Below are 57,671 nucleotides of genomic sequence, written 5' to 3'. Positions count from 1 at the left end.
CATATTCTGCCTAAAGAAATTCTGCTGCCTGAAAGCGTTGATAATGAAATGGCAGAACAGCTTCTTCACGTTTCAGCAATTCATCCTAAACGCGGAAAGAAAAAGGATCTGGTATTGCTTGCACATCAGAATGCCAAAATCGCTTTAAAAGAAAAATTCTCCCTCATTGAGCGTGATGAAGAAAGAACAATCAAAGCAATTGATCAGCTTGGTGAAAAAATGGGCATCTATACACCGGCAAGAATTGAAGCATTTGATAATTCAAACATACAAGGGACAGACCCTGTATCTGCGATGATTGTATTCATAGATGGTAAGCCTGCCAAAAAAGAGTACCGCAAGTACAAAATTAAAACAGTTCAGGGACCAGATGATTACGAGTCCATGCGTGAAGTTGTCCGCAGAAGATACACGCGCGTGCTAAAAGAGGAGCTGCCGCTTCCTGATTTGATTATCATTGACGGAGGCAAAGGGCATCTGGCTGCAGCTCAAGATGTACTGGAAAATGAACTCGGTTTATCCATCCCTGTCGCAGGACTAGTAAAGGATGAGAAACATCGGACTTCTAATTTAATGATCGGCAGCCCTCCGACTATTATTGAACTTGAACGCAACAGCCAGGAGTTTTATCTGCTGCAGCGAATCCAGGATGAAGTGCATCGCTTTGCGATTACTTTTCACAGGCAGACAAGAGGAAAAACGGCCTTTCAATCGATCTTGGATGATATACCTGGAGTCGGGGAAAAACGGCGCAAGACTCTGCTCAAGCATTTCGGTTCTGTTAAAAAAATGAAAGAAGCCACCCTGGAAGAGCTGATGGCCGCAGGGATTCCGGCAATCACGGCACAGCTTTTAGCAGAAAAATTGAAAGAATAGATTGCACAAAGACAAATTCTTTGCTACAATTCTAACTAATTTCATAACCAGATCGTTTAGTTCGTTAAATGATGGTAGAGGTGCGAACTTCAAGAGTAGCCCTTCTGAGGAAAATGGATTCCTTTGAAGATGGGTGAAAGGGGAGAGTCGCCGAAGCAAATAAAGAGCCATTTCTTTCTTTTGCTGGTTTTGCGTTTAATAGACGTAAAATTGTCAAGAAGATGTATTTTTCTTGGAGCGCTATCTCATTGTATGAATGAAGTTCCATTATTCGTTTATGCAAGCAATGAGATAGAGAATCTCATTGCTTTTTTGCGTTTTCTGAGATTCTCCCTTTTACCTGCTGACGATCAATATAATAGGAAAGGCGAGAGGCTGATATGGGTTTAGTTGTACAAAAATTTGGAGGTACATCTGTTGGATCTCCAGAAAAAATTATGAATGCTGCAAGAAGAGCAATCGAGGAAAAAAATAATGGGAATGATGTCGTAGTTGTTGTTTCAGCAATGGGGAAAACAACGGATCATTTAGTTTCCCTGGCAGCGGAAATCACTCAAAAACCAAGCAAACGCGAAATGGATATGCTGCTATCAACTGGTGAACAAGTAACGATCTCTCTTTTGACTATGGCTCTTCAGGCACAAGGATACGATGCTGTTTCATATACAGGCTGGCAAGCTGGCATAAAGACTGAAAATGTCCACAGCAATGCGAGAATTTCAGGGATTGATTCAGATAAAATCAATGAGCAGCTCCAAGCAGGAAAAGTTGTTGTCGTTGCAGGCTTTCAGGGACTTGCAGACGGACAGGAAATAACGACGCTCGGCCGCGGCGGTTCAGATACGACAGCTGTTGCACTGGCAGCTTCTCTTAAAGCAGATAAATGTGATATTTATACAGATGTAACAGGTGTATTTACGACAGATCCGCGTTTTGTAAAAAGTGCAAGAAAGTTAGACGGCATCTCATATGATGAAATGCTCGAGCTTGCCAATCTTGGCGCAGGTGTACTTCACCCCCGTGCTGTTGAATTTGCAAAAAATTACGGAGTTCCTTTGGAAGTCAGATCAAGCTCAGAAAAAGAAAGAGGCACTTTAATTGAGGAGGAAACAAAGATGGAACAGAATTTAGTTGTAAGAGGAATTGCGTTTGAAGATCAAGTATCACGAATCACGGTCAGCGGATTGCCAAGCGGCCTCAAAACCCTGTCTACTATTTTCAAGACACTTGCAAGCCACGGAATTAATGTGGATATTATTATTCAAAGTTCAACAGACAGCAGTTTGGCATCACTCTCCTTTTCTGTGAAAACAGGTGATGTGGAAGAAACCGTTCATGTACTTGAAACCTATCAATCCGAGCTTGGCTTTGAAAAAATAGAATCAGAAGGTGGTCTTTCAAAAGTTTCCATCGTCGGTTCTGGCATGGTCTCAAATCCGGGTGTGGCGGCAGAAATGTTCCATGTTCTTGCCGAAGAAGGTATTGAAGTGAAAATGGTCAGCACGTCTGAAATTAAAGTGTCAACTGTTATCAGCCATAATGATATGGTGAAGGCGGTAGAAGTGCTGCATGATGCCTTTGAATTATCACAGCAGCCTGCAAAAGTGCTGTAAATAAGATAAAAAAGGGGTGGGTATCATGAATACCCATCCCTTTAATCGTTGTCAAATTCCATGTCTTTGTAATCCCATTTCACTGTAAAGTGCACTTTATCCGCACGTTTTTTTACTTGTTCATAGGTTTCTGTTATCTGCTTGTTCATTCGCTGCACCTGCTGTGCCAGAAATCCCGCTTCAAGCTGAAAAGAAGGTTCTTTCATTGTTTTGAATCTTGTTTTGATCAGTTCGCCGTCAAGCTGAAATTCCATTTCATCTTTTTTCTTATGTACCAATGAAAGAGTTCCAAAGCCGGCTAATGAAAAGAAAGCAATAAGCTCCTCTATAGATTCTGCAGGATATTTGCGCGCAAGGCTTTTACCAGCCCAGTAAAGCATAGATGCGGACTCTCTCCCGAGAATATCCGGAATAAGAACCTCTCTTAACAGCTCATAGGCGAATGCGGGCACTTGCATATCCCTCAGCTGAGTTATATCGATTTGTTCGCTGTTTTTTTTCACATTCTTCCCCTCTTTCTGCCTTTATTATATATCAAGTTGGGCGGGTAAGAACATGAAATAAAAGTAAATTACAAGCTCTAAAACTGCTGTGAAAGTATTTCAGGAAAATAAAAATAGGTGGAAAATAAGACTTGTCACAAAATTAAAATTTATGAACGCGTTTTCTTGACGCTGTAACTCGTTGGGAGTACAATAAATTTGTCACATTTTATCATACAATGTTTATTTTTTTAAAAGGTTGCCGGGAATAGGAGAAACATTAAAAAAAAGATTTTAATATTAATAGGGGGTAATGTGAGATGGCTGGAAACAGAGAATATTTAAACCGCAGACTTCATTCTTTGCTTGGAGTTATCCCGGTTGGCGTCTTCTTAATTCAGCATCTTGTTGTAAATAACTTTGCAACAAGAGGAGAAGAAGCGTTTAATAATGCTGCACATTTTATGGAAAGCTTGCCATTTAGAGTTGTTCTGGAAACTTTTATTATATTCCTGCCGCTTTTATACCATGCGATCTATGGAATTTACATTGCGTTTACAGCTAAAAACAATGTAAGCAAATTTGGCTACTTCCGCAACTGGATGTTTATGCTTCAAAGGATTTCAGGCGTGATTACATTAATCTTTGTATCCTGGCATGTATGGGAAACAAGAATTGCAGCCGCATTTGGCGCCGAAGTGAATTTTGATATGATGGCCTCCATTTTCAGTAATCCATTCATGATTGTATTTTATGTTGTAGGTGTTGTTTCAACGATTTTCCACTTTGCAAACGGACTGTGGTCATTTGCTGTGAGCTGGGGAATTACTGTGACTCCAAGATCTCAGCTGATCTCAACTTATGTGACGATCGCACTTTTCCTAGCTTTATCTTACGTTGGAGTCAGTACTATTTTTGCATTTGTTTGATAGGTATTAGAATCAAAGGGAGTGGGCCAGATGAGTAAAGGTAGAATAATAGTCGTCGGTGGTGGCTTAGCGGGCCTAATGGCTACGATCAAAGCTGCAGAAACTGGCGTTCATGTAGATTTATTTTCTTTAGTTCCTGTTAAGCGCTCTCATTCCGTTTGTGCTCAGGGCGGAATTAACGGAGCAGTTAACACGAAAGGGGAAGGCGATTCTCCTTGGGAGCATTTCGATGATACTGTATACGGCGGGGACTTCCTTGCGAATCAGCCTCCTGTAAAAGCAATGTGCGAAGCTGCACCTTCCATTATCCACTTGCTTGACCGCATGGGAGTGATGTTCAACCGTACTCCAGAAGGGCTTCTTGACTTCCGCCGCTTCGGAGGAACACAGCATCACCGTACAGCATTTGCAGGTGCTACGACAGGACAGCAGCTTTTATATGCTTTGGATGAGCAAGTGCGCCGCTATGAGGTTGCTGGACTAGTTACGAAGTATGAAGGCTGGGAATTCCTTGGCGCTGTCATCGATGATGATGGAGTCTGCCGCGGAATTACCGGACAAGACTTAACAACAATGGAAATGAAATCATTCCGCTCGGATGCAGTTATTATGGCAACAGGCGGACCAGGAATCATTTTCGGAAAATCAACGAACTCTGTCATCAACACGGGGTCAGCTGCTTCAATCGTCTATCAGCAGGGTGTTCATTATGCAAATGGAGAATTTATTCAAATTCATCCAACGGCTATTCCCGGAGACGATAAGCTCCGCCTGATGAGTGAGTCAGCACGCGGGGAAGGCGGACGTGTCTGGACTTATAAAGACGGTAAGCCTTGGTATTTCCTAGAGGAAAAATATCCTGCATACGGAAACCTGGTTCCTCGTGATATTGCAACTCGCGAAATTTTTGATGTGTGTGTTTCACAAAAGCTTGGAATCAATGGAGAGAACATGGTTTACCTTGATCTTTCTCATAAAGATCCGAAAGAGCTTGATATCAAACTTGGCGGAATCATTGAAATCTATGAGAAATTCATGGGTGATGATCCCCGCAAGCTTCCAATGAAAATTTTCCCGGCTGTTCATTATTCAATGGGCGGACTATGGGTTGATTATGATCAAATGACGAATATCCCTGGTTTATTTGCTGCAGGCGAGTGTGATTACTCGATGCATGGAGCTAACCGGTTAGGTGCCAACTCATTATTGTCTGCTATCTACGGCGGTATGGTTGCCGGACCAAAAGCAGTTGAATATGTGAGCGGTCTTGATGTATCTGCTGAAGATCTTTCTTCTTCATTATTTGACGGTCATGTAAAGCAGGAAGAAGAAAAATGGCAAAATATCATGAACTTAAATGGCACTGAAAATGCATATGTCCTTCATAAAGAGCTTGGCGAATGGATGACTGACAATGTAACAGTTGTCCGTTACAATGATAAGCTTCTTAAAACAGATGAAAAAATTCAAGAGCTTCTTGAAAGATATGACAATATCAACATCAATGATACTGCGAAATGGAGCAATCAGGGTGCGACGTTTACGCGTCAATTGCAAAACATGCTTCAAATGTCCCGTGTTGTGACACTTGGTGCTTATAACCGCAATGAAAGCCGCGGTGCTCATTACAAACCGGACTTCCCTGAACGTAATGACGAAGAATTCCTAAAAACGACAATGGCCACTTTTGCCGGTCAAAAAGCTGCTCCTAAGTTCCACTATGAAGAAGTGGATGTAAGCTTAATTGAACCTCGTAAACGCGACTATTCGAAGAAGAAAAAGGGGGAATAAAAAATGAACAGTGAAAAGAAAGTAGTTCGTTTTATTATTACTCGCCAAGACCAGCCTGGAGCAGCCCCTTATGATGAAACGTTTGAGATTCCTTATCGTCCAAATATGAACGTGATTTCTGCTTTAATGGAGATCAGACGGAATCCAGTTAACTCACAAGGAAAAGAAACAACTCCGATTACTTGGGATATGAACTGTCTCGAAGAGGTGTGCGGAGCATGTTCTATGGTGATTAACGGCAAGCCGAGGCAGTCTTGTACAGCCCTTGTTGACCAGCTCGAGCAGCCAATTCGCCTCCAGCCGATGAGAACATTTCCTGTTGTCCGCGACCTTCAGGTTGACCGCAGCAGAATGTTTGATTCCCTGAAAAAAGTAAAGGCCTGGATTCCTATTGATGGAACCTATGACTTAGGCCCTGGCCCGCGTATGCCTGAGAAAAAACGTCAGTGGGCATATGAATTATCAAAATGCATGACTTGCGGTGTCTGCTTAGAGGCTTGTCCGAATGTAAACAGCAATTCAGATTTCATCGGCCCTGCTCCGCTTTCACAAGTACGCTTGTTTAATGCTCATCCAACCGGAGCATTAAATAAAGCAGAACGTCTGGAGTCCATTATGGGAGACGGAGGTCTTGCCAACTGCGGAAACTCTCAGAACTGTGTCCAGTCATGTCCTAAAGGCATTCCTTTAACGACTTCAATTGCTGCACTTAACAGAGATACAACGTTCCAGGCATTCCGTAATTTCTTCGGAAGCGATCAAGTTTAATACACAGATATCCATGAAAACATTTGAAATCATTTATTAAGAAAACACCTCTTCCTTTTGATGAAGAGGTGTTTTTTACTTAAAGCAGAAATGAGGAAACATGTCATGAAACAAATATCTTACATACAGCTGCCTTTCCAGGAATGGATAGATTCTTTTTCTTTTTACTATCCGATAAAAGTACGTTTTTCCGAAACAGATATGTTTGGACATATGAACAATACGGCTCCAATTTCATATTTTGAAGAAGCCCGCATTGATTACTTTAAGCACTCAGGACTTATGGAAAACTGGCTGAAAAAAGACGGGGAGCTGATTCCTGTCGTTGCAGATATTCATTGTGATTACGTGAAACAGGTCTTTTTTGATGAGAAAATCCGCCTTTATGTAAAAGTGGCATCAATCGGAAATTCATCGATGGATCTGCATTATTGTGCTGTGAATGAAAAAAATGAAGTTTGCTTTACAGGACGAGGCACCGTTGTGCAAATATCTAAATACAATGGAAAAAGTGTACCGTTTCTGGAAGTGGAGAAAAAGATCCTTACTCAGTCTGCCATATTTGCCACTTGAAAAATAGACACGGAATTTCCAGCTTTCTTCTGAGATTCCTGTCACCGCCATTACAGTGTGCACATACTATATGTTGACTAATCTTATACCCATTCGTTAGATCGGCTCGCACCTAGCAAGGAGGGTTACAATTCTTGAAAGAGAAAGAGTTTCAATCAAAGCCATTACTCACGAAAAGAGAGAGAGAAGTATTCGAATTATTAGTTCAAGACAAAACAACGAAAGAAATAGCGGGCGAGCTCTTTATTAGTGAAAAGACAGTTCGGAACCATATTTCCAATGCGATGCAAAAGCTTGGTGTTAAGGGGAGATCACAAGCTGTTGTTGAGCTCCTTCGTATGGGTGAACTTGAGCTCTAATACGTACCGGCTGACCTTGATTTTAAGGGTAGCCGGTTATTATTTCTGTGCAAAAAAAGCGGGGCTGCGCTAATCTGACTATGCTATTTCTTATTTTTCATATCGGTCAGCTAAAATATGAAACTTGCAATTTTTCATAAAAACATAGAAAATGGATATGATACGCACATTCCTACTGTTAAGTTTCATTCCGTGCGGTCAGATTGAATGAGTGAGGGTTGCTGATGACAGTTCATAATGATGTATTAAGTGATAAAATGGTAGCTGATATGGAGAAATCCCTTAGGCATATTTCTGTTATGGTCAAACAGAAGGGCAGGGAGATTCTTAATCAATTTCCGATTACACCGCCTCAATTCGTAGCGCTGCAATGGCTTTCAGAACATGGAGACATGACAGTCGGTGAATTATCTAATAAAATGTACCTTGCATGCAGCACCACAACAGATCTTGTTGACCGAATGGAGAAAAACAAACTGGTAGTAAGGATTAAAGACCCAAATGACCGAAGAGTTGTGAGGGTGCATCTTCTTGAAGAAGGGCAGCGCATCATTGAAGAAGTTATACAAAAGCGTCAACAATACTTAAAGAATGTAATCAAAAATTATGATATGCAGGAAATTATCCAGCTTGAAAGCTCATTAATGAAATTACATCTAGAAATGAGAGAAGAATGAGGCGATTTTTTGAACAGAGCAATTGGCGTCATTGATTCCGGTGTCGGCGGACTGACCGTTGCACGCGAAATCATGAGGCAGTTACCAAACGAAGACATCATCTACTTAGGTGATACGGCAAGATGTCCATATGGACCGAGACCGCTGGAAGAGGTGCGTTCATTTACTTGGCAAATGACGAATTATCTCTTATCAAATCATCATATAAAAATGCTTGTGATAGCCTGCAATACGGCAACAGCGATTGCTTTGCAGGAAATCCAGGAAGAACTTGATATCCCCGTAGTAGGGGTCGTTTTCCCTGGGGCCAGAACAGCGATTAAAGTCACCAGAAATAATCATATCGGTGTAATCGGAACCGTTAATACAGTTGCAAGCCGTGCATATGAGAAGGCTCTTAAAACGATTAAGAAGACAGTTGAAGTTGAGAGCTTGGCATGTCCGGCATTTGTGCCGCTTGTGGAAAGCGGAGATTACGAAAATGATTATGCCGTATCCATCGTACAGGAATCTCTTTTTCCTTTAAAAGATCAGCCAATTGATACGCTGATCCTGGGATGTACACATTATCCGGTCTTAAAGACGTTAATTGAGGATTATATGGGTCCCAAGGTGAAGATTATCAGCTCGGGTGATGAAACAGCCCGTGAAGTCAGTACCATCCTGTCTTATAAAGATGCCTTAAATGAGACACAGGAAGAAAATCATCATTTATTTTTAACGACTGGATCACAGGAGCTTTTCCAGAGAATTGCTTCTCAATTGTTTGAGCAGCCAGTTGAAAATGTTAAATCCATTACCTTATAAAAAAGAGGAGCCGATTGCGGTTCCTCTTTTTTTCATTCCGGCTATTGTGAATTGGCCGCGGAAGCATCATCTCTCTGATAATCAGCTGCTCTTTTTCTGCAAAACTCACAATTAGCTGTGCCTCTCTTATGTAAGACAGCCGAGAAAGAGGGCTGTCAAGCGGATAGTTAATAAATTCCTCAAATTGGCTATAAGAAATAGGATAACTGCAAATAACTTTTCCGAAACGATTGTCACTAATTGGTGATCGAGCATAATCCCTCTTTTACTTGGATAAATGATTTTTGCCTGTACAAAAATACTTTTCAAAATCGGTCTAATTCAATAAACAGCTCGTATACATAGTAGTACAAACTGCCTTAGGAGGGAATTGTATGTCTCAAAATAGAAACATGAAGATTGCTGCTACTGTTGTAACATCGACGCTGCTCTTGTCAGGATGCGGATTATTCGGCGGGGAAAAAGCAAAGGAAATTGATCCTCCCCAAGATGTTTCATATGTTGAAGATGCTGATAAAGGGAATGAAGAAACTTTGAAAGAAGAAAAAACAACAGCAGAAGGTAAAAAAGGTGAAGAGTCGGCTCAAACCTATTCCAGGCAGTTATATTTGATTGACAGCAACGGGCTTGTTGTTGCCCAGACATTTGATTTGCCTAAGGAAGAAGGCGTAGCCAAACAAGTGCTTGAATACCTTGTAGAGGGCGGGCCTGTCAGCAATATCCTTCCTGATGGCTTCAGAGCCGTTATCCCGCAGGATACTCAAGTTGCTGTGAATGTAAAAGATGGTACAGCCATCGTAGATTTCTCTAAAGAGTTTAAAAACTATCAAGCTGAAGATGAATTGAAAATTCTTCAGTCGATTACATGGACATTGACACAGTTCGATTCTGTGAAAACAGTCAAAATTATGATTAACGGTCATGAACAAAATGAAATGCCTGTCGGAGGCACTCCGATCAGCAGCGAGCTGAGCCGTGCTGACGGCATTAATCTTGATACAGCGGGCGTAATGGACATTACGAATACAAAACCTCTGACGGTCTACTATACAGCTCAGCATAATGATCAGACATACTATGTACCTGTTACAACCCGAGTCAGCAATGACGAAGAGGATCCAATTGCAGCAGTGGTGAAAAAATTAACTGAGGAACCTTCCATCTCACGTGCATTGTTAACCGATTTGGAGCAGGATGTAAAGCTGCTTGAAGAGCCTAAGCTTGAAGATGGCACTGTAACCCTTAATTTTAACGAATCTATCTATGGAAGTGCAGATGGAGACGAAAAAATGGTTTCGACACATGTTCTGAATTCTCTTGTTTTATCACTGACAGAACAGCCTGGAATTGAAAATGTCGTTTTGACCGTTGATGGGAAAGCAGAGCTTGTTAATGAAGAAGGCAAAAAGATTACAGAACCTGTCTCCCGTCCAGTCAATGTGAACACAGGTAGTTTTTAATCGCTGATTTTTGATATACTATATAGAGAAACTAAGAGGTGGTCATAAGCGCTGCCTCTTCTTTATTGTTTATACATAAGACAAAAGCTTAGGTCAGCAATAGGATTGATCGGAGGAATATGATGAGACATGATGGACGTAAACAAGATGAATTAAGACGAGTTGAAATTCTGACAGATTATGTGAAGCACCCTGAAGGTTCGGTGTTAATCAGTGTTGGCGATACAAAGGTGATTTGCAATGCAAGCATTGAGGATCGCGTGCCGCCATTTATGCGGGGAGAAGGTAAAGGATGGATCACAGCGGAATATTCAATGCTGCCGCGTGCTACCGAACAGCGGACGATCAGAGAATCGTCCAAAGGTAAAATTACTGGCCGGACAATGGAAATTCAGCGCTTGATCGGACGAGCTCTGCGTGCGGTTGTTGATCTTGAAAAGTTAGGGGAACGAACAATCTGGATTGATTGTGATGTGATCCAGGCAGATGGCGGGACCCGAACAGCTTCCATCACCGGAGCTTTTGTCGCTATGACATTAGCACTTGGAAAGCTGATGTCCCAAAAGAAATTAAGCACGCTGCCAATCACGGATTTCCTGGCTGCGACATCAGTCGGAATGGATTCAAAGCTTGGAGAGATCTTAGATTTAAACTATATTGAGGATTCATCAGCAGAAGTGGATATGAATGTCATCATGACGTCTTCAGGAAAATTCGTTGAGCTTCAGGGAACTGGAGAAGAAGCGACTTTTTCAAGAGAAGAACTGAATGAATTGCTTGATTTAGCTGAAAAAGGAATAAACTCGTTAATTTCTATTCAAATGGAGGCCCTTGGAGATTTAGCTCTAAAAATCATCGATCAAAAAGATGGAAAGGGATGAATCATTATGAAGGAAGTTATTATTGCAACGAAAAATGCAGGCAAATTAATTGAATTTCAATCAATCTTATCTCAGTATGATCTAAAGGCCATTTCATTACTGGACCTTGAAGATTCGCCAGAAGTTGAAGAAACTGGTTCAACGTTTGAAGAAAATGCCGTTTTAAAAGCGGAGGCTATTTCAAAACTTTACGGAAAAATGGCCATTGCGGATGATTCCGGACTATCAGTAGATTATCTTGGCGGTGAACCTGGGGTTTATTCAGCACGCTATGCAGGAGCTGAGAAAAGTGATGCAGCCAATATCGAAAAAGTGCTGCTGAAGCTGAAGGGTGTTTCAAAGGAAGAACGGAATGCAAGATTCCGGTGCGCTCTGGCACTCTCTGAACCTGGCCGTGAAACCGTCACAGTAGAAGGTTCAGTTGAGGGCTATATTACAGAGGAGCCTGTTGGCGGGAATGGATTCGGATACGATCCCATTTTCTTAGTGAAAGATAAAGCAAAAACGATGGCGCAATTAACAAAGGAAGAGAAAAATAAAATCAGCCATCGCGCAGTTGCGCTGCAAAAGCTTGCAAAATTGCTTAATGCCTGACGATGGGGAGTTTTAAACGTGAAAGTTTTAATAATCAGTGACAGCCATGGCTTAACGGATGAGCTTCAGGAGATCAGAAAACGCCATGAAGGGGAAACAGAAGCGATGTTTCATTGCGGGGATTCTGAACTTGAGGCAGATCATCCTGCCATGCAGGGGTATGCTTCTGTACGCGGAAACTGTGATTTAGAAGCAAGGTTTGCAAATGAAGTCATTGAAGATGTGGAAGGATATCGATTTTTTGTTGCTCATGGTCATATGCACAATGTAAAGTCGACACTTATGAATTTGAAGTACAGTGCTGCTGTGCATGGCGCGAAGATTGTCTGCTTTGGTCACTCGCATATGGCGGGAGCGGAATATGTCGATGATATCCTCTTTATTAACCCTGGCAGCATTAGACTTCCGCGGATGCGAACTGAAAAAACATATGTTATATTAGAAATACAAAATCATTCTGCACAAGTTACCTTTTTTGAGTTGGACGGATCTCCTGTACCCGGCCTCTCACAAAGGTTTGAGCTGGCTTTATCATGAAAGAGGGATATTTTTCCCTCTTTCATAAAATTTTAGAAAAAGTTATTGACTTTTTATCTAATGGATCATATAATAAAAAATGTCGCTGATACATAATCAACGATGTTAACAAAAAACATGTCCCAGTAGCTCAGTGGATAGAGCAACGGCCTTCTAAGCCGTTGGTCGGGAGTTCGAATCTCTCCTGGGACGCCATACTTTATACATACAACTTCTTTCGGGTTTATCGAAAGAAGTTTTTTGTTGATTTTAAAAACCTAATCGCTCAGGAAAAAGTTTGTAATATTCTGGCAGGCTGAAAATCGCTTTTTAAATCCTTTTTTTTCTAACAAATTTCATTCTGATATGATAAAAAATCCTATAAAAAATAAGTTCAAAAATTTTTTTCTCCCCTATTTACCCCTTATAAAATCAGCCAAAACCTTGTAAGACAATCTCACAGAAAAAAACTTTAAAAAAACTTCAAAAAATTGAATTTCCTTTTATGACAGGCATGTAAGCGTATACAAATTCACAAACAAATCTAAATTATCTAACAATTCGAAAAAAGACTGTTGACACCGCTATTTAATGGGCGTAATATAGGCTCAAATATAAGTTACATGAACATGTGAGGTTCTTAAAAGAGTCCATAACAATCGTTATACGGATTTTTTTTACACACTAGAATTCAACTGATTAACGCGTTTAGACTTTAAAAGAAAGGTGTGCTCTTTATGGGTGACCAATGGATTTTTCTGAATAATGAATTTGTAAAAAAAGAAGATGCGAAAATTTCGGTGTATGATCACGGATTCCTTTACGGAGATGGTATTTTCGAAGGAATCAGAGTATACAGCGGCAACATCTTCAGATTAAATGAGCACATGAAGAGATTGTATGAGTCAGCGAGATCCATATTACTCAACATGCCTTATACGCAAGAGGAAATGACGGATTTAACGGTAAAGACCGTTGAGAAAAACGGTTTAGATGACGCTTATATCAGACTTGTTGTCTCAAGAGGAGTCGGTGATCTTGGGCTTGATCCATATAAATGCAAGCAAGCAAATGTTGTCATTATTGTAGAACCCCTGTCAATCTTCCCTAAACATCTGTATGAAACAGGAATTGATATTGTGACAGTTCCTACAAGGCGGAATAGACCGGACGTCTTAAGTCCTAAAGTAAAATCATTGAACTATCTTAACAACGTGCTTGTAAAAATTGAAGCACATCTCGCAAATGTAAGCGAAGCGCTGATGCTGAATGATCAAGGCTACGTCGCAGAGGGATCTGCTGATAACGTCTTTATCTATAAAAACAAAAGACTTCTTACCCCGCCTGGTTACTTGGGAGCACTCGAAGGAGTCACCCGAAATGTCATCATCGAAATAGCTGAAGAACTTGGCTACGATGTGCGTGAAGAACCTTTCACAAGACATGATGTTTATACAGCGGATGAAGTTTTCCTGACTGGAACTGCCGCTGAAGTCATTGCTGTAGTAAAGGTAGACGGCAGGGAAATTGGTGATGGGCAGCCTGGAGAGCATACGAATCGTCTGCTCGAGTGTTTCAGAGAAAAAGTAATCACAGATGGTGTAAAAGTAAAAGGAAGCAGTTCAAGCCTGAGTGTAAGCTAATAAAAACATAAAAACTATAATCTAAAACGCTGAAGAGGAAAAGTAGCTTAGAAAACAAGGATCTAAAGAGAGCTGGTGGAGCTGAGAACCGGTGGTCCCTTTTTAAGTGAACTCGCCTCTGAGTGCTGATTTGAAGTTTAGTAGAATCAGCCGGGTGTCTTTTACACAGCACTCGTTATTAAAAGAAAGCCATGAGCTTTCATAAGGTGGTCTAATGCAGACCATGAATAAGGGTGGTACCGCGAAAAGTGTTTTCAAACCTTCTCGCCCCTTTGACTCACATTACACGTGGGCAATATTGGGGCGGGGAGGTTTTTTATTTTGAAATAATCAGATGAAAAAATAAGGCTTTAGGTGATAGCGGGAAAAAAGGAGGCAATAATCAATGAGTATGAAGGTACAATTGGATGCAAATTCTGCCAAGTGTACGAAAACGATGTCCGGGGCCATGATGATGATTGAAGCTTTAAAACGGGAGAAAGTAGAGATGATTTTTGGTTATCCGGGAGGGGCTGTTCTTCCAATCTATGACAAACTCTATAACTCTGGCATGTATCACATTTTAACAAGGCATGAGCAAGGCGGAATTCATGCAGCTGAGGGCTATGCGAGAGTTTCAGGCAAACCTGGAGTCGTCATTGCAACCTCAGGGCCAGGCGCAACGAACCTGATTACTGGACTTACGGATGCTATGATTGATTCCCTGCCGCTGGTTGTATTTACAGGTCAGGTTGCATCTTCCGTCATTGGAACAGATGCTTTCCAGGAAGCGGATGTAATTGGAATCACAATGCCGATTACTAAGCATAATTATCAAGTCCGGGATGTAAATGATTTTCCGCGCATCATCAAGGAAGCTTTTCATATCGCAACAACAGGAAGACCCGGTCCGGTACTCATCGATGTTCCAAAGGATATCGCAGTAGCGGAAGGGATTTTCAACTACGACACTCCCGTTCATCTTCCGGGATACCAGCCAAAAACGGAACCGAATTATCTTCAAATCAGAAAGCTTGTCGAAGCAGTCAGCAGTGCTAAAAAGCCGGTCATTTTAGCCGGAGCAGGAGTGCTTCATGCTAAAGGAAGCGAGCTGCTGAAAGAATACGCCGAACAGCAGCACATACCAGTCGCAAACACACTGCTTGGTCTGGGAAGTTTTCCTGCAGATCATCCTCTCTTTCTCGGAATGGCCGGAATGCACGGTACATATACCGCAAACATGGCGTTATATGAATGTGATTTATTAATCAGTGTCGGTGCACGGTTTGATGACAGGGTAACAGGGAACTTAAATCATTTTGCCAAAAATGCAACGATTGCCCATATTGATATCGATCCTGCTGAAATCGGCAAAGTGGTTGAAACCAAAATTCCAGTTGTTGGCGATGCAAAGCTTGTTCTTGAAAATCTCATTCATCAAAACGGCAAACGAAGCCAGCATGATGAATGGTATACAGCCTTACAGAATAATAAAAAGTCCTTGCCATTATGGTACAAAAAATCAGATGAAGAGCTTAAACCTCAGCATATGATTGAACTCATTCATGAATGGACAAATGGTGAGGCGATTATTACTACAGATGTCGGTCAGCATCAAATGTGGGCAGCGCAGTACTACCGCCTGCAGCAGCCGAATCGCTGGGTTACATCCGGGGGGCTCGGCACAATGGGATTCGGATTGCCGGCAGCTATTGGAGCCCAGCTTGCTGAAAAGGATGCTAATGTTATCGCAATCCTTGGAGACGGCGGTTTCCAAATGACTCTTCAGGAACTATCTGTTATCCACGAACTTAATTTGCCGGTTAAAGTGATTTTACTGAACAACGGAGTGCTTGGAATGGTCAGACAGTGGCAGGAAATCTTCTATGAAGAAAGATATTCGCAATCTGTTTTTCAATCGCAGCCTGATTTCGTGAAATTAGCGGAAGCATACGGAATGAAGGGACTGAAAATTCAGACTGAAGAAGATTTTCCGGCTTTCAAACAGGCTCTTTTATCGAATGAACCTGTTCTGTTTAACGTAAATGTAAGCCAGATGGAAAATGTATACCCGATGATTGCTCCAGGAAAAGGATTACATGAAATGGTGGGTGTTAAACCGTGAAGCGAATTCTTACGCTTACAGTCAACAATCGCTCAGGGGTCCTTAACAGGATTACCGGTTTATTTACAAAAAGACATTACAATATTGAAAGCATCACAGTCGGGCATGCAGAAATTGAAGGAATCTCAAGAATGACCTTTGTCATTCACGTTGAAGACGAAAAGGAAGTTGAACAGATTACAAAACAGCTGAATAAACAGATTGATGTTTTAAAAGTGCAGGATATAACAAATCAATCGATTGTCGCCAGAGAGCTCGCCCTCATAAAAGTAATCGCACCTCCAGCGACAAGAATGGAAGTTCAGGGTGTGATTGAGCCTTTCAGGGCAACAGTTATTGATGTAAGCCGTGACAGTGTAGTTGTTCAGGTTACTGGCGAAGCAGAAAAAATTGAAGCAATCATTGATCTATTAAGGCCTTATGGCATCAAAGAAATTGCCAGAACCGGCACAACTGCTTTCACTAGAGGAACACAGCGTTCTGCAAATAGCGCTAAAACATATTCAATCGTCTAACTAATTGACATTAAAAGGAGAGAATGGACATGGTAAAAGTATATTATAACGGTGATGTTAAAGAGGAAGTATTAGCAGGTAAAAAGGTTGCAGTGATCGGTTACGGCTCACAGGGGCATGCTCATGCACTGAACTTGAAAGACAGCGGAATTGATGTAGTAGTCGGCGTTCGCAAAGGAAATTCATTTAACAAGGCTGCTTCAGACGGAGTAGAAGTTACAACGGTTAAAGAAGCAGCAGCTCAAGCAGATGTAGTGATGGTGCTCTTGCCTGACGAACAGCAGCAAAAAGTATATGAAGCAGAAATCAAAGACCAGCTGCAGCCAGGAAATGCATTAGTATTTGCACACGGATTTAACGTTCACTTTAATCAGATTGTTCCCCCTGAATTTGTAGACGTATTTTTAGTTGCTCCTAAAGGTCCGGGACATCTTGTCAGAAGAACGTTTGAGGACGGTGCCGGTGTTCCTGCATTATTCGCAGTCCATCAGGATGTAACAGGCGAGGCAAAGGATCTTGCATTAGCCTATGCAAAAGCAATCGGAGGAGCTCGAGCAGGAGTGCTTGAAACTACCTTTAAAGAAGAGACGGAAACAGACCTTTTCGGAGAGCAGGCAGTTTTATGCGGAGGATTAACATCTCTTGTAAAAGCTGGATTTGAAACATTAGTAGAAGCGGGATACCAGCCAGAGCTTGCATACTTTGAGTGTCTGCACGAGCTGAAGCTGATTGTTGACCTTATGTATGAAGATGGAATGGCGGGAATGAGATATTCAATTTCAGATACAGCACAATGGGGAGACTTCGTATCTGGACCAAGAGTTGTAGATGAAAGAGTAAAAGAATCAATGAAGGAAGTCTTGCATGATATTCAATCCGGTAAATTTGCAAAAGACTGGATCATTGAAAACCAAGTCAATCGTCCTCAGTTCAACGCAATCAACAATCGTGAAAATGAACATCAAATTGAGGTAGTGGGGAGAAAGCTTCGTGAAATGATGCCATTTGTTAAGCCAAAACGGAAAGAAGTGGTCGCAAGTGCGAAAAATTAACTTATTTGATACAACGCTAAGAGATGGCGAACAATCAGCAGGAGTCAATTTAAATGCAAAAGAAAAACTGCAGATTGCTTTTCAGCTTGAACGTCTTGGTGTTGATATTATGGAGGCCGGGTTTCCGGCTTCCTCAAAAGGAGATTTTTCAGCTGTACAGGAGATTGCAAGAAGCATTAAAAATTGTTCTGTTACAGGACTTGCAAGATCATTGAAAACGGATATCGATGCAGCATGGGATGCATTGAAGGATGGTGCACACCCGAGGCTTCATGTATTCCTTGCGACATCGCCCATTCATATGCAATATAAATTAAAGCAGTCTCCGGAGCAGGTAATTAAAACAGCAGTTGAATCCGTTAAATATGCATCGAAGTTCTTTCCGCTTATTCAATGGTCTGCAGAAGATGCATGCAGAAGCGAGCTTCCATTTTTGGCGAAAATCGTTGAAGAAGTGATTGCAGCTGGTGCAAATGTGATTAATATTCCGGATACGGTGGGCTACATTAACCCAAAAGAATACGGAGAGATTTTTCAGTATTTGAAATCAAATGTCAAGGGCATTGAGAACGTCATCTTATCAGCACATTGCCATGATGATCTTGGAATGGCTGTTGCGAATTCCTTGGCAGCCATTGAAAATGGAGCAGGGCAAATTGAAGGTACGATTAATGGAATAGGTGAACGTGCAGGGAATGCATCACTTGAGGAAATCGGCGTTGCCCTCCATATTCGTTCAGATTACTTTGGTGCAAAAACCAATATGAAGCTGGATGAGATCAAGAAAACAAGCGATTTAGTAAGCAAGCTGACAGGAATGATGATTCCGCCGAATAAAGCTGTTGTCGGAAAAAACGCCTTTGCCCATGAATCAGGTATTCACCAGGATGGTGTACTGAAGGAAAAAACGACATACGAAATTATTTCTCCGGAGCTTGTAGGAGTCGGCACTAATTCAATGGTTCTTGGAAAGCATTCAGGACGTCACGCATTTAAAAGCAAGCTGATCGAGCTTGGCTTCAATGTAACGGAAGAAGAATCACATAAAATCTTTAAAACGTTCAAAACACTGTCTGAGAAGAAGAAAGAATTCACAGACGAAGATATTGCCGCACTTGTAATAGAGGAAAAAGTTGAAAGAAGCGAGGATATGTTTGAACTAGTATCCCTTCAGGTCCAGTACGGAACAACCCAGGTCCCTACTGCTACAGTTACTTTGAAAAACCAGGAGCAGCAGCTTGTACAGGAAGCAGCTACTGGCGGAGGCAGTGTAGAAGCCATCTACAATACTCTTGAAAGGTGCACAGGTTTTTCTATTAAACTTCAGGACTATCGGATTCAATCAAACAGCAGCGGCCGGGATGCTTTTGCTCAAGTCTTTGTAAAAGTCATGGTCGGAGGCGTTGAATCAAGCGGCAGGGGAATGGCGCAAGATGTTCTTGAAGCCTCTGCGAAAGCCTATTTGAACGCTGTAAATCGAATTCTTATTTTAAAGGCTCAGGCCCGGGAAAGTCTAAAAGCTACTGTTTAATAAAATCATGAAGGAGGCAGAGATAAATGGAGAAGAAAATTGCATTATTGCCGGGCGACGGTATTGGAAAAGAAGTTATGGATGGTGCAGTGGAAATTTTAAAAGCGATTGAAGAACATTACTATCATCGTTTTCATTTTCAATATGGATTAATTGGAGGAGCGGCGATCGATGAAATGAATTCTCCGCTTCCGCAGGAAACGCTGCAAATGTGCAGAGAATCTGACGCAGTTCTGCTTGGTTCAGTAGGAGGGCCGAAATGGGATAAGAATCCGTCTCATTTAAGACCTGAAAAAGGGCTGCTTGCTCTTCGGAAGGAGCTTGATTTGTACGCTAATCTCCGGCCTGTTGAAACAGTTGAGAGCCTGCTCGATTCCTCTCCTCTTAAACGGGAGTATGTGGAAGGCGTCGACTTCATGATTGTCAGAGAATTAACAGGCGGTCTTTATTTTGGAAAACCAAGCGAACGGTATGTGAAAAACGGGGAGCACACGGTAGTGGATACTCTGTTTTATAAGCGGGATGAAATGGAACGCATCATTGAAAGAGCCTTTCAGCTAGCGCAGGGAAGGAAAAAGAAAGTGACTTCTGTTGATAAAGCGAATGTTTTAGAATCAAGCCGAATGTGGAGGGAAGTTGCTGAAGAAGTTGCAATGAAATTCCCTGATGTAGAGCTTCAGCATATGCTAGTCGATCATGCAGCGATGGCGCTTATTCATAATCCAAAACAATTTGATGTGATTGTAACGGAAAATATGTTTGGCGATATTTTAAGCGACGAGGCTTCCATGCTAACCGGATCCCTTGGAATGCTGCCATCAGCTAGCTTGAGTGCAACTGGACTCCATCTTTATGAGCCCGTTCATGGCTCGGCACCTGATATTGCGGGTGAAGACAAAGCAAATCCTGTCGCCATGATTTTGTCAGCAGCTATGATGCTGAGACACTCCTTCCAAATGGAAGAAGAGGCGGAAGCGATCGAAAATGCTGTCAAACATGTACTGGATTCCGGCAAAAGAACGGCGGATTTAACAAGAAAAGGAGAAACACCGCTTTCTACTACCAAGCTTATTGAAGAAATTAAAGAAGCACTTGCGGATGATCATGCCATTTTAAACATTATGGAAGCTTATGCATAACTTTTACGGCGCTTTTCATCTATATGAAAAGCGCCAATCTTTTAAACTTTAAAGGGGGTATTCATTTGAAAGCCAGAACAATAGTAGAAAAAATATGGGATGATCATGTTGTCTATCGGAAAGACGATCAGCCAGATCTTCTGTATATAGATCTGCATCTGATTCATGAGGTCACCTCCCCGCAGGCGTTTGAAGGTTTAAGGCAGAACGGAAGAAAGGTAAGAAGGCCTGCAAATACGTTCGCTACCATGGATCATAATATTCCAACGGTTAACCGATTTGAGATTAAAGATGAAGTTGCAAAACTTCAGGTAAGCGCACTTGAGGCCAATTGCCGTGAATTTGGAATCAGGCTTGCTGACCTTAGCAGTACAGATCAGGGAATTGTGCATGTAATCGGACCTGAGCTTGGACTTACGCTGCCTGGTAAAACAATTGTTTGCGGAGATAGTCATACATCTACACATGGTGCCTTTGGGGCACTGGCATTTGGAATTGGAACTAGTGAAGTAGAACATGTGCTGGCAACACAAACACTGTGGCAGCAAAAACCGAAAACATTAAACATCCATATAAACGGCTCCTTGAAAAAAGGGGTAACAGCAAAAGATGTTATTTTATATATAATCGGTTCATTCGGGGTGCGTTTTGGAACTGGATATGTCATTGAATTTACAGGTGAAGCGATTGAAAAGATGTCGATGGACGAACGGATGACGGTCTGCAATATGTCAATTGAAGCAGGAGCTCGTGCTGGACTCATTGCTCCTGATGAAACAACTTTTGCATATATTGAAGGCAGGGAATTTGCACCAAAGGGAGAAGACTTGAAGGAGGCAATTGCCTATTGGCAAAACCTGAAAAGTGATCCAGGGGCAGAATATGACGATAAAATCGCCATTGAAGCTGCCGATATATCTCCAATGGTTACCTGGGGGACGAATCCGGGCATGGCTGTAGCTGTTGATCAAAAAGTGCCGAACACAAGCATGTTCAATAAGGTGGAAGAGAAACAGGAAGCGGAGAGAGCTTATTTCTATATGGGTCTTGAACCAGATACCAGGGTACAGGATATTGAAATAGATTATGTGTTTATCGGATCCTGCACAAATTCCAGAATAACAGATCTGCGCCAGGCTGCAGATGTTATTAAGGATAGACAGGTAAATCCATCTGTAAGAGCGATCGTCGTTCCCGGTTCTCAAAAAGTGAAGCTTCAGGCAGAAGAAGAAGGCCTTCATCATATTTTTATTAACGCAGGATTTGAATGGCGTGAATCAGGCTGCAGCATGTGTTTGAGCATGAATGATGATATTGTGCCTGAAGGGAAACGCTGTGCTTCAACGTCAAATCGAAATTTTGAGGGCAGACAGGGAAAAGGGGCAAGAACGCATCTTGTCAGTCCGGCCATGGCTGCAGCGGCAGCGATTTACGGCAGATTTGTAGATGTCAGAGAACTAACAGGAGGGATTGCAAGTGGAAGCATTTCAAGTGCACAAAGGTAAACTTGCTGTTTTAAACAGGTCGAATGTCGATACAGATCAAATTATTCCGAAGCAGTTCTTAAAAAGGATTGAACGGACCGGATATGGGAGATTTGCTTTTTTTGACTGGAGATATTTAAATGACGGCACAGAAAATCCTGAATTCGAACTGAATAAGCCTGAAGCAGCAGGTGCAAGCATCTTAGTTGCAGGAGAGAATTTCGGCTGCGGATCATCCAGAGAGCATGCTCCTTGGGCACTTGGGGATTATGGATTCAAAGTCATCATTGCCCCTTCTTTTGCAGATATTTTTCATCAAAATTGCCTGAAAAATGGATTGCTTCCTATTAGAATAGAAGAACATTTTCATCAGCAGTTAATTGAGAAGAGCTCAAATCCTCAATTTGAGTGCACGATTGACCTTGAAAAACAAGAAATTCGCGAAGGAGAAACAGTTCTTTATACGTTCACGGTCGATCCATACTGGAAAGATATGCTGCTGAACGGACATGATGAAATTTCCCTTACTTTCATGTATGAAGAACATATTGCGGATTATGAAAAATCAAGAAGAGTCTGGATGCCGTAAATCCGGGCTCTTCTTTTCTTGTTTTCTAAACCGTCCATTGGTACACTTGTAGGCAAATAGCAAGCCGGAGATGATCCTATAATGATGGATGGAAAAAAACAGAGAAAAGTTATTCCCTTTCCTAACTTAAGCGAGCGGTTAGTTGATAAAGGATTGGAAGCCCTGAAAAATAAACAGTTTAAAGAAGCACTCTCCCTCTTTTATGAAGTACTGGAGCTTGGAGAAGAAAGGGCTGAGATTCATCTCGGAATCGCATTATGCCTGATGGAGCTTGGAGAGCTTGAAGAAGCAAAGTCCGTTTGCCGGAAAATGCTCCACGAAGATATCGGAGACTATTTTACCGTGCTGCAGGTTTATTTGACGGTCCTTATTCAGCTCAGACAATACAGCGAAGTGCAGCAGACCATAGAGGCTGTGCTTCAGGAAAATCAGCTGCCGCATGATCAGGCCGAGCATTTTTACAAGCTTCTTGATTTCAGCAGGAAGATGACGGAGGACGATGATTTTCCGATTGATGATGACGAGGAAGATGAAAGCTATACAGAACCGAGGAATTTGCTTGATACGATTAATCAGCAGGTTGCCTATGTTCAATCCTTAAAAGACCGCAATGTATCAAGACACATGCAGCAGCTTCAATCCATCTTAAAGAATGCAGGCAGCCATCCTGTTGTTCAATCAATGATTCTCCATTTGCTTATGGAGAATGAGGTGGCAAAAGAAGTGAAAATTGTTAAGTTCGGCAAAACGATGTCGCTGATTCCTGCAGAGCTTGAAGACTTATCAGAGCTTCCGTTTACCAAGAAAGTACTGAATGTGCTGGATGATATTCTTGGTCAGGAGAATCCTGCGCTGTTTGAAGCAGTAAAAGAAGTATGGATCCGCCATTTGTATGTGTTATTTCCATTTTTGCCTGAACCTGCCGAAGCGAGGCTGTGGGCAGCTGCTCTTCATTATGCCGGCTATGAAATGCACGGCATTGCCGCACCTGCAGAAGAGGTCAGCTATTTATATGAAGTAAAAGAAAATAGGCTGATTGAAGCATCAAGAAAAATTTATGAAATAGAAGAAATTTCTTATTTGCAAATCTAACGTAAATGTTGAAAGGAATTTTTTCTATGTTATAATAAAATGGTTGTAAAATGATGATCCGCCGTACATAAAGGAATGTACCCTTATGCGTGCAGACATCATACACTACACTGGCCGATTTAGTAAATCATCTACATAAGGGTATAACAAAGGAAGCACTTGTTTAAAATGGACAAGGCATACTTTGCCAAACCTAACCTAGATTATGTCACTATTTCAATAGATTTTTTGGAGGGAAACATATGTCTGCAAAATGGGAAAAGTTAGAGGGTAATCAAGGCGTTCTGACAGTAGAAGTTGATGCGGAAACGTTCAGCAATGCCCTTGATGAAGCATTCAAAAAAGTATCAAAGCAAGTAAATATTCCAGGATTCCGCAAAGGTAAAGTACCACGCGGAATGTTCGAACAGCGTTTTGGCGTAGAGTCACTTTATCAAGATGCTTTAGATATCCTTCTTCCTGAAGTATATCCTCAAGCAGTTGAAGAAGCTGGCATCGATCCAATCGACCGTCCTGAAATCGATGTTGAACAAATCGAAAAAGGCAAAAACTTAATTTTCACTGCTAAAGTTGTTGTAAAACCAGAAGTGAAATTAGGCGAATACAAAGGCCTTGAAGTAGAAAAATTGAATGCAGAAGTATCTGAAGAAGATGTGGATGCTGAAATTAAAACATTGCAGGAGCGTCATGCTGAACTGGTTGTTAAAGAAGAAGGCGCTGTTGAAAATGGCGATACAGTCGTAATCGATTTCGAAGGATTCGTCGACGGCGAAGCATTCGAAGGCGGAACAGCTGAAAACTATACACTTGAAATCGGTTCTGGCTCTTTCATCCCTGGCTTTGAAGATCAGCTTGTAGGCCTAGAGGCTGGCGGAGAAAAAGACGTTGAAGTAACATTCCCTGAAGAGTACCATGCTGAAAACCTTGCTGGAAAGCCGGCAACTTTCAAAGTGAAGCTTCATGAAATCAAAGCAAAAGAACTTCCTGCTTTAGATGATGAATTTGCTAAAGACGTAGATGAAGAAGTGGAAAGTCTTGAAGCTTTAAAAGCTAAAACAAGAACTCGCCTGGAAGAAACTAGAAAAGCTGAAGCGGAAAACACACTTCGTGACTCACTTGTAGACAAAGCTTCTGACAATGCAGAAGTTGATATTCCTCAAGTATTAATCGAAAACGAAGTTAGCCGCATGATGCAGGAATTCGAACAGCGTCTTCAAGCACAAGGCATGAATCTTGAGTTATACTTCCAATTCTCTGGTCAAGATGAAGATGCATTAAAAGAGCAAATGAAAGAAGATGCTTCTAAACGCGTGAAGTACAATTTGACTCTTGAAGCAATTGCTAAAGCAGAAAACATCGAAGTTACTGATGAAGAAGTAGATGCTGAGATTGCTAAAATGGCTGAAATGTACAACATGCCTGTTGAAAACATCAAGCAAGCTCTTGGATCTTTAGAAGGATTAAAAGAAGATCTTAAAGTGCGCAAAGCAATCGACTTCCTTGTTGAAAACAGCAAAGAAGCTGCATAATAAATAGGAAAGAAACAAGGCGCGAAATGATTCGTGCCTTGTTTTGCAAAATAGATTTATTTTTAATCGCATTGGGTACTATATAATTACCGGATGCTACATACATATAAGGTTAAGAAAAAGATTCATTTTTTTGCGGGAGCAAGGATTTTAAAGCCAAAGAGCGAATTATAATATACAAACACTCTAATCTGCACAGGCAGAGTGGTTTTATTTCCTGTACTCTACATACTTATGGTACAATGCAATACATACCAATTTTTCAGGCTTTAACCGCTTCGGACCAGCGGATAAGGTAAGTTGCGTGATATTCATTCCCATTACCTTTATACTTAGGAATAAGAAAGATAATCCATCCAGAGCAGCTTCTCCTATAGATGAAGATGTATGGGTACTTTGATGATACAAAGATATAAGGGGTGAAAACATGTTTAAATTTAATGACGAAAAAGGTCAGCTGAAATGTTCGTTTTGCGGTAAAACTCAAGACCAGGTTCGTAAATTAGTTGCTGGACCAGGTGTCTATATATGTGACGAGTGCATTGAATTATGCACAGAGATCGTTGAAGAAGAACTGGGAACAGAAGAAGAAGTTGAATTTAAAGATGTTCCTAAGCCGAAAGAAATTCGCGAAATATTAGACGAATATGTCATTGGGCAGGAACAAGCCAAAAAGAGCCTTGCTGTAGCTGTTTATAACCACTACAAACGCATTAATTCCAACAGCAAGATTGATGAAGTAGAGTTATCTAAGAGTAACATCGCGATGATCGGGCCGACAGGAAGCGGAAAAACGCTCCTTGCTCAAACATTAGCACGCATTTTGAATGTTCCTTTTGCTATTGCTGATGCTACATCTTTAACGGAAGCCGGATATGTTGGGGAAGATGTTGAAAACATTCTTTTAAAATTAATCCAAGCTGCTGATTATGATGTAGAAAAAGCTGAAAAAGGCATTATATACATCGATGAAATTGATAAAGTTGCCCGCAAGTCTGAAAATCCGTCGATTACACGTGATGTTTCAGGTGAAGGTGTGCAGCAGGCACTTCTTAAAATTCTTGAAGGTACGGTTGCAAGTGTTCCACCGCAGGGCGGACGGAAACACCCGCATCAAGAATTCATTCAAATTGATACTACAAACATCTTATTTATTTGCGGCGGTGCCTTTGACGGCATCGAACAAATTGTTAAGCGCCGCTTAGGCCAAAAGGTTATCGGCTTCGGCTCTGACAAAAAAGATGATGAACTTGACCAAAAAATGCTTCTTTCAAAAGTACTTCCTGAAGATCTTCTGCGTTTCGGACTTATTCCGGAATTCATTGGCCGTCTGCCGATTATCGCAAGCCTTCAGCCATTAGATGAAGAAGCACTGATTGAAATTCTGACAAAACCTAAGAATGCTCTTGTTAAGCAGTATCAAAAAATGCTTGATTTAGATGGCGTAGAACTTGAGTTTGAAGAAAATGCGCTGATGGAAATTTCTAAAAAAGCAATTGAGCGCAAAACAGGTGCACGCGGACTTCGTTCTATTATTGAAGGACTCATGCTTGAAGTTATGTTTGAGCTTCCATCACGTGATGATATTACAAAATGCATCATTACTCCGGAAACAGTCACAGATAAAGTACCGCCTAAGTTAATACTGACTGATGGCACGGTTATTGAAGAAGATACGAAAACTTCTGCTTAATATTGAAAGCCTTGCGGGATTATCCCGCAAGGTTTTTTTGTATATTTTTCATTTGAAAGATTACGTGTTTTTATACATCAATATCTAAATTATAGTTAATTTATTCACGTTTATTCCGCAACACCCTCGGAGATACTAGCTTATAAACATGACATCGCAGTAGGAGGGACCACTATGAGCTGGACTGGAATTGCATTATTTGTGCAACTGTTTTTCGGGGTCATTATTGGCTTGTACTTTTGGAACTTATTAAAAAATCAGCGTACACAAAAGGTATCAATCGACCGCGAATCACGGAAAGAGATGGAGCAATTAAAAAAGATGAGATCGATTAAATTATCTGAGCCTCTGGCAGAAAGAGTTCGCCCTAAAAGCTTTTCAGATATTGTAGGCCAGGAAGACGGAATCAAGGCGCTTAAAGCAGCTTTATGCGGGCCCAATCCTCAGCATGTAATCATATATGGTCCTCCAGGAGTGGGCAAGACTGCGGCTGCAAGACTTGTGCTTGAGGAAGCGAAAAGAAATATGAAGTCACCATTTAAACCTGCAGCGGTTTTTATCGAATTAGATGCAACAACAGCACGGTTCGATGAAAGAGGCATTGCCGATCCTCTGATTGGTTCTGTACATGATCCTATTTATCAGGGGGCAGGCGCGATGGGCCAGGCCGGTATTCCCCAGCCCAAGCAGGGGGCTGTAACAAATGCGCACGGAGGCGTACTTTTCATAGATGAAATAGGAGAACTGCATCCGATACAGATGAACAAGCTGCTGAAAGTTTTAGAGGACCGTAAAGTCTTTTTAGAAAGTGCCTATTATAGTGAAGAGAATACTCAGATTCCAAACCACATTCATGATATTTTTCAAAATGGACTGCCTGCAGATTTTCGTTTAATCGGTGCAACGACCAGAACGCCAAACGAAATTCCCCCAGCAATCCGCTCACGGTGTCTGGAAGTCTTCTTCAGAGATTTGGAGCAGGCTGAGCTTGCGGTTGTAGCAAGAAAAGCAGCAGTCAAAGTTAATATGAAAGTAAGCGAGCCGAGCATAGCAACTTTAACTTCATATGTAAGAAACGGACGCGAGGTTGTTAACATGATGCAGATCGCAGCAGGCATGGCAATGACAGAAGACCGATCAGAAATCACGATGCAGGATATTGAATGGGTGGTAAGTTCAAGCCAGCTTACACCGAGATATGATAAAAAGATCTATGCGGATGCAAAAATAGGTCTCGTTAATGGACTTGCTGTTCACGGGCCGAATTCAGGTTCCCTGCTTGAAATTGAAGTGACGGTCATTCATGCCAAAGATAAAGGAAACATTAATATCACAGGAATTGTAGAAGAAGAAAGCATCGGAGACAGAGGCAAATCGGTCAGAAGAAAAAGCATGGCTAAAGGTTCAATTGAAAATGTCATAACTGTCTTGCGGTCAATGGGCATTAAAGCAGATGATTATGATATCCATGTAAACTTCCCAGGAGGCATACCTGTAGATGGGCCATCAGCGGGAATTGCGATGGCAACAGGCATTTTTTCGGCTATTCACAAAATTCCGGTTGATCATACTGTAGCCATGACGGGAGAGATCAGCATTCATGGCAGCGTAAAACCGATTGGCGGGGTTGTGCCGAAGATAAAAGCAGCTAAGCTTGCAGGTGCGAAAACAGTTATTATTCCGGCTGAGAATATGCAGTCGATACTAAAAACGGTTGAAGGCATACATATCATCCCGGTTACGAATTTGCAGGAAGTGTTCGATGCAGCTCTGCTTAATCCTCCAACCGAAGTGCCTGCGCCGATTACATCGTTAATAAAACAAGACCTCGGGTAATCTCGAGGTTTTTTAAGTGATAAAGGAAGTATAAAATTTTTGCTCATAAACACGGATTTTTCTGCCGGATTCTTATTTGTCTTCCTGCTCCTGAACGGATGATTACGCTTTTTTGATACACGGAAGTAATTTCTTTAGTCTTCTGAACGAGGAAAGGGTATACTACATAAGGTAACACTATATGATTTACAAATAGACACAATTTTGACGATGAGCTAGAATTGTACAAGAATGAACTCATTATATTATAATGATTGATACTATAGTCATGGAGGTGTATGAAAGTTGGCGAAAAAAGAAGATAAAATCGTCCCCCTCCTACCTCTTAGAGGATTGTTAGTGTACCCGACAATGGTACTTCACCTTGATGTAGGACGCGAAAAATCCGTACAGGCGCTAGAGAAAGCGATGATGGATGATCATATAATCTTTTTAACAACTCAACGTGATATTTCAATTGATGAACCAACCGAAGGCGATATCTTTTCAGTGGGAACATTAACGAAAATTAAACAAATGCTGAAGCTGCCTAATGGAACAATCCGTGTCCTTGTAGAAGGCATGCAGCGGGGGAAAATTACAAAATATGTAGATGAAGGTGACTACTTTTCAGTAGGTGCAGCCTCCTTAGAAGAGAGCACAGAAAAAGACGCTGAAGATGAAGCGCTCATGAGAACGCTGCTCGATCACTTTGATCAATACATAAAACTTTCAAAGAAAATTTCAGGCGAAACGCTTTCAACCGTTACAGATATTGATGAGCCCGGCAGAATGGCAGACATAATCGCTTCCCACCTGCCGCTTAAATTGAAAGAAAAACAGGAAGTGCTTGAAACTCTTGATATTAAAGAGCGGTTAAACCGTGTCATTGAAATCATTCACAATGAAAAAGAAGTCCTTCAGCTTGAAAAGAAAATCGGACAGCGTGTGAAACGGTCAATGGAGAGAACGCAGAAGGAATACTATCTCCGCGAACAAATGAAGGCCATTCAAAAAGAACTTGGCGATAAAGAAGGCAAAACGGGTGAAGTGGATGTTCTGAGCGAAAAGATTGAGAATGCCGGCATGCCGGATCATATCAAACTTACTGCTTTGAAAGAACTGGAACGCTTTGAAAAAGTACCATCAACCTCAGCTGAGAGTTCTGTCGTACGAAATTATCTGGAATGGCTTATCTCATTGCCGTGGTCTAATGCAACTGTTGACCGTCTTGATTTAAAACGTGCTGAAACGATTTTGGACGAAGATCACTACGGGCTTGAAAAAGTAAAAGACCGTGTGCTTGAATACCTGGCTGTTCAAAAACTGACAAACTCACTGAAAGGACCGATTTTATGCTTATCAGGACCTCCAGGAGTAGGGAAAACATCTCTTGCCCGTTCGGTTGCTAAATCTTTAGACAGGAACTTCGTGCGAATCTCGCTTGGAGGAGTAAGAGATGAATCTGAAATCCGCGGTCACCGCCGAACTTATGTCGGTGCAATGCCTGGACGCATTATTCAGGGCATGAAAAAAGCAGGAACCATTAACCCGGTTTTTTTACTGGATGAAATAGATAAAATGTCTAATGATTTCAGAGGAGATCCTTCTTCTGCCTTGCTCGAGGTGCTTGACCCTGAACAAAATCATACATTCAGTGATCATTATATTGAAGAGACCTATGATTTATCTAAAGTCATGTTTATTGCTACCGCCAATAACTTGTCAACAATTCCTGGACCACTGCGTGACCGAATGGAGATCATCACGATTGCAGGCTACACCGAAATTGAAAAAATCCATATTGCCAAGGATCATCTGCTGCCTAAACAGCTGAAAGATCATGGTTTGAAAAAATCGCACCTGCAAATCCGCGAGTCAGCCTTACAAAATATTGTTCGCTATCATACCCGCGAAGCAGGTGTCAGAAGTCTTGAGAGACAGCTTGCAGCGATCTGCCGAAAAGCAGCCAAACAAATTGTTTCAGAAGAACGCAAGAAAATTATTATTACAGATAAAAATCTTGCTGATTATTTAGGAAAGAACAAGTTCCGTTACGGTCAGGCTGAACTAGAGGATCAAATCGGAGTTGCAACCGGCCTGGCCTATACCACAGTAGGCGGGGACACTCTCTCAATTGAAGTTTCTTTATCACCTGGAAAAGGCAAACTGATTTTAACCGGAAAACTTGGCGATGTCATGAAAGAATCTGCTCAGGCAGCGTTCAGCTTTATCCGTTCACGGGCAAAAGAGCTGAATATTGATGAGAATTTCCATGAAAAACATGACATTCATATTCATGTTCCAGAGGGCGCCGTGCCAAAAGATGGTCCTTCAGCAGGAATTACCATGGCCACAGCGCTGATTTCAGCGCTGACAGGTAGGCCGGTAAGAAAAGAAGTCGGCATGACCGGAGAAATCACATTAAGAGGAAGAGTTCTGCCAATCGGCGGATTAAAAGAAAAAACGCTGAGTGCGCACCGGGCAGGATTAACAAAAATCATTATGCCAAAAGACAATGAAAAAGATATTGAAGATATCCCTGAAAGTGTCCGCAATGATTTAACATTTGTGCCTGTATCACATTTGGATGAAGTGCTGCAGCATGCGTTAGTAGGAGAGAATGAATGAAAGTAACAAGTTCCGAGATTGTCATTAGTGCAGTAAAACCCGAGCAATATCCAGATCTGGATTTGCCGGAAATTGCTCTTGCCGGACGATCAAACGTAGGAAAATCGTCGTTTATCAACAAATTGCTGAACCGGAAAAACCTGGCGCGGACATCATCCAAGCCAGGCAAAACCCAAACCTTAAATTTCTATATTATTAATGAAGTGCTTCATTTTGTCGATGTGCCGGGCTATGGCTATGCAAAAGTTTCTAAATCGGAGCGGGATGCATGGGGGAAAATGATTGAAACGTATTTCACAAAGCGCAGACAGCTTTGTGCGGCTGTTTTACTTGTAGACCTTCGCCATGCGCCTTCAAAAGATGATGTCATGATGTACGAGTTTCTCAAGCACCATGATATCCCGACAATTGTAGTTGCCACAAAAGCCGATAAAATTCCTAAAGGCAAATGGCAAAAGCATATGAAAGTTGTAAGAGAAACACTTGATAAGGATCCGAACGATCCGCTGATTTGCTTCTCTTCAGAAACTGGACAGGGTAAAGTAGAAGCGTGGTCTGCAATTGAGCATTATACAAATTTAAAGAAATAAGATTGAACCGGCCTCGCGGCTGGTTCTTTTTATAGGGAAAAGAAAACCAGCCGCAAGCTGCGGCTGGAAGTTCATCATTTAAATTCCTGGTCTTACATAATTTACTTTCTTTTAATAAATAATAAGTAAAAACCTCCAAGAATTAGCAGAACAGGCCAAAATTTCTGGATGACCTGCATCCCTTGTTCAACCCAGCCGAGCCCGTTTATAATCGAGTCAAATGAGTGGAGAAAAACGGCAAGCAGGAGTAAAATGAATCCTTGAAAATAGCCTGATTTGGTTTTTACTGCCCGCAGCAGCATGCCGAGTCCGATTATTAAGGTAATGGCAGGCGCGTGCTCGGGCCAATTTGGAAAACGTTCAATGCTATGAAAATGAATCCCGAGTCCCAGTAAGAGTATGCCGGGCAGGATGGCGCTGTCATCTTGATCGAAGTGACCGCCAATCAGAAACACCAGTCCAAACAGGATGAGCAATGTTTGCCAGGACTGCTGATTTTCAAACAGCTCGATTTGAAAGGTTTGCAGAAAGTAGTAAAATCCGATAGCAAGCAGTGCGAGAGCAGAGAAATTTGTCGATTTTTTCATTGATTTTCACCTCTAAATAGAACGATTTCCTTGATTGTAAGCACTTTTTTTGGTATTGTTCAAGGTGGACGAATATGTAACAGCTTTTGCTTTTAAATAGTATCATACCATAGACGAACAAGCTTTCAAGAACTGTTCACATTTAAAAAAAGAGAAAAATGCATGTCATGGTATAATGGTAATAGTATTCTTGTATGTGGGGTGTATAGGATCATGCATATTTTAGTTGTTGGCTTAAATTATAAAACTGCCCCTGTCGAAATTCGCGAAAAACTAACGTTTAATCCGAATGAGCTCGGAGATGCGATGAAAGCTCTGAAAGACAAAAAGAGCATCTTAGAGAATATCATTGTTTCGACTTGTAATCGGACAGAAATTTATACCATTGTGGACCAGCTTCATACTGGCCGTTATTATATTAAAGCATTTTTATCAGAGTGGTTTGGAATCGACAAAGATTCTTTTTCACCCTTTTTAACTATGTATGAAAATGATGGAGCAATCGATCATTTATTCAACGTTTCGTGCGGACTCGATTCTATGGTTCTTGGTGAAACCCAGATACTTGGACAAGTCCGGTCAAGCTTCTTGCTTGGTCAAACGGAAGACACAATAGGAACGGTTTTTCAGCACCTATTTAAACAAGCCATTACTCTTGCCAAAAAGGCACATTCAGAAACAGATATCGGTGCAAATGCTGTTTCAGTCAGCTATGCTGCAGTTGAGCTTGCAAAGAAAATCTTTGGTGATTTATCTAATAAGCATGTTCTTATTCTCGGTGCAGGCAAAATGGGAGAGCTCGCTGTGCAGAATCTTCACGGAAGCGGTGTGCGCAAAGTGACAGTCATGAACCGTACACTTGAAAAAGCGGAGAATCTGGCGATGAAATTCAGCGGCAGTGCGAAAAGCATGAGTGAATTGCAATGTGCTCTAGTAGAAGCAGATATTTTAATCAGCTCCACAGGCTCAAAAGATTTTGTTGTGACAAAAGACATGATGGCCGGAGTTGAGAAGATGAGAAAAGGCAAACCATTGTTCATGGTTGACATTGCGGTGCCCCGTGATCTTGATCCGGGACTGGATGAGCTTGAAAGTGTCTTCTTATATGATATTGATGATCTGCAGGGAATTGTGGATGCCAATCTTCAAGAAAGACAAAAAGCAGCTGAAGAGATTGGAATTATGGTTGAAGGTGAAATTGTTGCCTTTAAACAGTGGCTCAGCACACTTGGCGTTGTACCGGTTATTTCCGCTCTTCGACAAAAAGCTCTTGGTATACAGGCAGAAACAATGCAAAGCCTTGAACGGAAAATGCCAAACCTGACTGAACGTGAATTAAAACTTTTAAACAAACATACGAAAAGCATCATCAATCAAATGCTCCGTGATCCGATCTTGAAGGTGAAAGAATTGTCTGCAGATCCTGATGCAGATCACACGCTTGATCTCTTCATGAAAATCTTTGATATTGAAGAAGCGGTAGAAGAGCAAAAACGAAAAGAAAACTCAATTTCTTTAAGCAGCTCAAGAGCACCGATTGAGCAAGGAAAAGCTTCACTTCAATCGTAAGTGAGAGGAATTTGATTTATGCCAGAGATGAGTTTAACAAGAATCAATGAATTAATCATTATAATATATGCGTTTAGCGTTCTCTTTTTTTTCATAGATTTTATTCATAACAACCGGAAGGCAAACAAGACTGCCTTCTGGTTGCTTTCTATTGTTTGGCTGCTGCAAACAATTTTTTTGTTTTATCAAATGTTTACAACCGGAAGATTTCCAATTTTAAATATTTCTGAAGGCTTATACTTTTATTCGTGGGTGCTTGTTACACTTTCAGTTGTATTAAACCGTTTTTTGAGAGTAGATTTTATTATCTTTTTTACAAATGTTTTAGGGTTTATTATGCTCTCTATACATACATTTGCTCCTTCACAGTATGAATCTGCGGCTGTTTCGGGTCAGTTGATCTCTGAACTGCTGTTTATTCACATTACGATGGCGATCCTTTCATATGGCGCATTCACGCTGTCTTTCGTTTTTTCGCTGCTTTACTTGATTCAATTCAACCTGCTGAAAAAGAAGAAGTGGGGAAAGCAGTTACTTAGAATCGATGATTTAACAAAGCTTGATCATATGTCATATGTATTAAATGTCATTGGAGTACCGATGCTGTTATTAAGCTTAATTTTAGGGGTTATTTGGGCGTATTTAAAACTTCCAAATTTTCACTGGTACGATGCAAAAGTGCTTGGATCCTTTATGATGCTTCTCGTTTACAGCTTTTATTTATACAGCCGCATTGTCAAAGAGTGGCAGGGTAAACAGGTTGCTTACTTGAATGCAGCATCCTTTTTAATTTTATTGATTAATTTCTTTTTATTTGGAAGTTTATCCCGGTTTCATATATGGGATTCATAATAAATGCACCATACATCAGGCTGAAAGTTGGAGGTACTCATTATGCGCAAAATAATTGTAGGTTCTAGACGCAGTAAATTGGCTTTAACTCAAACGAACTGGGTGATCGATCAGTTAAAAAACTTAGGGCTGCCTTTTGATTTTGAAGTGCGTGAAATTGTGACAAAAGGCGATCAGATATTAGATGTGACACTGTCAAAGGTTGGCGGAAAAGGTCTTTTTGTTAAAGAAATTGAGCAAGCCATGTTTGACAGGGAAATTGATATGGCTGTACATAGCATGAAAGACATGCCCGCTGTACTGCCAGACGGGCTGACAATCGGCTGCATTCCTTTCCGTGAGGATCCGAGAGATGCGTTCATTTCAAAAAACCATGTAAAACTTTCAGAGCTTCCTGCCGGCGCAATTGTTGGTACGAGCAGTTTAAGAAGAAGCGCCCAGCTGCTTGCGATGAGACCGGACCTTGAGATTAAGTGGATTCGGGGAAATATTGATACACGTCTTGCAAAGCTTCAGCATGAAGAATATGACGCGATCATTTTAGCTGCAGCTGGTTTGGCCAGAATGGGATGGAGTCAGGATGTTGTAACAGAATTCTTAGATGCCAATGATTGTGTACCAGCAGTTGGACAAGGTGCACTTTCAATTGAATGCAGAGAAGATGATCACGAGCTGCTTGAACTCTTGTCTCATTTTACGGATGAAGCAACCAAGCTCGCTGTTTTGGCAGAGAGAACATTCCTCCACGTCATGGAAGGCGGATGTCAGGTTCCGATTGCAGGCTATGCTACAGTTGCTTTTGATAACGAAATCTCTCTTACTGCTTTAATTGCCTCACCTGACGGAAAAGAGATTTATAAAGAAAGAATCGTTGGAAAAGATCCAGAGGCTATCGGCAAAGAAGTATCAGACCGCCTGATTCAGCAGGGGGCAAAAGCCCTGATTGACCGAGTGAAAGAGGAGCTCGATCTATAATGGCTCCTGACCTCTCCGGAAAGAAAATTTTAATTACGAGAGAGCATACACAGGCGACCACTTTTGCCGAGAAAATTAAAAACGCCGGCGGAGTTCCCATTGTAACTCCGCTTATCCGTTTTGAAAAGGCAAAGAATGAAAAACAAATCCGTGAGATCATTGACCGCATAAGACCGAAGGACTGTCTTGTTTTTACAAGTACAAATGGTGTTGCTTACTTTTTTGACTTTCTGACAGAACATAAAATACATATAAGCAAATTTTCAGATTGCACCTTTGCCGCAGTCGGCAGAAAAACAAAGAAATTAATAGAAGACAGAGGCTTCCCGGTCACCATCATTCCAAAAGAATATGTGGCAGAGCAATTAGCCGAGGAAATTGCAGCTAAGACTGGTACAGAACAGCATATTTTCCTGTTCAGGGGAAATCTGGCCCGTGAAATATTAATCAAGAAGCTTACTCAGAAGGGCTTCTCCGTGACAGATGCCGCTCTGTATGAAACAATACATAATGTAAAAGATGGACAAACAATCGAGCGTTTACTGAAGCAAAATGAGCTCGATTATATTACATTTACAAGCTCATCAACCGTAGATGCTTTTATGAAAGTAATGAAAAACAGGGATCTGGATTCGCTGCTATATGGGGTTACTTTGGTAAGCATCGGACCAATCACGCATCAGACCCTGTCCAATTATGGATTTAATGGGATTGTATGTAATACATACACAATCGATGCCATGATAAATAGAATGAGAACTCATATTCAATCTGAAAGGAAATGAATAACTATGGATCTTCAATTTACAAGACACCGCAGACTCCGCACCACCAGCAGCATGAGATCAATTGTCCGTGAAACTCACCTGCATGCAGAAGACTTCATCTATCCAATCTTTGTAATAGAAGGAGAAAAGAAGAGAAATGAAGTAAAATCAATGCCTGGCGTTGAACAGATTTCACTTGATTATTTGGATGCAGAAATGCAGGAAGTATCTGATCTGGGCATTAAATCGGTTATCGTGTTTGGTGTTCCTGATGAAAAAGACGAGGTCGGTTCACAAGCCTATCATGATCAGGGGATTGTTCAGAGAGCGATTACTCAAATTAAAGAAAACTTCCCCGATTTAGTTGTCATCGCTGATACTTGTTTATGTCAGTTCACTGACCACGGGCATTGCGGCATTGTCAAAGAAGGCAAAGTATTAAATGATCCTACACTTGATCTGCTTGCGCGTACAGCTGTAAGCCAGGCAAAAGCAGGGGCTGACATTATCGCACCATCTAACATGATGGATGGATTTGTAGCAGCAATCCGCCACGGATTAGACGAAGCAGGCTTTGAAGATGTGCCGGTTATGTCATATGGAATCAAATATTCAAGTGCCTTTTACGGCCCATTCCGTGATGCTGCCCACAGCACACCGCAATTTGGCGATCGCAAGACGTACCAAATGGATCCGGCTAACCGCATGGAAGCTCTCAGAGAAGCAGAATCCGATTTAATGGAAGGCGCAGACTTTTTAATTGTGAAGCCTGCTTTATCGTATCTTGATATTATCCGTGATGTGAAAAACAACTTCAATGTTCCAATTGTTGCTTATAACGTAAGCGGAGAATATGCCATGATCAAAGCGGCTGCACAAAATGGCTGGGTTGATGAAAAAGCGATCGTGATGGAAATGATGATCAGCATGAAACGCGCGGGCGTTGATATGATTTTGACTTATCATGCAAAAGATGCTGCCCGCTGGCTTAAGGAACAACACTAATCGTAAGGGAGAATTCTTATGCGCAATTATGAAAAATCAAAGCAGGCATTTAAAGAAGCGCAAGGTTTGATGCCAGGCGGTGTAAACAGCCCGGTGCGCGCATTTAAATCGGTTGCGATGGATCCTATCTTCATGGAACGCGGTAAAGGCTCCAAGATATATGATATCGATGGAAACGAATATATTGATTATGTTTTATCATGGGGACCGCTTATTTTAGGTCATACAAATGATGAAGTGGTTGAATCGATAAAAAAGGTGACTGAATCCGGCACAAGCTTCGGTGCTCCTACATTAATCGAAAATGAACTGGCAAAGCTTGTGATCGAGCGCGTCCCTTCAATTGAAGTGATTCGGATGGTAAGCTCAGGAACAGAAGCAACCATGAGTGCATTGCGCCTTGCGCGCGGTTTTACCGGCCGAAACAAAATTCTCAAATTTGAAGGCTGCTACCACGGACATGGTGATTCTTTATTAATCAAAGCAGGGTCAGGTGTTGCAACACTCGGTCTGCCGGATAGTCCAGGGGTGCCGGAGGGGATTGCGAAAAACACGATCACGGTTCCTTACAATGATTTGGAAAGCGTCAAATACGCATTTGAACAATTCGGAGACGATATTGCAGGTGTGATTGTCGAACCTGTAGCAGGAAATATGGGAGTCGTGCCGCCGCTGTCAGGATTCTTGGAAAACCTGAGAGCAATCACAACTCAATACGGCTCTTTGCTTATTTTTGATGAAGTGATGACGGGATTCCGTGTGGATTATGGCTGTGCACAAGGATACTTCGGTGTAACTCCTGATATTACATGTCTTGGAAAAGTCATTGGCGGAGGATTGCCTGTTGGAGCGTATGGCGGACGTGCAGACATTATGAAGCAGATAGCACCAAGCGGACCAATTTATCAGGCAGGTACATTATCCGGAAATCCGCTTGCTATGACTGCAGGATATGCAACTTTAAAACAGCTGACACCAGATTCATATAAAGAATTTGGCCGCAAAGCAGATATTCTCGAAGAAGGCTTAACGGCTGCAGCGAAAAAGCATGATATTCCAATCACATTCAACAGAGCCGGCTCAATGATCGGTTTCTTCTTTACGAATGAAAAAGTAACAAATTTTGAGACTGCCAAAACATCTAATTTAGACTTTTTCTCGAAATTCTACCGTGAAATGGCAAATGAAGGTGTATTCCTTCCGCCGTCTCAATTTGAAGGTCTATTCTTATCTACAGCCCATACAGATGAAGATTTGAATAAGACGATTGATGCTGCAGAAAAAGCCTTTTCTAAATTAAAGTAAGAAAGTGAAACCTCTGAAGAAGACAGAGTGTTTGCTTAGAGGTGCAAATAAAAATATCATGCACACTTCATTTCATAGTTGAAAAGAAGTGTGCATTTTTAATGTCATTTCATATAAGAAAATCTTATGGAATAATGGATAACCGGAAGTTTTAGGGATTGCTGTGTCTGCGCGGTGCTTTACCGAAAAGCGGATAAAAAGATAAATGGCTTGGAGATAAACTCCAAGCCATTTTTCATAAATAATTGCCAAATTACTGTGTCCACCTCACAGGTGAAGCCGTTTAAGAAAATATAGGCGGTAGTTTTTATTTCTCTTTATAACCGGATTTCCGGCTTAACCACTTACTTGAAAAAATAATGGCGAGACCGATTAAGCCGACTGCAGCCATCAGCCAATCATCGACTATATTGAACCATAAAGGAATTTGAAGTAAAAAGATCAAACCAATGATAATAAAAAATAAGGGTTTCATAGAATCTCCTGTGTTTTTTCCTTTAGTATAGCAGTTATTTCATGAAATAAAAAAGAGAACCGGCTTTGGCCCGGCACTCTTTATGTACATTAATAACGGTGTGAATCTTCCTTCGCTTTTCCTGCAGCTTCTTGAATGCTGCCTTTCAGCTTATCTTTTTTGCCTTCCCGCTGCATGTTCGGATTGTCTGTTGCATTGCCGACCTGGTCCTTCACTTCACCTTTGGCCTGGTTTACCTTGCCTTTTACTTTATCGCTTAAACCTTGATCTTTTGACATTACAGATCACTCCTTTTTTATGTTACAGACTATTTTCCCGGTCAGCGGTCAGTTAAAACACTGATTTTTAGATTCAATATCCCATTATAGAAATAAGTCATATTCTAAAAATCACTCATAATCTTTGAATCTTGAACATAAACCTTTAATGTCATAGCTTATTAGGTTAGGCCATTGAAAGGAGGAGTTCAAGTTGTCACAGGATCAACAATCATCATTACGGTTTTCTGTTGAAGAATCCGTTTGGTTTCAAAAGGGACAGGAAGTAGGTGAGCTGTTATCCATCTCATTAGATCCAGACATCACCATCCAGGAATTTGACCAGTACATCTCCATTCGGGGTGCACTGCAGTTAACGGGTGAGTACAAAATAGATGAGGATTATAACGAAGAGGAATTTGAATATGCCAATCTCCGGTTTGTAAACAGTGTTGAAACCCGGGAGGAGGATGGCATATCACAGCTTGTTCACCGGTTCCCAGTGGATATTACGATCCCCAGAAATAGAATTGGAGATTTAGAAGAAGTATATGTGACGATTGAATCATTTGACTATGATCTATCTGAAAGCAGAAATCTTAAGCTTGTTGCAGATTTAGAAATAAGCGGAATTTCAAGTCAGGATTCATTTGAAGAAGTTCAGGAAGTGGAAGTGGAAGAGAAAGAGGAAGAGCAAACATATAATCACTCAACTAAAGAAGAGCTTGAGCCGCTTTACCGTTCTTCTCAGGCTTTGCTCCATGAAGAGGAGACTCAGGAAGCATATTCAGAAAGCTTTGATGCAGTCCTTGCAGAGAACAGCGACACTCCTGAAAAAGAAGAGTTTTATCAGCCTTTTGATGTAGAAGTCAGAAAGCAGGCAATAGAAGAAGAAGTCACACAGTCTTTTGATGTAGAAGTCAGAAAGCAGGCAATAGAAGAAGAAATCACACAGCCTGAAATTCATTATAGTGCAGGAAGGCCTGCAGAAGCAGAGGTCGAATCTTACTCAGCACCGCCTAAACAAAGTCCAAAAAGCCGAAAAGAAGAAGCGAAAAAACAGGAGCAGCCGAAGGAGACGGAAAACTCTCTTTATTTAACAAAGCTTTTTGGCCGTGAGGATGAAGAGGAGTTTTCAAAACTTAAAATCTGCATCGTTCAGCAGGGGGATACAATTGACAGCATATGCGACCGTTATAATATCACGGTCCAGCAGCTGCACAGGGTGAACCAATTCAGCTCAACTGCTGATGTGCATGAAGGGCAGACTTTATATATTCCGGTTTATGCAAACACGCATTAAGATGGACAGAACAGCTTGAGGAGGAGTATTCCTCAGCTGTTTTTTTTGTAAGAATCAATATTCTTCTCAGAAAGAAAACAGGTTAAAATCGTTCACTTATTCCTTCATAAAGGAAGGTGAGTTATAGAGTGGTGAGAGAAATTATGGATAAGCTAGTGCCTGTAATCAGCCAATATGATTTAACTTGCGAGTACGCGGAGTCAATCAGTGACAAGCTGACCAAAATCTATGCAAGCTCTGGAGCATCATATGCATTAAAAAGAGTCACAGCAAACCGAAATGGCCATTTTATTGAAACACTTCATACGGCTCATCAAAAAGGATTTTCCGGCTATGTGCCGATTTTCAGAAATAAACACCGCCAATTTTTCACCTCAGATGGAGAGTACTGGTATTACATCATGCCATGGCTTCACAATGAACCTGAAGAGGAGAGAGATGAGCGTCATAAAAACATGTTCAGGGAACTTGCTGTGCTCCATCAGAAAACAGCCGCCGCGGAAAAATTGAATCAGGATGCACTTAAAGTTCATTATGATACATTATCCAGGCAGTGGGATGAAAACAAAGCCGCTTACGAAAAATATGTGGAAGAATGCGAAAAAAAATGGTACTTGTCCCCTTTTGAACTGCAGGCGGTTACTTATTATTTTGAAACAGCAAGAGCGACTGATTTTGCGCGGAAGAAACTTGATGAATGGTACGAAATGATGAAGGAAAAAGAAGATGCCCGCCAGGTTATTATTCATGGGAGAGCATCCATTCATCACTTTTTATACGATGAACAGGGAACTGGATTTTTAACAAATTTTGAACAATCCAGATACTCATCACCCATTGACGATTTGCTTCTCTTTTATCATCGAACATTCCATACGTATCCATTTGCAGATGATGATTGTGTGGATTGGCTCTATACGTATCAGCAGCATTTTCCGTTCCGGGAAGAAGAAATGCTTTTATTTACTTGCTACCTATCATACCCGGATATTATCTACAGAAATTTGAAAAAGCATATGAACCAGTCAAGCCGGAGTGTCCCTCAGCTCAAACGGAATCAGGATCTCACCAAATCCTACTGGACTTTTAAAAACATTGAATATTTTGTTATGAAAGTGACGCAAATTGAAGAGAATAAAAAAATAGCGGCAGAGCAATCATCATAAAAAATCCCAATCATCTCTCTGATTGGGTTTTTAAATCCACTCCATGTGAAGAGCTACTCCAAGCAATATCAACAGTGATAAAAGAACAAGATCAACTGGAGTTGGGAAGATCAAGGTCCGTATCGTCTGGAAAATCGTAATCGGAACGATGAACTGGCCTGCGATTACTTTGAATTGCTTTACCCATGGTGACATATTGTAGTAATTAACTTTTCTTCGCATACAAATTCTCCTAACCTGATGATTCATGCTAACAAGATATGTGCATTTACCCAAATTTGTGATTCGTGTGAATAAAGGGCATGAAAATTGGAGAAGATGATTGACGTAAAATGATAAGATTGTATACAATAATACATATATGCTTTTATTGAATAAAAGAACATACATTGACAGGGAAGAGTAAAGCCGAAAGCTGTTTTTAGAGAGAGAAATCATTTGCTGAAAGATTTCTTAAACAAGCTCGCTTGAAGGTCGCCCTTGAGTAATTCTCTTGAACTTGAAGTAGAGAGAATCGGCATGAACGCCGTTATCCCATTTGAGAGCATAGGCTTATTTTTGCCTGTGAAAAAAGGTGGCACCGCGAAATCAACTCCTTTCGTCCTTTTATTGGATGAAAGGAGTTTTTTTATTGTTTCATACCGGTATTTTTTTAAGGAGGAAGAAAAATGGAGAACAATGAACAAACACTCTCTACAAAATATGATCCGCAGGGTATCGAGCGTAACCGCTATGAGTTCTGGCTGAAGGGCAAATACTTTGAAGCGACAAATGACCAGGAAAAACAGCCTTATACTATCGTTATTCCGCCGCCTAACGTTACAGGCAAGCTTCATCTTGGGCACGCGTGGGATACAACGCTTCAAGACATTGTAACCCGCATGAAAAGAATGCAGGGCTATGACGTGCTATGGCTTCCGGGCATGGACCATGCAGGAATCGCCACTCAGGCAAAAGTAGAAGGCAAGCTGCGCGAGGAAGGCAAATCACGCTATGATCTTGGACGGGAAAAATTCGTTGAAGAAACATGGAAGTGGAAAGAAGAGTATGCATCACATATTCGTACTCAATGGTCTAAGCTTGGGCTTGGACTTGATTACTCCAGAGAGCGGTTTACTTTAGATGAAGGTTTATCAAAAGCGGTAAATGAAGTATTTGTATCTCTATATAAAAAGGGACTTATTTACCGCGGTGAATATATTATCAACTGGGATCCGCAAACGAAAACTGCTTTATCGGACATTGAAGTTATCTACAAAGATGTACAAGGCGCTTTTTACCATATGCGCTATCCTCTTTCTGATGGTTCAGGGCATATTGAAATCGCTACAACCCGTCCTGAAACAATGCTTGGCGATACAGCGGTTGCCGTTCATCCGGAAGATGACCGCTACAAGCATTTGATCGGAAAGACAGTTGTTCTGCCAATCGTTGGCCGTGAGATACCGATTGTCGGCGACGACTATGTGGATATGGAATTTGGATCAGGGGCAGTTAAAATTACGCCTGCACATGATCCGAACGATTTTGAAATCGGAAACCGCCACGGCTTGGAACGTGTTCTTGTTATGAATGAAGACGGAACAATGAATGCTAACGCAGGGAAATACAATGGTCTTGACCGTTTTGACTGCCGCAAGCAAATCGTAAAAGACCTTCAAGATATGGATGTTTTATTCAAAATTGAAGAGCATCTTCATTCTGTAGGGCACAGTGAACGAAGCGGTGCAGTTGTTGAACCATATCTTTCAACACAATGGTTTGTTAAAATGCAGCCGCTTGCTGATGCAGCAATCGAGCTTCAAGGCAAGGAAGAGAAAGTAAACTTTGTGCCAAACCGATTTGAAAATACGTATATGCGCTGGATGGAAAATATCCGTGACTGGTGTATTTCAAGACAGCTTTGGTGGGGACACAGAATTCCGGCGTGGTATAACAAAGAAACAGGTGAGGTTCATGTTGATCACTCACCGCCTGCAGATATTGAAAACTGGGAGCAGGATACAGATGTTCTTGATACGTGGTTCAGTTCCGCGCTATGGCCGTTCTCGACAATGGGCTGGCCTGATACAGAATCGATCGATTATCAGCGCTTCTATCCGACAGATGTGCTTGTAACAGGATATGATATTATCTTCTTCTGGGTTTCGCGCATGATTTTCCAGGGTCTTGAATTTACAGGTCAGCGTCCATTTAAAGATGTGCTGATTCACGGGCTAGTCCGCGATGAGCAAGGCCGCAAAATGAGTAAATCTCTTGGAAACGGCGTCGATCCAATGGAAGTAATCGAGAAATATGGCGCAGATTCATTGCGTTACTTCCTGTCTACAGGAAGCTCTCCAGGCCAGGACTTGCGATTCAGCTATGAAAAGGTAGAAGCGACTTGGAACTTTGCAAATAAGATCTGGAATGCTTCACGTTTTGCTTTAATGAACATGGATGGCCTGAAATATGAAGAGATCGATATCAGCGGAGAAAAATCAGTAGCTGACAAATGGATACTTACTCGATTAAACGAAACAATTGAACATGTGACCAAGCTTGCTGATAAATATGAATTCGGTGAAGTAGGCCGCCTTCTTTATAACTTCATCTGGGATGATTTCTGTGACTGGTATATCGAAATGGCGAAGCTTCCTCTATATGGGGACAATGAAGAAGCAAAGAAAACAACTCGTTCCATTCTTGCATATGTGCTTGATAACACAATGAGACTTCTTCACCCATTCATGCCTTTCATTACAGAGGAAATATGGCAGAATCTTCCTCACAACGGGGAATCCATTACAATTGCAAAATGGCCTGAAGTGAATGCTTCATTAACGGACGAAAAAGCTGCTGCAGATATGAAATTGCTAGTTGAAGTAATCCGTTCAGTAAGAAATGTCCGAGCTGAGGTAAATACACCGATGAGCAAGCAGATTCCAATGCTGATTAAAGCGAAAAATGCGGATGTTGGGCAACAGCTTGACGATAACCGTGCATACATTGAGCGTTTCTGCAACACAAGCAGCCTTTCAATCAGCACGGATGCAGAATCAGGCGAAAAAGCGATGACTTCTGTCGTAACGGGAGCTGAGCTTATTTTCCCGCTTGAAGGCTTAATCAATATTAATGAAGAAATCTCACGTCTTCAAAAAGAGCTTGATAAATTGAATAAAGAAGTCGAACGTGTTCAAAAGAAACTGAGCAACGAAGGCTTTGTGAAAAAAGCACCTGAAAAAGTTATTGAGGAAGAACGTGCGAAAGAAAGCGATTATGTAGAGAAAAGAGAAGCTGTTCTTTCTAGAATCAGTGAATTAAAAGGGTAAGCTTTTTAATAGGCTCGGGTTGTGATTGGCAGAATCACACCCGAGTTTTCATGTAAATAGAGAGAAAAGGGGTATATGATATGTTTCAAACTTATGAGGAAGCGGTAGACTGGATTCATTCGCGTCTAAGATTCGGCATTAAACCCGGATTGAAGCGGATGACCTGGATGATGGAAAAATTAAATAATCCCCATAAACAAATTCGCGCCATTCATGTTGCAGGCACAAATGGCAAAGGGTCAACCATTGCATATATGCGCAATGTTCTTCAAGAAGCAGGGTACACGACAGGTACATTCACCTCTCCGTTCCTGGAAACATTCAACGAGAGAATCAGCATGAACGGCAAACCTATATCTGATGAAGAAATGCTGTTTTTAGTTAATATGATCAGTCCGCTTGCAGATGAACTTGAAGACACTGAGCTTGGCGGACCGACTGAATTTGAAGTAATCACAGCCATGGCTTTCTATTATTTTGGGAGACATGAAAAAACAGATATTTTGCTGCTGGAAACCGGTCTTGGCGGCACATATGATTCAACCAATATTGCAGAGCCGATCTTAACAATGATTACAAGCATCGGTTTTGATCACATGAATATTCTTGGCAATACAATAGAAGAAATCGCCGGTGAAAAAGCAGGAATCATCAAGGAGGGCATTCCTATGCTGACATCTGTTACAGATGAACGGGCATTAAATGTAATAAACCAAAAGGCAAAAGACATGAACGCTGCCGTTTACCATGATACTTTTCCGGTTTTGAATCATCAGCCCCTTCCAAGAGGAGAAAGGTTCGAAATGAAGACTCCTTTCAGCTATTATAAGAACCTTGAAATATCAATGCGCGGAGAGCATCAAGTTCAGAATGCGGCTCTTGCAGTAATGGCACTTGATTATTTGCGTTCGAAGGAATTATTTCATATTGATGAGCAGCATGTGATTAAAGGACTTTTGCAGACCAGCTGGAACGGCAGATTTGAACAGCTATCAGAGTACCCAGCGGTCATTGTGGACGGGGCTCATAATAAAGAGGGCGTAGAGAGTCTTACTGCTGCGATGAAGCGCCATTATCACGGCAAAAAGATTCATATTCTCTTTTCGGCTTTAAAAGATAAGGAATACACTCCGATGATTGATATCCTCTCATCTATTGCAGATAGTATGCATTTTACGACTTTTGATTTTCCAAGAGCTGCTTCGGCAGAAGAGCTTTTTCAGGCATGCAGACATGGAAAAAAGGATTTTGAAGATGATTGGAAAGCTGCTTTTCTAAAAATGATGGAAGCAGGCGAATTAAAAGATGTTTTCCTAGTGACCGGTTCTCTTTACTTTATCTCAGAAGTTAGGCCTTTTTGTCGAAATTTCTTATCGAAAGATTAGGTTGATAGTCCTAATAACAAATGACAGATATCTGAATTTTTGTTAAAATATAAAAATAATAAATTTAAAGATAGAGAGAGGGGGACAGTACATGGAAAAAAATCTTAAGATTGTATTATGGGTGTCGTGGGCCATTCTATTTCCGGCAGCTTTATGTGCAGCTTATTATTTTTGGCCGCCGATGATAGCGGGTAATGAACTGGCTATTGCAACATTCCTGTTATTAATGTGTATTGTTTCCATCTTTCCTATTATCGTGAACGAAACTCCTGTTTTTTTCGCTCAGGGTGTTTCAATTTCCGTCTTCCTGCTTTTCGGGCCATTAGTTGAAATGATACTAATGCAGATTTCCCTTACAGTTCTTCTTATCAAGCTTCGCGTAGGTTTAAGAGAAATCCACCGCTATCCTACAAATTCATTGATGTTTCTAATCGTCTCTGTTGCAGGGGCTGCTGTCTACTATGCCATTGGCGGAACACATGGACAAACAGAATTCACTCTTGAGTTCTTAACTAAAGTTATCATATATGCGTTCACAATTTGCCTGACAAATCACTTTTTTCTTCAGCATGTGATCAGAGGTTTTTTCTATAAAAACAAAGAAAAATTCTTTTCAAAGGATTTTTTATGGGAGATTTTCACGACGCTCATGTTCCTGCCGGTGGGAATAATGCTGTTCATATTATATGAAGATTTAGGCTTAGAAGCTCTGTTCTATGTGGGAATACCATTCGTTGGAATCTCCTTTATCCTGCTCCTGCTGTCCAATAGCCAGCGATTGAATTCATATCTGCAGCAAGCAAGTGAGATCGGGCATCAGCTTACAGAAAGACTGGAAGTAAAAGAAGTCTTGGATGTCTATATTGATAAACTGACATCCATGATCAATGCGGATTATGCTTACATCATTGATGTCGTGAATGATTACGAGCTCAAAGTTATCAGAAAGCTTGAAAATGGACAGATAGTAACTGGTACGAAAGAAACGATCTCTGTCCATCATGGAATCAGCGGATTAGTGTATGCAAAAAAGAAAAGCGTCCTCTACAAAAAAAGGGAACATTGGGCAAAGCTTGAGAAAACGCTGCTGCCTGAAACTATTGAAAGCTTGATTGGCGTCCCCATTGTCAGAAACCAAAAGGTCGTAGGCATTGTCGTTCTTGCCTCTAACAAAAAACGGTCCTACGACTATTCACAGCTGATGATTGTTGATTTATTAACTGCCTATCTCGGTGTTGCGATTGACAATGCAAGAAGCTATGAGGAAACGAAAAAACAAAGTGAACGCTGTGCGCTCACAGGTCTCTTTAACTATCGGTACATGGAGAAGCTGCTTGAATCGGAGTATTTTAAACTTGGCAGCACTCAGCTGAACCATTTATCTCTCATTCTGCTCGACATTGATCACTTCAAAAAAGTGAATGATACGTATGGTCATCAGGCCGGAAATGAAATCCTGATCGCACTCGCAGACCGGCTTGTAAAGTTTATCGGAGAACGGGGCACTGTTGCGCGGTATGGGGGAGAAGAGTTTGTCATTCTCCTGCCGAACGTGGACAAGATGGCATGCTTTGCCTTCGCTGAAGGAATTCGAAAAACCATTGCAAACCGGCCTTTCATGATTGACCAGGACATTCAGACCTTCGGCAAGCGACATTCCATCTCGATTACTGCAAGCATAGGATACGCAACTGCTCCTTATGATGCAGAGGGACCGCTTGACCTCATCAGACATGCTGACCGTGCCATGTATATTGGAGCCAAACAGGCAGGACGGAACCGTGTGGCGGAGTATGTGAAATAGAAAACCAGCATCCTTAATGGGTGCTGGTTTTTGGTTTTATTCGATTTTTTGATCAATTGTTTCTAAGGCGTGAATTTAGTGCAAAATCATTTTGATTTTTGGAGAAGTACAAACTTCAAATATGATTTTAGTTGCCGGGTCAAGTATGTATTCACACTCTCCCATAACCAGCCAATCCACACACAAACAAACCCTTAGGGTATCCCGGGTGTCTCCTTTTGTCGCATTTAAAATAACATTTGATCCGTATACTCCACCTTTAATTTTAATATTGAATCCTATACCATACATTTCTAGAGTTTGGTTTGAATATAGAAAGGCATCAATCACTTTTGGTTCTGTTCTGAATTCATTATTATTTGCTGCAAGCATACCGCTGTCCGCCTCGCCCACATAACTTTTAGTTCTTTGTTTTCAAGTTCAGTTCAGATATAGCAGGCTATCTCCATTGTTGAAAATATCTTGGAAAATGAAGTGATTTCAAGAGAAGGAATCACGAAACGCGCTGGAAAAGGAAACTCGTTAACAGAATCAATGAAAGATCATTGGTTTTTTCCGCCTCTTGTGACCCGTATGACCGCAATAGGAGAAGGATAGGGTTTACTTAATGAAATGTATTCTAAAATGGCCGATTTTTGTGAAGGCGAAGCCGAACAGGCAGCAGATAGATTGAAATCTCTGATCGAACCGCTAATAATTGTTTTCTTGCAGGGAATTGTAGGAGGAGTAGTGAGTTTCATCTAGTACCATTGTCAGTTATATTCAACAATAATAATTAAATCTCAACAAAAAATTAACAATTTAACCCAGTTTTACATGCTATAATGACTACGTTCTATATAAAGTGATATATTGCTAATTTACTAGTTGAAGGAGAGAAAGATATGTTTAAAAAGGTGTTAAAGAACGAACGAGGATTAACCCTGATCGAGCTTATTGAGGTTGTTGTTATTTTGGGGATTATCGCTGCTAATGCTGTGCCTGGTATTGGGAATGTAATACAAAATTCGTGCGAAGATGCAGGTAAAGCTGAAGCTGCAAATATATTAAATGTTGCAAGACTATATTCTTCTACTGATGAAGTTCGAGCTGATGGAATCTTAGAAGATGGTGACCTGGGAGGTAATTTGGAAAACGTAAATTTCATAGTGGATTTTTCTGTAAAAGCAAATTTAAATTCAATGACTTTATCAGGTAATGCAAATGTAAATGACGGAACAATTACATTTACTAACAGTACATTAGAAGCTATTAGTAACCTTGATGATATAGATAATCCACCTAATACAATTTCTGTATATGGATAATTTCGGAATAATAAAAATGGCTAATATTTTTTTATTCTTCTACGGTCTCCTACTAGGGTCCTTCTTCAACGTAGTCGGTATCCGTGTACCAAATAAAGAATCCATTGCTGCGCCCCGTTCAGCTTGTCCGGGGTGTCATCATACTTTAACAGCAGGTGAGCTTATTCCTGTTATTTCTTATCTTTTACAGGGCGGAAAATGCCGGAAGTGCAGGATGCGGATATCTCCGCTTTATCCGTTTGTGGAGCTGAAGACGGCAATTCTTTTTGCGATATCACCTCTGCTGGCGGGATGGTCAAAAGAATTGGTTATTGCATTAACTCTGATCTCTCTGTTCATGATAATTTTCGTTTCGGATATGAAATATATGATTATTCCAGATAAAGTTCTTTTGTTTTTTGCCGGGTTGTTTGTTATAGAGAGGATCTTCATTCCGCTGACACCATGGTGGAATCCGCTGATTGGCGCTGTTGCCGGTTTCATTTTGCTTTATGGAATCGCCATATTGAGTAAAGGGAAGGGTATGGGCGGAGGAGATATTAAACTGTTTGCAGTACTTGGTCTTGCAATCGGCTGGAAGCTCGTTCTGCTATCCTTCTTTTTATCTTGTGTTGTTGGTTCCATCATTGGAGTACTTGCGATTATGACGGGTAAAGTGAAGCGTAAGCAGCCGATTCCTTTTGGTCCGTCAATTATGGTTGGAACCATCGCAGCTTATTTTTACGGGCAAGAGCTGCTTCAGTGGTATTTCAAAATAATCGGTTATTAGGCTTGGAAGTAAAGTAATGGATATATGTTCATTTTTGTTAAGTAAAAACAATAATTTCACAATTAAGGATGAGGTTATCCGGTAGTTGAAATGAATCAGGCAAGTCCTTTTATACCCCAGTTTTTGCAGGAGCGTTTTCTGCTGGAATGGGCTTATTCGAACGGTGTCATTCAGGATTTTAAGACTCTATCCCTTATTTTGGATGAACTTTCGGTGTAAGAAGACTTGAAGGATAATTAAATAAGAGGACACTATATATAACTGAAGGAGAAAAAACAGAAAAAGTCTGAGTCGATGGAGTGCGTGAAAGTGATTCTGGGGAACAAAGAATCCCAATTATCCTTTTGATTGCAGCTGTCCTTCAACTTGTTGCCTGTATGCAGGCGTCTATTTTTAGTAATCAACAGACACTGGTTTCTTCAAGAAAAATGCAGCTAATACAGTTTTCACTATTAACAAGCGGCAAGACTTCGACAGAAAGCATGCCTGGTGTAAATTCTGTAGAATTACAGCGAATGGTCCCTGTCCCTATGGTGGAGCAGCTCAGCTGCTTCTTGTGTCTGTCCGTTTTTGATGCTTCCGGCTGGTTTCTGCAGCAGTTTCAACGGAAGCAGCAGGCGGCAGCAAAGCATCTTCACTTTCGGCAAATGTCACATTCTTTATCCTGCTGTTTGACACGCTTTCTGCTTTTTTCCAAGTCAGAATGCAGGTTTCAGCTTTTTATGCAGATGGTTTGCAGGATCTATACGAGGAAACCCCTAAGGTGGCTGCTCCGCAGCCAAGCAATAAATATCCCACTTACTCCGTCGCTTGCAACTGAGGATGACGAATAGGGTGATTATTTGACGAAAACCTTTCTGAACAAGACGACAAATGTCTTGTTCTTTTTTTATTTTCGTATGCTAGCATGGAATTCAGATATGAGAATCGTTTCAGATGGGGGGTGTTAAATTGGACAAGCAGCAGGCAAATGCTATTAAGATCAAGATCAATGGAGAAGAACGCAACCTGAAAAGTGTGAAACAGCAGAAAAAGAAGTCGGACGAAAAAGACCAAGAAGGGGTCTCTTTGGATTTTCCTGTTCTAAGCTGGGATGAGAAAGTAATGGCTGAAAAAGAAGTAGCGGCTTCCGATGCCAAGAAAGAGGATGATTTTTCCTGGGTTTTGCCTGAGGATGACGGTGAAGTGTTTCAGGATGATCCAAAAGTAGTCGCTCCTAAAAAGACAGCATCTAAAGGGAAGGGCTCACCTTACTTCGGCACTGGCATAAAGAATCCATTAAGCTCTTATCCATTTAAGCAATATGCGGTTACCATCATACTGGCGATTGTGCTTGGTGTGAGCTTCGGATTTGTTGCATTGAATTTTATTTCAAATGAGGATTTGCCGGCAGCACTGCAGCAGGCCGGTGCAGGCGCTGAGACAGACCAAGCGGCTGCTCAAGCCGATTCAAAAGAAGCAGGTGCAGGTTCTGGCAGTTCTTCAGCAGACATTCAGCTGTACTTCGCGCAAATTGGAAAATTTTCATCTAAAGAAGGTGCAGAAACAACAGCGGCTGACATGAAAAGCAATGGGTTTCCCGCTATAACAGTTGAGGAAGACGGCTCATACTTTGTATATGGGGGAGTCGGAAACGCAAAACAGGAAACAGATGGTTTGAGCAATGTTTACCAATCAAGCGCCATCGAGCCGTGGAGCGGGAAAAGTGCTGTATTTTCAATGAAAACGAATGAAGACGCAAGTGCCCTTATCAATCATTTTAAATCGTTGGTCACATTATCTTCATCAGCAGTCACAGGCAAGGCAAATGATGTTGACACGAAATCTGATGCTATCCTGACAGAACTGAACAAATTAAAACTGAAAGATGAGAATCTTGTTGCCGTCAAAAAGGATCTAACAGATATATCCATGCTTCTTAAAGAAGATGTTAGTGAAAAGACAGGGTGGGAAGCACAGCAAAAGCTTATGGATCTCTTAGTTTCATTAAAATGAAGGTTGTCCTCATGAGGGCAATTTTTTTTGTTTTTTAGTAACGCCTAAACCCGAAAATTTGATTATTCCTATTTGTGTATCCCTGCAGGGTTTGCTACGATACGAATGTATCTCCCTTTTAAACCGAGTGAAAGGATGTTGAAGGATGCAGCAGCACCTTATTTTGGCATCAGGTTCTCCGCGCAGAAAAGAACTGCTTGAGAATGTACATGTGCCTTTTGAAGTTGTAATCAGTGATGTAGAAGAAGTTGTGGATCCATTGCTCGCGCCTCCTGATATTGTGATGTCGCTTGCAGAGCAAAAAGCTGCAGCAGTAGCGGAGCGTTTCACTGAATCGTTTGTGCTTGGAGCAGACACAGTTGTTGTCTATAAGGATGAAATTTTAGGCAAGCCGGCCAATACAGAAGAAGCAAAGCAGATGCTTGCTAAATTATCAGGCAATACCCACCAGGTCTTAACGGGGGTTGCCATTTTATTTCAAGAAGAGAAAATTGTGTTTTATGAACAGACAGATGTAACTTTCTGGCCAATTTCAGAAGAAGAAATTGAAGATTACATTGATACTGAGGAGCCGATGGATAAAGCAGGATCATATGGAATTCAAGAGCTCGGTTCGTTATTTGTAAAAGAAATAAAAGGCGACTACTTTTCTGTTGTCGGATTGCCTGTTGCTCGTACAATCAGAGAGCTGAAGAAGGCAGGGTTTTCACTTAAATAAAAGAGCAGAAGCAGAGAGGACAAATAGGAGGAGACGGCGATTGGAAGTCTTAAAAATCCATGATTTCCCTGAAGAAGACAGGCCGCGTGAAAGATTAATTCATGACGGTCCTGGAAGTCTTGCAAATCACGAGCTGCTTGCTATATTGCTTAGAACAGGTTCAAAAAAGGAATCTGTTCTCCAGCTTTCAAACAGGCTGCTCAATCATTTTGAAGGATTAAGGTTTCTTAAAGAAGCATCTGCTGCGGAACTGACAAGCATCTCTGGAATCGGGGAAGCGAAGGCCGTGCAGATCCTCGCTTCACTTGAGCTGGGCAGAAGAATTAACCGCCTCACATACGAAGACAGATATGTCATCAAGTCTCCTCAAGACGGTGCGAATTATGTAATGGAAGAAATGCGCTTTTTATCACAGGAGCATTTCGTTTGCCTCTATTTAAATACGAAAAACCAAGTGCTTCATAAACAAACTGTTTTTATCGGCAGCCTCAATGCCTCAATTGTCCATCCCCGCGAAGTGTACAAAGAAGCTTTGAAACGATCGGCCGCTTCAATTATTTGCATCCATAATCACCCCTCGGGAGACCCGACTCCAAGCCGTGAAGACATTGAAGTTACAAAAAGATTAACAGAGTGTGGTAAAATGTTGGGGATAGAGCTTTTGGACCATCTTATTATCGGTGAGCAAAAATATGTGAGTTTAAAAGAAAAAGGATATTTGTAACACTTTTATTTTTGCGTAATTACGCTATAATAATGTTTATGAGTTTTTTTAGTTCTCATATGACATTTGAAAATAAATAGTAGAAAGTAATTCGGTTTTTAGAAAGGGAGATACATCTGATGTTTGGAATTGGGACAAGAGACCTTGGTATAGATTTGGGTACAGCAAATACCCTTGTTTTCGTTAAAGGAAAAGGAATTGTGGTTCGCGAGCCTTCGGTTGTAGCGATGCAGACAGACACTAAGTCTATCGTAGCCGTAGGAAATGACGCAAAAAATATGATTGGACGCACACCTGGAAATGTTGTAGCGCTCCGCCCGATGAAAGATGGCGTAATTGCCGATTATGAAACAACTGCATCAATGATGAAGTATTACATAAAACAAGCAACAAAAGGTAAAGGTGTTTTCTCCAGTAAGCCATATGTTATGGTCTGTGTTCCTTCCGGCATTACAGCAGTAGAAGAGCGTGCAGTCATTGATGCGACAAGACAAGCAGGCGCACGCGATGCTTATACGATTGAAGAGCCGTTTGCAGCTGCAATCGGTGCGAATCTTCCTGTCTGGGAACCAACTGGAAGCATGGTAGTTGATATTGGCGGAGGTACGACAGAAGTGGCCATTATTTCTCTTGGAGGAATTGTTACGTCTCAATCCATCCGCGTTGCCGGTGACGAAATGGACGATGCCATTGTCAACTATATCCGCAAAACATATAACTTAATGATTGGCGACCGTACTTCAGAATCTATTAAAATGGAAATTGGTTCTGCAGGATCAGCTGAAGGTGTCGATAATATGGACATTCGCGGCCGTGATTTACTCACAGGCCTTCCAAAGACAATTGAAATTACGGCTAAGGAAATTGCAGAAGCTTTGCGCGATACGGTCAACTCGATTGTTGATTCTGTTAAAAACACACTTGAAAAAACACCGCCTGAGCTTGCGGCTGATATTATGGACCGCGGCATCGTTCTTACTGGGGGCGGAGCTTTGCTTCGCAACATTGATAAAGTGATCAGCGAAGAAACAAACATGCCTGTTTTAATTGCAGAAAACCCGCTTGATTGTGTTGCAATCGGTACAGGGAAAGCTCTTGAGCATATTCATTTGTTCAAAACAAAAGCAAGAGACAGCCGCTAATTGTGAAATAAACATTAAGAGGGTGTAAAAGTCACATGCCACAGTTTTTCTTGAATAAACGTCTTATATTGTTGCTGGTTAGTATCATCTTTTTAGTGGCATTGATTGGGTATTCTTTAAAAGAAGACAGACAGCTAACATGGCCAGAACAATTTGTTAAAGATTCAACAGGATTATTCCAAACTGTATTTCATAAGCCCGCACAATATGTAGCGGGCTTCTTTGAGAATGTCGGCGATTTGAAAAATACATATGAAGAAAATAAATTGCTTAAAAGCAAAATTGACGAGCATATGAAAATCGAGACCGAGCTTCAGGAGCTGAAACGAGATAACGAAAAGCTTCGGGCTGAAATCGGTGCCGAAGAATCACTTAGAGAATACAATCCAATCGTTGCCACTTTGATTGCACGAAATCCAGATCCGGGCCGCTGGTTTGACCTGATTACCATTGATAAGGGATCACAGCACGGCATTCAGAAGGATATGGCCGTAATCACGGATAAAGGATTAATCGGAAAAATAAAAAATACATCAAAATTCAATTCAACTGTTCAGCTATTAAGCTCTCCGGACCGCAAAAACCGGATTGCAGCTGAAATACAGGGCAAGGACGGGCAGCCAAATATTTTCGGATTGATCGAAGGATATGATGAGAAGAAAAAAGCGCTGCTGCTCAAAAAAATTGAATCGGATGTTAAAATCGAAAAAGGGCAGAAGGTAGTCACGTCAGGGAGCAGCGGAATATTCCCTGAAGGTCTTGTTATTGGTGAAGTAATGGAGGTAGAGCCGGATTCCTACGGACTTTCACAAATGGCCTATATCAAACCTGAAGCTGATCTTTATAATATTGACCGTGTTTTTGTAACAGAACGCGTGAAAGAAACGATTGATATCGATAATATGGATCCAGAGGAGGAGGAAGAATAATGAATCGTATTCTCCTTCCTCTTTTAATCTTATTTATTTTCATTTCCGAAAGCACCTTTGTTGTTTTGATTGAGCTTCCATTCACAAATGACAACCAAGTCATTATCCCGCGCTTTGTCATGCTCGCGATTGTTTATATTACGGCATATTACAGTCAAAAATCAGGGCTGATTTACGGCATGGTTTTTGGACTGCTGCATGACATTGTATACACAGAAATACTTGGCATTTATTTATTTGCCTATCCATTGTTCGCTTATTTAATTTCAAAAGCTTTAAAAGCACTGCAGGGAAATATGCTCGTTGTGCTTTTCTTGTCGTTGCTTGCTGTTACACTTTTGGAATTCTACTCGTATGGCATTCAAATGCTGATCGGCTACTCCAATCTGTCATTCTATGATTTTACTAATTTGAGACTTTTGCCTACACTTGCTGCTAATTCTGTCGGGGCAATCGTCCTGATTTACCCAATGAGCCGCTTTATATCGAAAGTAAAAATGGATTATCTGGATGATTAGCGTTTATTGATGAATCACATTCTGGCAGACTACTATCGTTGCGGCAGACATGTTGGATCATCAGCCGGTTTTCTATCAAAATTCTCTTATAAAAAAGAGGGAGATTGCATCTATCTGTCGAAATAGTATAGTCGTTGAGGTGAACGTCATGAAGGCTCAGAAACAGCAATTTGTCACAATAAAAGGTACAAAAGATGGATTAACGCTGCATCTCGATGATTCATGTTCTTTTGAAGAGCTGCTGAATGAACTTGAGCAAATGTTGTCCTTAAAGCAATACATTCATGAAGATGGGCCATATATCACCGTTAACGTCAAAGCGGGTAACCGTCTGCTTCATAAAAAACAGCAGGATCAAATTGAAGCTGTTATACAAAAAAAACGAAATCTGGTTGTTGAAACATTTGAAAGCAATGTTGTTACAAAGGATCATGCCCTGCAAATGAAAAAAGAAGCAGAAGTGGTCTCTGTTGCTAAAATGATTCGCTCCGGACAGGTTCTTAAAGTTGAAGGCGATTTGCTCCTGATCGGAGATGTTAACCCGGGAGGCACTGTTATTGCCCGCGGAAACATCTTTATTATGGGGACGCTTAGAGGCATTGCGCATGCTGGATATAACGGGAACAAATCTGCTGTCATCGCCGCATCGGTGATGAAGCCGTCGCAAATCAGAATTTGTGACATCGTAAACCGTGCCCCTGATTATATTCAGACAGAAAAGCACGAGATGGAATGTGCTTACATAGATGAAAATGAATCTATCATCATTGATCGACTTCAGCAGTTGACTCATTTACGACCTAACTTGACAAGGTTTGAAGGGGGAATTTGACCGTGGGTGAGGCTATCGTTATTACCTCTGGCAAAGGCGGAGTTGGAAAGACAACAACTTCTGCTAATTTAGGAACATCTTTAGCGATTTTAGGAAAACGGGTATGTCTCATTGATACAGACATCGGCCTGCGCAACCTCGATGTTGTAATGGGGCTTGAAAACCGCATCATTTACGATTTGGTGGATGTTGTTGATGGCCGATGTAAAATTCATCAGGCGCTTGTAAAAGATAAACGTTTTG

56 protein-coding genes, 1 tRNA gene, 1 riboswitch and 2 other annotated features (2 of these 60 only partly in view) are annotated in these 57,671 nt (G+C 41.2%); of the genes, 50 read left to right on the top strand and 7 right to left on the bottom strand.

The annotated features are described in order from the left end of the window. Window positions 1–876, top strand: the 3' portion of a protein-coding gene (gene uvrC, locus K8L98_RS18770; protein ID WP_223437073.1) for an excinuclease ABC subunit UvrC. It extends 897 nt beyond the left edge of the window; only the last 876 of its 1,773 coding nucleotides appear in the window; its start codon lies off the left edge, out of view; the stop codon is at window positions 874–876. Window positions 877–943: 67 nt separating this feature from the next. Next, a riboswitch (Lysine riboswitch) is annotated at window positions 944–1,127 on the top strand. A 129-nt stretch (window positions 1,128–1,256) separates the two neighbouring features. Next, window positions 1,257–2,489 (top strand): aspartate kinase, encoded by a 1,233-nt coding sequence (locus K8L98_RS18765; protein ID WP_223437071.1) that lies wholly within the window; start codon window positions 1,257–1,259, stop codon window positions 2,487–2,489. Window positions 2,490–2,530: 41 nt separating this feature from the next. Here the strand turns inward: K8L98_RS18765 and K8L98_RS18760 are convergent, their stop codons facing one another. Beyond that, on the bottom strand, window positions 2,531–2,947 hold the full coding sequence (locus K8L98_RS18760) for a YslB family protein (protein WP_223443587.1): 417 nt from the start codon (window positions 2,945–2,947) through the stop codon (window positions 2,531–2,533). A gap of 344 nt (window positions 2,948–3,291) precedes the next feature. Here K8L98_RS18760 and K8L98_RS18755 point away from each other — a divergent pair, with 344 nt between their 5' ends. The 26 genes from K8L98_RS18755 to yihA all read left to right on the top strand — a co-directional run bounded on the left by K8L98_RS18755 (window position 3,292) and on the right by yihA (window position 31,733). Further along, window positions 3,292–3,900 carry a succinate dehydrogenase cytochrome b558 subunit gene (locus K8L98_RS18755; protein ID WP_070876365.1) on the top strand — a complete coding sequence of 203 codons (609 nt, stop codon included), beginning with the start codon at window positions 3,292–3,294 and terminating at the stop codon, window positions 3,898–3,900. Between the two features lie 30 nt (window positions 3,901–3,930). Continuing rightward, window positions 3,931–5,691, top strand: coding sequence for a succinate dehydrogenase flavoprotein subunit (gene sdhA / locus K8L98_RS18750; protein ID WP_223437069.1), 1,761 nt, complete (start codon window positions 3,931–3,933; stop codon window positions 5,689–5,691). Between the two features lie 3 nt (window positions 5,692–5,694). After that, the gene (gene sdhB / locus K8L98_RS18745) at window positions 5,695–6,459 is read left to right on the top strand and encodes a succinate dehydrogenase iron-sulfur subunit (RefSeq protein ID WP_070876370.1); all 765 of its coding nucleotides are present in this window, start codon (window positions 5,695–5,697) and stop codon (window positions 6,457–6,459) included. Between the two features lie 105 nt (window positions 6,460–6,564). Continuing rightward, window positions 6,565–7,032, top strand: a complete 468-nt coding sequence (locus tag K8L98_RS18740) for an acyl-CoA thioesterase (protein WP_223437066.1) — start codon at window positions 6,565–6,567, stop codon at window positions 7,030–7,032. Window positions 7,033–7,166: 134 nt separating this feature from the next. Continuing rightward, window positions 7,167–7,391 carry a spore germination transcription factor GerE gene (gerE, locus tag K8L98_RS18735; RefSeq protein WP_029279253.1) on the top strand — a complete coding sequence of 75 codons (225 nt, stop codon included), beginning with the start codon at window positions 7,167–7,169 and terminating at the stop codon, window positions 7,389–7,391. 224 nt (window positions 7,392–7,615) lie between these two features. Continuing rightward, the gene (locus K8L98_RS18730; protein WP_223437064.1) at window positions 7,616–8,068 is read left to right on the top strand and encodes a MarR family winged helix-turn-helix transcriptional regulator; all 453 of its coding nucleotides are present in this window, start codon (window positions 7,616–7,618) and stop codon (window positions 8,066–8,068) included. Window positions 8,069–8,077: 9 nt separating this feature from the next. Further along, complete coding sequence (gene racE, locus K8L98_RS18725) at window positions 8,078–8,875, top strand: glutamate racemase (RefSeq protein WP_223437062.1); 798 nt, start codon at window positions 8,078–8,080, stop codon at window positions 8,873–8,875. 374 nt (window positions 8,876–9,249) lie between these two features. Continuing rightward, window positions 9,250–10,335, top strand: a complete 1,086-nt coding sequence (locus K8L98_RS18720; protein WP_420828797.1) for a GerMN domain-containing protein — start codon at window positions 9,250–9,252, stop codon at window positions 10,333–10,335. A 122-nt stretch (window positions 10,336–10,457) separates the two neighbouring features. Continuing rightward, window positions 10,458–11,216 carry a ribonuclease PH gene (rph, locus tag K8L98_RS18715; RefSeq protein ID WP_070876380.1) on the top strand — a complete coding sequence of 253 codons (759 nt, stop codon included), beginning with the start codon at window positions 10,458–10,460 and terminating at the stop codon, window positions 11,214–11,216. Window positions 11,217–11,222: 6 nt separating this feature from the next. Further along, window positions 11,223–11,810, top strand: a complete 588-nt coding sequence (locus tag K8L98_RS18710) for an XTP/dITP diphosphatase (protein WP_223437060.1) — start codon at window positions 11,223–11,225, stop codon at window positions 11,808–11,810. Window positions 11,811–11,828: 18 nt separating this feature from the next. Then, window positions 11,829–12,347: a metallophosphoesterase family protein gene (locus K8L98_RS18705; RefSeq protein ID WP_223437058.1), complete on the top strand. Its 519-nt coding sequence runs from the start codon at window positions 11,829–11,831 to the stop codon at window positions 12,345–12,347. Window positions 12,348–12,466: 119 nt separating this feature from the next. After that, window positions 12,467–12,542 (top strand) — tRNA-Arg (locus K8L98_RS18700). Window positions 12,543–13,063: 521 nt separating this feature from the next. Next, window positions 13,064–13,969, top strand: coding sequence for a branched-chain-amino-acid transaminase (gene ilvE / locus K8L98_RS18695; RefSeq protein ID WP_223437056.1), 906 nt, complete (start codon window positions 13,064–13,066; stop codon window positions 13,967–13,969). Between the two features lie 20 nt (window positions 13,970–13,989). Then, window positions 13,990–14,244 (top strand) — a binding site (T-box leader). 110 nt (window positions 14,245–14,354) lie between these two features. Then, on the top strand, window positions 14,355–16,073 hold the full coding sequence (gene ilvB, locus K8L98_RS18690) for an acetolactate synthase large subunit (RefSeq protein WP_223437054.1): 1,719 nt from the start codon (window positions 14,355–14,357) through the stop codon (window positions 16,071–16,073). Continuing rightward, window positions 16,070–16,588, top strand: a complete 519-nt coding sequence (gene ilvN / locus K8L98_RS18685; protein ID WP_223437052.1) for an acetolactate synthase small subunit — start codon at window positions 16,070–16,072, stop codon at window positions 16,586–16,588. The genes ilvB and ilvN overlap by 4 nt, the downstream gene beginning before the upstream one ends. A 29-nt stretch (window positions 16,589–16,617) precedes the next feature. Next, window positions 16,618–17,640 carry a ketol-acid reductoisomerase gene (ilvC, locus tag K8L98_RS18680; protein WP_223437050.1) on the top strand — a complete coding sequence of 341 codons (1,023 nt, stop codon included), beginning with the start codon at window positions 16,618–16,620 and terminating at the stop codon, window positions 17,638–17,640. Beyond that, window positions 17,627–19,171 carry a 2-isopropylmalate synthase gene (locus K8L98_RS18675; protein ID WP_223437048.1) on the top strand — a complete coding sequence of 515 codons (1,545 nt, stop codon included), beginning with the start codon at window positions 17,627–17,629 and terminating at the stop codon, window positions 19,169–19,171. The genes ilvC and K8L98_RS18675 overlap by 14 nt, the downstream gene beginning before the upstream one ends. A 26-nt stretch (window positions 19,172–19,197) precedes the next feature. Then, the gene (gene leuB / locus K8L98_RS18670) at window positions 19,198–20,310 is read left to right on the top strand and encodes a 3-isopropylmalate dehydrogenase (RefSeq protein ID WP_223437046.1); all 1,113 of its coding nucleotides are present in this window, start codon (window positions 19,198–19,200) and stop codon (window positions 20,308–20,310) included. A gap of 65 nt (window positions 20,311–20,375) precedes the next feature. Beyond that, entirely contained in the window at window positions 20,376–21,815 is a 1,440-nt protein-coding gene (gene leuC, locus K8L98_RS18665) for a 3-isopropylmalate dehydratase large subunit (protein WP_223437044.1), read from the top strand. Next, complete coding sequence (leuD, locus tag K8L98_RS18660) at window positions 21,787–22,383, top strand: 3-isopropylmalate dehydratase small subunit (protein WP_223437042.1); 597 nt, start codon at window positions 21,787–21,789, stop codon at window positions 22,381–22,383. The genes leuC and leuD overlap by 29 nt, the downstream gene beginning before the upstream one ends. Before the next feature lie 81 nt (window positions 22,384–22,464). After that, a complete protein-coding gene (locus K8L98_RS18655) occupies window positions 22,465–23,475 on the top strand; it encodes a tetratricopeptide repeat protein (protein ID WP_223437040.1) in 1,011 nt (336 codons plus the stop codon). Between the two features lie 242 nt (window positions 23,476–23,717). Then, on the top strand, window positions 23,718–25,004 hold the full coding sequence (gene tig / locus K8L98_RS18650; RefSeq protein ID WP_223437038.1) for a trigger factor: 1,287 nt from the start codon (window positions 23,718–23,720) through the stop codon (window positions 25,002–25,004). Window positions 25,005–25,431: 427 nt separating this feature from the next. Next, window positions 25,432–26,697, top strand: coding sequence for an ATP-dependent protease ATP-binding subunit ClpX (gene clpX / locus K8L98_RS18645; RefSeq protein ID WP_223437036.1), 1,266 nt, complete (start codon window positions 25,432–25,434; stop codon window positions 26,695–26,697). A gap of 174 nt (window positions 26,698–26,871) precedes the next feature. After that, a complete protein-coding gene (lonB, locus tag K8L98_RS18640) occupies window positions 26,872–28,533 on the top strand; it encodes an ATP-dependent protease LonB (RefSeq protein ID WP_223437034.1) in 1,662 nt (553 codons plus the stop codon). Between the two features lie 285 nt (window positions 28,534–28,818). Then, complete coding sequence (gene lon / locus K8L98_RS18635; RefSeq protein ID WP_223437032.1) at window positions 28,819–31,143, top strand: endopeptidase La; 2,325 nt, start codon at window positions 28,819–28,821, stop codon at window positions 31,141–31,143. Continuing rightward, window positions 31,140–31,733, top strand: coding sequence for a ribosome biogenesis GTP-binding protein YihA/YsxC (gene yihA / locus K8L98_RS18630; protein WP_223437030.1), 594 nt, complete (start codon window positions 31,140–31,142; stop codon window positions 31,731–31,733). The genes lon and yihA overlap by 4 nt, the downstream gene beginning before the upstream one ends. Before the next feature lie 101 nt (window positions 31,734–31,834). On the opposite strand, the gene K8L98_RS18625 is transcribed toward yihA, so the two are convergent. Continuing rightward, window positions 31,835–32,320: a LiaF transmembrane domain-containing protein gene (locus tag K8L98_RS18625; RefSeq protein WP_223437028.1), complete on the bottom strand. Its 486-nt coding sequence runs from the start codon at window positions 32,318–32,320 to the stop codon at window positions 31,835–31,837. 213 nt (window positions 32,321–32,533) lie between these two features. On the opposite strand from K8L98_RS18625, the gene hemA reads away from it, so the two are divergent. Genes hemA through hemL form a run of 6 tightly spaced genes read left to right on the top strand, consistent with a single transcriptional unit; the run spans window position 32,534 to window position 38,793 of the window. After that, entirely contained in the window at window positions 32,534–33,889 is a 1,356-nt protein-coding gene (gene hemA, locus K8L98_RS18620) for a glutamyl-tRNA reductase (RefSeq protein ID WP_223437026.1), read from the top strand. 18 nt (window positions 33,890–33,907) lie between these two features. After that, on the top strand, window positions 33,908–34,741 hold the full coding sequence (locus K8L98_RS18615; RefSeq protein WP_223437024.1) for a cytochrome C assembly family protein: 834 nt from the start codon (window positions 33,908–33,910) through the stop codon (window positions 34,739–34,741). A gap of 42 nt (window positions 34,742–34,783) precedes the next feature. Then, on the top strand, window positions 34,784–35,716 hold the full coding sequence (hemC, locus tag K8L98_RS18610; protein ID WP_223437022.1) for a hydroxymethylbilane synthase: 933 nt from the start codon (window positions 34,784–34,786) through the stop codon (window positions 35,714–35,716). After that, on the top strand, window positions 35,716–36,501 hold the full coding sequence (locus tag K8L98_RS18605; protein ID WP_223437019.1) for a uroporphyrinogen-III synthase: 786 nt from the start codon (window positions 35,716–35,718) through the stop codon (window positions 36,499–36,501). Before hemC ends, K8L98_RS18605 begins: the two co-directional genes overlap by 1 nt. Window positions 36,502–36,507: 6 nt before the next feature. After that, window positions 36,508–37,488: a porphobilinogen synthase gene (gene hemB / locus K8L98_RS18600; protein ID WP_223437018.1), complete on the top strand. Its 981-nt coding sequence runs from the start codon at window positions 36,508–36,510 to the stop codon at window positions 37,486–37,488. 18 nt (window positions 37,489–37,506) lie between these two features. Then, window positions 37,507–38,793, top strand: coding sequence for a glutamate-1-semialdehyde 2,1-aminomutase (gene hemL, locus K8L98_RS18595; RefSeq protein ID WP_223437016.1), 1,287 nt, complete (start codon window positions 37,507–37,509; stop codon window positions 38,791–38,793). A gap of 72 nt (window positions 38,794–38,865) precedes the next feature. Here hemL and K8L98_RS18590 read toward each other — a convergent pair whose 3' ends face one another. From K8L98_RS18590 to K8L98_RS18580, 3 genes are all read right to left on the bottom strand, one after another. Continuing rightward, a complete protein-coding gene (locus K8L98_RS18590; protein ID WP_223437014.1) occupies window positions 38,866–39,045 on the bottom strand; it encodes a hypothetical protein in 180 nt (59 codons plus the stop codon). 55 nt (window positions 39,046–39,100) lie between these two features. Beyond that, complete coding sequence (locus K8L98_RS18585) at window positions 39,101–39,268, bottom strand: hypothetical protein (RefSeq protein WP_223437012.1); 168 nt, start codon at window positions 39,266–39,268, stop codon at window positions 39,101–39,103. Window positions 39,269–39,357: 89 nt separating this feature from the next. Beyond that, window positions 39,358–39,546: a CsbD family protein gene (locus K8L98_RS18580; protein WP_223437011.1), complete on the bottom strand. Its 189-nt coding sequence runs from the start codon at window positions 39,544–39,546 to the stop codon at window positions 39,358–39,360. Window positions 39,547–39,739: 193 nt separating this feature from the next. Here K8L98_RS18580 and spoVID point away from each other — a divergent pair, with 193 nt between their 5' ends. Together spoVID and ysxE are read left to right on the top strand one after the other, a co-directional pair. Continuing rightward, window positions 39,740–40,828: a stage VI sporulation protein D gene (gene spoVID, locus K8L98_RS18575; RefSeq protein ID WP_223437009.1), complete on the top strand. Its 1,089-nt coding sequence runs from the start codon at window positions 39,740–39,742 to the stop codon at window positions 40,826–40,828. Between the two features lie 143 nt (window positions 40,829–40,971). After that, window positions 40,972–41,994: a spore coat protein YsxE gene (gene ysxE / locus K8L98_RS18570; protein WP_223437007.1), complete on the top strand. Its 1,023-nt coding sequence runs from the start codon at window positions 40,972–40,974 to the stop codon at window positions 41,992–41,994. A gap of 30 nt (window positions 41,995–42,024) precedes the next feature. On the opposite strand, the gene K8L98_RS18565 is transcribed toward ysxE, so the two are convergent. Further along, window positions 42,025–42,216, bottom strand: a complete 192-nt coding sequence (locus K8L98_RS18565) for a hypothetical protein (protein WP_223437005.1) — start codon at window positions 42,214–42,216, stop codon at window positions 42,025–42,027. 158 nt (window positions 42,217–42,374) lie between these two features. Further along, window positions 42,375–42,603, top strand: a binding site (T-box leader). A gap of 59 nt (window positions 42,604–42,662) precedes the next feature. Between K8L98_RS18565 and K8L98_RS18560 the strand changes: the two genes are divergently transcribed. The 3 genes from K8L98_RS18560 (at window position 42,663) to K8L98_RS18550 (ending at window position 48,494) form a co-directional block, all read left to right on the top strand. After that, a complete protein-coding gene (locus K8L98_RS18560) occupies window positions 42,663–45,305 on the top strand; it encodes a valine--tRNA ligase (RefSeq protein ID WP_223437002.1) in 2,643 nt (880 codons plus the stop codon). An 80-nt stretch (window positions 45,306–45,385) separates the two neighbouring features. Further along, the gene (locus K8L98_RS18555) at window positions 45,386–46,690 is read left to right on the top strand and encodes a bifunctional folylpolyglutamate synthase/dihydrofolate synthase (RefSeq protein ID WP_223437000.1); all 1,305 of its coding nucleotides are present in this window, start codon (window positions 45,386–45,388) and stop codon (window positions 46,688–46,690) included. 91 nt (window positions 46,691–46,781) lie between these two features. After that, a complete protein-coding gene (locus tag K8L98_RS18550; RefSeq protein WP_223436998.1) occupies window positions 46,782–48,494 on the top strand; it encodes a sensor domain-containing diguanylate cyclase in 1,713 nt (570 codons plus the stop codon). Window positions 48,495–48,569: 75 nt separating this feature from the next. Here K8L98_RS18550 and K8L98_RS18545 read toward each other — a convergent pair whose 3' ends face one another. Next, window positions 48,570–48,866, bottom strand: coding sequence for a hypothetical protein (locus K8L98_RS18545; protein ID WP_223436996.1), 297 nt, complete (start codon window positions 48,864–48,866; stop codon window positions 48,570–48,572). A gap of 240 nt (window positions 48,867–49,106) precedes the next feature. On the opposite strand from K8L98_RS18545, the gene K8L98_RS26720 reads away from it, so the two are divergent. The 11 genes from K8L98_RS26720 to minD all read left to right on the top strand — a co-directional run. Then, window positions 49,107–49,238 (top strand): hypothetical protein, encoded by a 132-nt coding sequence (locus K8L98_RS26720; RefSeq protein ID WP_338036988.1) that lies wholly within the window; start codon window positions 49,107–49,109, stop codon window positions 49,236–49,238. 140 nt (window positions 49,239–49,378) lie between these two features. Next, complete coding sequence (locus K8L98_RS18540; protein WP_223436994.1) at window positions 49,379–49,801, top strand: type IV pilin protein; 423 nt, start codon at window positions 49,379–49,381, stop codon at window positions 49,799–49,801. Window positions 49,802–49,817: 16 nt separating this feature from the next. Beyond that, on the top strand, window positions 49,818–50,570 hold the full coding sequence (locus tag K8L98_RS18535) for a prepilin peptidase (protein ID WP_223436992.1): 753 nt from the start codon (window positions 49,818–49,820) through the stop codon (window positions 50,568–50,570). Window positions 50,571–51,521: 951 nt separating this feature from the next. Then, complete coding sequence (locus K8L98_RS18530; RefSeq protein ID WP_223436990.1) at window positions 51,522–52,565, top strand: hypothetical protein; 1,044 nt, start codon at window positions 51,522–51,524, stop codon at window positions 52,563–52,565. A gap of 145 nt (window positions 52,566–52,710) precedes the next feature. Next, the gene (locus tag K8L98_RS18525) at window positions 52,711–53,283 is read left to right on the top strand and encodes a Maf family protein (RefSeq protein ID WP_223436988.1); all 573 of its coding nucleotides are present in this window, start codon (window positions 52,711–52,713) and stop codon (window positions 53,281–53,283) included. 40 nt (window positions 53,284–53,323) lie between these two features. Continuing rightward, complete coding sequence (gene radC, locus K8L98_RS18520) at window positions 53,324–54,007, top strand: RadC family protein (protein WP_223436986.1); 684 nt, start codon at window positions 53,324–53,326, stop codon at window positions 54,005–54,007. A 119-nt stretch (window positions 54,008–54,126) separates the two neighbouring features. Further along, entirely contained in the window at window positions 54,127–55,149 is a 1,023-nt protein-coding gene (locus K8L98_RS18515) for a rod shape-determining protein (protein WP_223436984.1), read from the top strand. A gap of 35 nt (window positions 55,150–55,184) precedes the next feature. Continuing rightward, the gene (gene mreC, locus K8L98_RS18510) at window positions 55,185–56,078 is read left to right on the top strand and encodes a rod shape-determining protein MreC (protein ID WP_223436982.1); all 894 of its coding nucleotides are present in this window, start codon (window positions 55,185–55,187) and stop codon (window positions 56,076–56,078) included. After that, entirely contained in the window at window positions 56,078–56,596 is a 519-nt protein-coding gene (gene mreD, locus K8L98_RS18505; protein ID WP_223436980.1) for a rod shape-determining protein MreD, read from the top strand. The genes mreC and mreD overlap by 1 nt, the downstream gene beginning before the upstream one ends. 148 nt (window positions 56,597–56,744) lie before the next feature. Further along, window positions 56,745–57,428: a septum site-determining protein MinC gene (gene minC / locus K8L98_RS18500; RefSeq protein WP_223436978.1), complete on the top strand. Its 684-nt coding sequence runs from the start codon at window positions 56,745–56,747 to the stop codon at window positions 57,426–57,428. Between the two features lie 2 nt (window positions 57,429–57,430). Continuing rightward, window positions 57,431–57,671 carry the beginning of a septum site-determining protein MinD gene (gene minD / locus K8L98_RS18495; protein ID WP_223436976.1) on the top strand. Its footprint extends 566 nt past the window's final position, so 241 of the gene's 807 nt are visible here — the first part of the coding sequence; its start codon is at window positions 57,431–57,433; its stop codon lies beyond the right edge, outside the window.

Source organism: Metabacillus dongyingensis (genome assembly GCF_019933155.2).
GTDB lineage: Bacteria > Bacillota > Bacilli > Bacillales > Bacillaceae > Bacillus_P > Bacillus_P dongyingensis.
This window is presented reverse-complemented; position numbering and strand designations above follow the sequence as displayed.

What these genes read in the sequence shown, in the direction of transcription:
- K8L98_RS18765 (WP_223437071.1), top strand. Translation starts at nt 1,257, where the DNA reads ATGGGTTTAGTTGTACAAAAATTTGGAGGTACATCTGTTGGATCTCCA.
- K8L98_RS18760 (WP_223443587.1), bottom strand. Translation starts at nt 2,947, where the DNA reads ATGCAAGTGCCCGCATTCGCCTATGAGCTGTTAAGAGAGGTTCTTATT.
- K8L98_RS18755 (WP_070876365.1), top strand. Translation starts at nt 3,292, where the DNA reads ATGGCTGGAAACAGAGAATATTTAAACCGCAGACTTCATTCTTTGCTT.
- sdhA (WP_223437069.1), top strand. Translation starts at nt 3,931, where the DNA reads ATGAGTAAAGGTAGAATAATAGTCGTCGGTGGTGGCTTAGCGGGCCTA.
- sdhB (WP_070876370.1), top strand. Translation starts at nt 5,695, where the DNA reads ATGAACAGTGAAAAGAAAGTAGTTCGTTTTATTATTACTCGCCAAGAC.
- K8L98_RS18740 (WP_223437066.1), top strand. Translation starts at nt 6,565, where the DNA reads ATGAAACAAATATCTTACATACAGCTGCCTTTCCAGGAATGGATAGAT.
- K8L98_RS18730 (WP_223437064.1), top strand. Translation starts at nt 7,616, where the DNA reads ATGACAGTTCATAATGATGTATTAAGTGATAAAATGGTAGCTGATATG.
- K8L98_RS18720 (WP_420828797.1), top strand. Translation starts at nt 9,250, where the DNA reads ATGTCTCAAAATAGAAACATGAAGATTGCTGCTACTGTTGTAACATCG.
- rph (WP_070876380.1), top strand. Translation starts at nt 10,458, where the DNA reads ATGAGACATGATGGACGTAAACAAGATGAATTAAGACGAGTTGAAATT.
- K8L98_RS18710 (WP_223437060.1), top strand. Translation starts at nt 11,223, where the DNA reads ATGAAGGAAGTTATTATTGCAACGAAAAATGCAGGCAAATTAATTGAA.
- ilvE (WP_223437056.1), top strand. Translation starts at nt 13,064, where the DNA reads ATGGGTGACCAATGGATTTTTCTGAATAATGAATTTGTAAAAAAAGAA.
- ilvB (WP_223437054.1), top strand. Translation starts at nt 14,355, where the DNA reads ATGAGTATGAAGGTACAATTGGATGCAAATTCTGCCAAGTGTACGAAA.
- ilvC (WP_223437050.1), top strand. Translation starts at nt 16,618, where the DNA reads ATGGTAAAAGTATATTATAACGGTGATGTTAAAGAGGAAGTATTAGCA.
- leuB (WP_223437046.1), top strand. Translation starts at nt 19,198, where the DNA reads ATGGAGAAGAAAATTGCATTATTGCCGGGCGACGGTATTGGAAAAGAA.
- K8L98_RS18655 (WP_223437040.1), top strand. Translation starts at nt 22,465, where the DNA reads ATGATGGATGGAAAAAAACAGAGAAAAGTTATTCCCTTTCCTAACTTA.
- tig (WP_223437038.1), top strand. Translation starts at nt 23,718, where the DNA reads ATGTCTGCAAAATGGGAAAAGTTAGAGGGTAATCAAGGCGTTCTGACA.
- clpX (WP_223437036.1), top strand. Translation starts at nt 25,432, where the DNA reads ATGTTTAAATTTAATGACGAAAAAGGTCAGCTGAAATGTTCGTTTTGC.
- lonB (WP_223437034.1), top strand. Translation starts at nt 26,872, where the DNA reads ATGAGCTGGACTGGAATTGCATTATTTGTGCAACTGTTTTTCGGGGTC.
- yihA (WP_223437030.1), top strand. Translation starts at nt 31,140, where the DNA reads ATGAAAGTAACAAGTTCCGAGATTGTCATTAGTGCAGTAAAACCCGAG.
- K8L98_RS18625 (WP_223437028.1), bottom strand. Translation starts at nt 32,320, where the DNA reads ATGAAAAAATCGACAAATTTCTCTGCTCTCGCACTGCTTGCTATCGGA.
- hemA (WP_223437026.1), top strand. Translation starts at nt 32,534, where the DNA reads ATGCATATTTTAGTTGTTGGCTTAAATTATAAAACTGCCCCTGTCGAA.
- K8L98_RS18615 (WP_223437024.1), top strand. Translation starts at nt 33,908, where the DNA reads ATGCCAGAGATGAGTTTAACAAGAATCAATGAATTAATCATTATAATA.
- hemC (WP_223437022.1), top strand. Translation starts at nt 34,784, where the DNA reads ATGCGCAAAATAATTGTAGGTTCTAGACGCAGTAAATTGGCTTTAACT.
- K8L98_RS18605 (WP_223437019.1), top strand. Translation starts at nt 35,716, where the DNA reads ATGGCTCCTGACCTCTCCGGAAAGAAAATTTTAATTACGAGAGAGCAT.
- hemB (WP_223437018.1), top strand. Translation starts at nt 36,508, where the DNA reads ATGGATCTTCAATTTACAAGACACCGCAGACTCCGCACCACCAGCAGC.
- hemL (WP_223437016.1), top strand. Translation starts at nt 37,507, where the DNA reads ATGCGCAATTATGAAAAATCAAAGCAGGCATTTAAAGAAGCGCAAGGT.
- K8L98_RS18585 (WP_223437012.1), bottom strand. Translation starts at nt 39,268, where the DNA reads ATGAAACCCTTATTTTTTATTATCATTGGTTTGATCTTTTTACTTCAA.
- K8L98_RS18580 (WP_223437011.1), bottom strand. Translation starts at nt 39,546, where the DNA reads ATGTCAAAAGATCAAGGTTTAAGCGATAAAGTAAAAGGCAAGGTAAAC.
- ysxE (WP_223437007.1), top strand. Translation starts at nt 40,972, where the DNA reads ATGGATAAGCTAGTGCCTGTAATCAGCCAATATGATTTAACTTGCGAG.
- K8L98_RS18565 (WP_223437005.1), bottom strand. Translation starts at nt 42,216, where the DNA reads ATGCGAAGAAAAGTTAATTACTACAATATGTCACCATGGGTAAAGCAA.
- K8L98_RS18560 (WP_223437002.1), top strand. Translation starts at nt 42,663, where the DNA reads ATGGAGAACAATGAACAAACACTCTCTACAAAATATGATCCGCAGGGT.
- K8L98_RS18555 (WP_223437000.1), top strand. Translation starts at nt 45,386, where the DNA reads ATGTTTCAAACTTATGAGGAAGCGGTAGACTGGATTCATTCGCGTCTA.
- K8L98_RS18550 (WP_223436998.1), top strand. Translation starts at nt 46,782, where the DNA reads ATGGAAAAAAATCTTAAGATTGTATTATGGGTGTCGTGGGCCATTCTA.
- K8L98_RS18545 (WP_223436996.1), bottom strand. Translation starts at nt 48,866, where the DNA reads ATGCTTGCAGCAAATAATAATGAATTCAGAACAGAACCAAAAGTGATT.
- K8L98_RS26720 (WP_338036988.1), top strand. Translation starts at nt 49,107, where the DNA reads ATGTATTCTAAAATGGCCGATTTTTGTGAAGGCGAAGCCGAACAGGCA.
- K8L98_RS18540 (WP_223436994.1), top strand. Translation starts at nt 49,379, where the DNA reads ATGTTTAAAAAGGTGTTAAAGAACGAACGAGGATTAACCCTGATCGAG.
- K8L98_RS18535 (WP_223436992.1), top strand. Translation starts at nt 49,818, where the DNA reads ATGGCTAATATTTTTTTATTCTTCTACGGTCTCCTACTAGGGTCCTTC.
- K8L98_RS18525 (WP_223436988.1), top strand. Translation starts at nt 52,711, where the DNA reads ATGCAGCAGCACCTTATTTTGGCATCAGGTTCTCCGCGCAGAAAAGAA.
- K8L98_RS18515 (WP_223436984.1), top strand. Translation starts at nt 54,127, where the DNA reads ATGTTTGGAATTGGGACAAGAGACCTTGGTATAGATTTGGGTACAGCA.
- mreC (WP_223436982.1), top strand. Translation starts at nt 55,185, where the DNA reads ATGCCACAGTTTTTCTTGAATAAACGTCTTATATTGTTGCTGGTTAGT.
- mreD (WP_223436980.1), top strand. Translation starts at nt 56,078, where the DNA reads ATGAATCGTATTCTCCTTCCTCTTTTAATCTTATTTATTTTCATTTCC.
- minC (WP_223436978.1), top strand. Translation starts at nt 56,745, where the DNA reads ATGAAGGCTCAGAAACAGCAATTTGTCACAATAAAAGGTACAAAAGAT.